We start from the raw sequence: 57,671 nt of genomic DNA, 5'->3' as shown, positions 1-57,671 counted from the left end.
TCTGGAATAATCACTGATCTTCCTAAACAGAATATAAAAGATATTAATTTTGTCAGTACAGATGACACTACACTTCTCGACAATTTGGCAAAAACTGAAGATAATATTTATGAGAAAACCGTAAGTAATAAAGGCAGTGACTCTAATTCAGAGGATAAGGATTCTAAGAAGGCCGAAAAGAAGTCTGATAAGAAGTCTGACAAGAAGGCTAGTAAGAAAGCTGATTCTAAGAAATCCGCTAGTAGTGAATCTTTAGATAGCAAAATTAAAGCTGAAAAAGCAAGCGGAAGGCAGGTAGTTTCTGGAACTGTGAAGGTTTTGTCATACAACAAGGTTCTTGAATTGCAAAATATGCTAGATCCTAGTCAGGGATATTCAGATCCTAGTCCGGGATATTCAGATCCTAATCAAACTTTCATGATTCTTATTCTGGATAATAAAACCAGCGTTACTTTGCGTCAAATCGGAGATATGCGCAAGCCACCTTATCCTAGCGATGCGAGAATGTTGGCGTTTGACGATGGTAGTCAAGCTAAACAAATTATGGAGAAGTATGTGAATAAGAAAGTTTATGTGAGTTTTACGGTAGACGATGGATTCTTCCCTTCGGATGCTGGATTGCCTTTAGGTGAGCCTCATTTTCAAAATATTAAAGTTATTGAATAGTTATTGTTCAATTATAAATAGTTGAAATAGTTGCGATAAATAAAATAAATAAAATAAAGACCCCACATTTATTTGTGGGGTCTTTTGTTATTTTGCTTTCGTTTTATTCTGAAAAACTAGTAAAACATAATTAAAGTCAACAAATTCCAGAAAGTAAGTTTGCTAGAAATCTGTTTTTAGAAAGTAGATGCGTAAACTTCAGCAATAGCATCTTCGCTCATATGCATGTAGGAATTCTTCAAAAGTCGCTGCTGCTCTTTAACAACGCTTGCAGCCCAGCTTTGAATCATATCCTCGGTCATTCCATACTCGTGAAGCTTATGCTTAGGAAGAATCGTGTTAAGAACTTCGTCAAGCTTATTTAATACATCTGCTTTTTGGCATTCAAGAATATTTGCCATAAAGTCAAAAAGCTTAGAAAGTTCAGTGTTTTCTGCACTAGTGCTGCTTTCAGCATCGTGCTTAGCATAGTATCGCAAAACGCTTGTAAGAAGAGCTGCATTCGTTTCGCCGTGAGCCACGTGGAAAGTTCCACCAAGCGGATAAGCCATCGCGTGAACGCAACCGCAGCCAGCGTTACCAAACGCAATACCAGCGTAAAGACTTGCCGAAACCAAGTCGCTTACAACTTGGCTTTTTGCGCTGCTGCCTTCTTTAACAACTCGCATATAACTTTGCAAAATAAGCCCGCAAGCCTTGTAACTAAACATTTTTGTAAGCTCGGTTGCAATAGGAGAAAGTGCGGACTCAATCGAATGCGTAAGAGCGTCAATAGAGCTGGTTGCAAAAACGTAATCAGGCAGGCTCTTTAACAATTCTGGAATAAGAACAGCGTCCGTAGCATAGCAAGCATCGTTCGCCAAACCCTTCTTGGTATTGCGCTTAGTAAGCGAGAACACCGCAACGTTCGTAACTTCGGAGCCAGTGCCGCAAGTAGTTGGAACAAGAATAAGATCCGCGCCTTTTTGTGCAGGAATCTTGCCGTCAACCAAGTCTTCAAGCGGACTAGTTTGCTTCAACGCACAAACCTTCGAAATATCCAAAACAGTGCCGCCGCCAATGCCAATCACGCGCTTTGGAGTTGTGTGAATGTCACTAACGATTGCATCAACCATTGCGTCGCTCGGCTCACCCTTGCCGTATTTCTCTTGGAAAATCACGTCGCAATCAAGATTCAAATCGCCAAAATAAGGCTCCCAAATGTACTGGTTTGTAATAACCAAATCGCCCTTGCTGAGCTTGAATTCTTGCGCGAACTCGCGTGCGTTCTCGAACTTATGAATAGTTGGTTTAATAGAAAGCTGCTTCATCCTAGACTCCTTTGTTTTAATCTGCATGTCTTATGCTAATAGTGCGCGTTTTGTGCGCTCTTTTGTGCGCGGATGATTAAAAAACCAAGCAACTGCTCCATTATAGAACAGATTGCTTGGTTTAATAAATGCGATTTAAGCTAATCAGAAAAAGTGATTCAGCCTAAGCTAATCAGCAAAGTCTAATCATCCCTTCAACAAAGCCGTGTAAGCAGCCATCGTAATGTAGTTGTACGGCTGGTTGAAGTGAGGCATGAAGAAGATGTCGCACAAAGCAAGCTCTTTAATCGTGACTTTCTTTTGAATAGCCAGCGAGAACAGGTGAATTGCGGCAGACATATCGTAGTTAGAAGCCAACTGGCAGCCAACAATAACCTTCGTATCCTTCTTGTAAACGATGCGAATCTTCACCTTTGGATTCTCAACTTCCATAAACGCAGGCTTTTGAGTATCCTCAAAATCAACGTAATCAACGTCCATGCCCTCTTTTTGAGCGGCAGTCAAGCTCAAGCCGGTGCAAACAAGCTTGTAGTCGTAAATCATCATTGCGCTAGAGCCTTGCACGCCCTCGGTTTCTACAGGAGTTCCGCAAACGTTGTGACCTGCAATCAAGCCGCTTCGAACGGCGTTAGTGGCGAGCGCAATGTAGTTTACGCGGTCTCGAGCGTTGTCGTAGATTGTAGCGCAGTCGCCGATTGCGTACACGTCTGGGTCGGAAGTTTGCTGCTTCTTGTCAACAAGGAAAGCGCCGTTAGCATACTGCTTTAAATGATCCTTGCCAAGCGCAACGTTTGGGTGGAAGCCAATAGCGCAAATCACCATGTCTGCATCGTAAGTGCCTTTGCTTGTTTTAACAGCCTTAACTTCAGTGTCTCCAACAATCTCCTCAACAGCTTGACCAAGCTCAAACTTAATGCCCTTATCTTCCATAATTTTCTTCAAATTGTTAGAAAACTCTGGGTCAAAGTAGCCGTTAAGAATATGGTCTTCCATGTCAATAAGAGTTACGTTCTTGCCAAGACGCTCGAAGGCTTCAGCCAGTTCCACGCCAATGTAGCCTCCGCCAAGAACCACGACGTTACGGAAATCGCGCTCTTGAAGCTTAGCGATAACAGTTTGAGCGTTCTGGAAAAGCTTTACCATTTGCACGTTTTCCAAGTCAATGCCCTTAATGCGAGGCTTGTTTGGAAGGCTGCCGGTAGCAAGAACCAGCTTGTCGTAAGAATCGTGAATAACAGTGCCGTCTTTAAGTTCGACTGTTACTTCTTTCTTTGCGTAATCAATGTCTAAAACTTTACTTTCAAGATTTACCTTAGCGCCTTTTTTAACGAAATCTTCTGGCTTCTGGTAGAACAGTCCGTCGCTGCTTTGAATTTGCTTGCCAATCCACAAAGCCATGCCGCAACCAAGGAAGGAAATATTACTATTCTGATCGTAAATGGTAAGCTCGTTTCCTGGGTAGCTCAAAATGGTGTTAGCGCAGGCAGTGCCGGCGTGATTTGCGCCAATCTGAATGATCTTCGTCATCGGTAATCTCTTTTCGTCGTTGAATCTAGTTTTAATTTTGTTTATTTCTGTTGAATTCTGCTGAAATTAATTTAATTTAGTTTAATTTAATTCCGCTAAATTCTGTTGAAATTATTGTATGTGCTTCAACTGCTTTGTTTAATTCACGCTGCGGCGCGAATGCACATCCAATGCACAATACTATTACACGAATGCGAGTCTTACCAATTTTGATTTTGTGCGTGTTGTGGGGGGAGTGAGGTGGTTATTTCACAATCTGACTATCTTTTTGCGAACATGAATTACGTAGTAGAATCCTGAAGTTTGTATACTGTTTATATACAGTGACATTCACATATGTACAGTTTTTTGTGATGCGTTTTAATGTTTTAATAAAGTGATATTCGTGTGAAGGGGTATTGTGATGCGTATTTTGATTACTGGTTTTACGCCGTTTGATAATGAGTCTATAAATCCGTCGTGGGAGATTGCGCAATCAGTGCATGCGCCTGAGGGTGTGGAACTTGTTCGTTTGCAGATTCCTACGGAATTTAACAAGGGCGCGCAAAAAGTTATTGAGAAAATAGAGGAAGTTCAGCCGGATGCTGTGCTTTCGTTAGGGCAATTTGGTGGTTCTGCTTGTTTTAACGTTGAGTATGTTGGCATTAACTGTAGGACTGCGCGCATACCAGATAATAGTGGGTATAAGCCTTGGTATGAGCCTGTTGTGCAGGATGGTGATATGGCTTATAAAGCGACTTTGCCAGTTGTGAATATAGTTGAGGCTTTGAATAGGGCGAAATTGCCGGCGTCTGTGTCTTTTTCTGCTGGCGCGTACGTGTGTAATGACGTGCTTTACAGTGTTTGTCATTATTGCCAGACTAAAAAATTGCCGATTAAGAGTGGTTTTATTCACGTTCCATATTTGCCTGAGCAGATTCTTGATAAGCCTACTACGAGTTCTATGAGTTTAGTTGATATGCTTCGAGGTATTGAAGTTGCGCTGCAAGTAATTGCGGATGATTGCAAGTGATTGCAGATTAATCGCCAGCAAATCTTTAATTTGTAAGTAATTGCTAATAATTAGTATGCAGTATTTATTCTCTACGCTCGCTCAAGCACGCGTTCAATAGCGTTATTTTGCGAAAGAAGATACACGCAATACTGGTTCATGCTTATGCCTTCTGCTTGAGATTGCTCAGCCAATTGCCTGTGTAATTCTTTAGGGAGACGCAGTTTGAATTGACCAGAATAGTCATTTAGCTCATGGTAAGACGGCTCTTTTATGTTGATTTTGCTTTCAAGAGCTGCTTCAATCCAAGCGTGCTTAGCGTCCTGTGCATTTGCTGCTGCTTCCTGTTCGGAGTCTCCCGAACTTATGCATCCTGGCAAATCAGGGTAGTAAGACACGAATCCGCCTTCATCCGGATCTTTCACAATTTCCAGCTTATACGGTAGTGACATGTAGTAGCTGAGTGTTTTATTTGTTTTAGTCATATTTGATTTCATATTTTGCTGATTTTTCAAAAGTTTTATAAGAGTATAAGTGGTGTTACATGTGGTCTCAATGGTTGAGTTATTTTTGCTATACTTTAATTCTCTATACTCTAATTTTAATTAGTGGAATCTTAGTTTATAAGTCAAAGAGTCTATATATCTGAATTTAAGTGGAAGTCAATTGGTGAATTATATCAATGATTTACAGATATTTATGCTTCAGAGCTTTAGAAGAATTAAAAAATCAATTAACAAAAGTGTAGAAGATTATCATCTTATGCTAGATGAGCTTACAGAGAATAAACTATTTAAACAAAATATGAGCAAATGAACAGGTGAAGCAACTAAGACATTTAATTGGGAAGTTTATAAGTTTATTCATCTAAATGCAGTAGTGACTTTTAAAGTATTTGGAACTAAAATTGTGCAACGGAAGAAATTAGTTTTATAAATTTAATTTGTTTATCAACCTATAGAAGAATCTTTTTATTTGGTAATACAAACACAGCCAAAATATAAAATCATAGATTATTTATAGTACTATAAAGGTAAAAGAAAAATATCGTTGATATAAGAACAGTGTATTGAGTAATAGTGCAAAAATAAATTAAAATGAGATAGTTTAATTCTAAAAGTGTAAGATATGAATTAGATATGCTTGGCAAGATGAATAAACAAATGAATTTTATTAGAGGCTAGTATATATGATAGGTTACTATTATTGTTCTTTAAGCACATTTTTGAATATTATAAAGAATAAATCTATTTATCTTTCAGATCCACTAAAAATGAATGATAATTTAGAAATAAAATGGTATATTGATAAACTAAATGATGAAAGAATCAATTTAAATGACGGATTTAATGCATTAGAATCACTTTTCCATCTGATGATAAATCGTTCGTGCCTAGATTTTACATCTGAAGAATTAATGCAAATACTAGAATCTAAAGGACAGAACAGCGTATATATTTGCTGTTTTTCTGAAGAATCAGATATGCTAAGTCAGTGGAGAGGATATGCCGATGATGGAAAAGGAGTTTCAATAGGATTTAATTTAGAAAAATTGACAAAATTCGATAATTTATTGTTTAAAAAAGTAATTTATACGAATAGTGTGGTTCACGACGGTATAGAAAGTGATGTTGAATGTGTAGCAGACACAATAAATACGGTGATTAGTGAGCAAAATATTACAAAGAGAGAAGAAAAAATAGAGGTGTTTTTACATGAATTAATTCCTGAACTTGTGAAATATAAAAATCCTGCTTTTGCTGAAGAAAAAGAAATACGCCTTATTTATTGTGACGATTTGAAATTTGAAAAGATAGTTAACAATCATGATGCTTTTACTGAAAGATTGTCTTTAAAATCATTAGAACATGATTTTAGAATTATTGGGAATGATAACATTACTGAGTTTGTTAAACTAAACTTTACTCCAGATATTATAGAAAAAATATGTATTGGTCCAAAATGTTTATTGAATAAGAGTGATGTTAGAAATATTACTAAGAAGTTATTGGGAATAGAAATTAGCGCTATAGAATCAAAATGTAGTTACAGATAACAAAATGGGAGGATTTAGTTTGTAGAGCCTGCGTATACGTTGAACTGCATCTCTGAATTTGAACTAAAAGTACCAATTTGGGAGGTGTAGTTTCATTATGATTAAATACAACAAGGAGACTCAGCAAAAGTAGCAGAACTAGTTGAAAAGGGGTAGGATAATCGGTCGATAATGTTGAAACTTGCCAAACCACCACTTATGTTGAAGGTGTGGTATAAAAGTCTTATGTTTTCTAAACGCGCTATTACCATTTTTGCGGCTGCTGTCGTAACTGCTTTAACGTTGGGTACGTTGAGTGCTTGTGAGCCGCAGGGTAAAGCCGTTGGTAGCACTGGCCGCGCTGGAGACATAATTCACGACGGCATAGATATTAATGACATCCATTTGCTGGTCATTGGTTCAAAATTAGCTGCGCTTGATGACGAAGTTATGAAACATTGTAAAACGTCAAAATTGAGTGCTTCTTATGTGCCGCTATCAAATGTTGTTAATCCTAACGAAGCTGCTCAGCAAGCTATTCGCGCTGCAAGCGAGCAACCTGTTTCATTAATACTTATAGACGCGCTCGACGTAACAGGCGTTGACGACCTGCATAATGATAATAATCAACCTAATATAAAAGAGAATAACAAGCTTAATAACAGCACTCGCAATAAACAAAACGAAAGCAAAGCATGGATTTCTGCGCTGCAATACGTGCGTTACGCTGGAGTGCCAGTTGCGTTAATAAATCCTGTAAAAGCACCAAAAGACGCAACTTTATACGCAGCTACTTTGTATTTTGATAGCGATGGAAGTGGAATTGGAAAAAATATTCATGAATCTTATTTATCAAAAAATAGCGAATCTTTAAACAATAAAAGCAATAAATCAAAATTTGAGCGTTCGTCTTTGCTAAGCATCGTTCGAGCAATAATCGACAATACACCGCATAGTAGGGAAGTGATTATAAATGACAAATAACGAACAAAACGCAATGGCATCTACAGAAATTAGCAAAAATAACGCTATTGCGGTGCTTCCTAAAGTAGAAGTTTCTGGTTTGAGCACAGAAGAAGTTGCAGAGGCAGTCTCTCGCGGAGATGTGAATATTACTTCTAAGCAGACTTCTCGCTCTTTAATGGATATTGTGCGCGCGAACGTGTTTACATTGTTTAACGCGATTATTTTCACAGCAATGGTTGTTGTGCTTGCCACTGGTTCGTGGAAGGATGCTGTTTTTGGTGTAGTAATTCTGGTAAACACTGGAATTGGCATTGTGACTGAGTTAAAAGCAAAGCGCACTTTGGATAGGCTTTCTATACTTGTGGCGTCTTACGCAATGGTGCGTAGAGGCGGAGAAAATATTGAGATTGCGCACAAAGATATTGTGCTTGGGGATGTTTTGTGGCTCAGAGCCGGCGAGCAGGTTCCAGCAGACGTAGAAGTGCTGGAATCGTGGGGTTTGGAAATGGACGAGTCCATGCTTACGGGCGAGTCTGCTACAGTTCGTAAAGCCAAAGGTGATAACGTTTATTCCGGATCTACTGCAGTTTCTGGAATGGCTTTAACGCGTGTTACTGCCGTAGGAGAGCACAGTTATGCAGCAAAATTGGCGGCGCAAGCGAAAGTTTATACCAAAACAATTTCCGACTTAAGCCGTGGAATTAACACGATTTTGAAGTATATGACGATGGTTGTGGTGCCTTTGTGCGTGCTGCTTGTGTGGTCGCAAATGCACAAGGTTGGCGGATTTGTTGAAGCTTGGCAGACTGGTGCTTGGAGAGGAGCTGTTGTTTCTGCTGTTGCAGGCGTTGTTGGCATGATTCCAGAAGGATTGGTTCTTCTTACTTCGCTCAATTTTGCGGTGGCTGCTATGCGGCTTGCTCGTAAGCAAACGTTAGTTCAGGAGCTGGAATCTGTAGAAACTTTAGCGCGCGTAGACTGCTTGAACCTGGACAAAACTGGCACTATAACCGACGGTGGTATTGCATTCGTTGGCGTGGAAAATCTAGATAATATTGGTGCCGAAATATTCTCGCAAACTAATTTGCAAACCAATCAAGCTTTATTTGATTTATCTAATGAAGAAAATCCTAACGCAACAGGTGTTGCGATTATGGAAGGACTTGGTGCTCAAGGAGTCGCAGCTAGCGCGCATGTATCTAACCGTCTTCCATTCTCTTCTGCTAGAAAGTGGAGTGCTGTGCAATATGTACAAAGCAGTGGAGAGCGTGCAACTTGGTATATGGGTGCTCCAGAAGTATTGCTAAGCGCGATTAATTATGCAAATTCTAATGAACTTTTAGCGAAAGTTAATTCTTATGCGGAGCTTGGTGAGCGCGTGCTGCTTCTTGCAAAAGTAAGTAGCGTTGAAAGTAACGAAGTAAGTAGCGTCGCAGAATCAGATAAAACTTTTGGCGATTCTCCCACTATTTGTGCAAATGCTCAGCCTGTTGCTTTAGTTCGATGCTCTGAGCGTATTCGTGAAGACGCTCGTAAAACTCTTTCGTGGTTCCGCGAGCAGGGTGTGCGTTGCCGCGTAATTTCAGGAGATAATCCTACAACTGTTGCGGCTGTTGCTGCAAAAGTTGGCTTAACAGGAGATCGCAATCCTGTTGCAATGGACGCTAGAAAATTGCCGGAAAATATTAACGAATTGGCTAAAGTGCTTGAAAATGTGGATGTGCTTGGGCGCGTGCTTCCTCATCAAAAGAAGGCGATTGTTCAGGCACTTCACACTCAAGGTCATGTTGTTGCTATGACTGGTGACGGTGTGAACGATACTTTGGCTCTTAAAGAAGCTGATTTGGGCGTTGCTATGGGCAATGCCGCTCCTGCTGCAAAAGCTGTAGCCCAAGTGGTTCTTGTTGATTCACGATTCTCGCATTTGCCGGATGTTGTGGCTCGCGGTAGGCAAGTGATGGCAAATATGGAACGTGTGGCTGGCTTGTTCCTTGTAAAAACCGTTTATTCTGCGCTTATTTCTGCAGGAGTTGTGCTTCTAGCGTTGCACTTCCCGTATTTGCCTCGTCACATTACTTATATTGGTTCTTTAACTATTGGTATTCCAGCATTTTTGCTCGCTTTAGCACCTAATACTCGTAGATACATTCCAGGTTTCTTGAAGCGAGTTGTTCGTTTTGCTGTTCCTAGCGGATTTGCTATAGCTGCTTCTGTGCTCGCTACTGCTGTTATAGCTCCGCGAGTTTTGGGATTAAATCTTGACGATGTTGTTGCAAATAATTTGATAGCATCTCGTTTTATTGTCTCAAACGTGCAAGCTTTGGCAACTACTCGCAGTATTTGTTCCGTAATCGTATTTGTTCTCGGCATACTCGTGCTTGCAAGCGTTGCCAAGCCGTTGCGCTCGTGGAGAGGAATTATGGTTGCGCTATTTGCTGCAGCTGGAGTTGCTGGAGCTTTTATACCGTTTACTGCAAAATTCTTCGAAATTCACGTGCCGACTGCAGGAAGCGCGTTTACTGTAATGCTTATAGCTGTTGTTTTAGCTGTAATCTTATGGTTTGTGTGCGTGAGTTTAGCAAACTTGTTATCTAAACAAAGTAAGAAGTGAACAATCTAACATATTTCTCATGTAATTAGTGTGTCGACGTGAGCTTAATGATGCTTACAATAGATACGTGTTTAGTATTTTAGAGATGTTTTCAGTAGGCGTTGGTCCTAGTTCATCACATACAGTAGGTCCTATGCGAGCTGCGTGTTCGTTTGTTTCATCGCTTAAAAAAAGTGGTAGTCTTGCAAACGTTGCGCACGTAAGTGTGACTCTTTACGGATCACTGTCTTTAACAGGTCTTGGTCATGGCACTGATCGCGCTTGCGTTGCAGGTCTTGAAGGAAATCTTCCAGATAATGTAGACACTGATCATATGCTTACTATTCGTCAGGAATGCAAAAAAACTGGCACTTTAACGCTCGCAGGTGAACATACTATTGCTTTTGATTACGATAAGGACGTAATTTTTGAAAAATGGATGCGAATGGTTGTTCATCCTAATGGAATGCGTTTTGTTGCAACTGATTCTGACGGAAATAAAATCGATGAGCAAGTTTGGTATTCAATTGGCGGCGGATTTATTCGTCAAGGGTGTGCAGATGATGCAATGGTTGGCTTGCATGAGCGTGTTACTGAGCAAGATGAAAATAATGCCAATAAGAATGGTGTAAGCGAGAATAATAGCGAAAGTAATAGCGAAAGTAATAACGGAAATAGTAGTGATAATGCTGCAAGCTCCTCAAATCAAACAAAAGATTCCACTGTACCTTATCCTTTTACTTCATGCGACGAGCTTATAAATATTTGCCGAGAAAAGTATATGTCAATAAGCGATGTTGTGTGGCAAAACGAGCTTGCATTGCATGAAGGTGATGCTGACTACGTGCGCAACTATTTGCTGCATGTTTGGAAAGTTATGAGTAAATGTGTAGAAAACGGATGCAACTCAAAGCAACCGATTTTGCCAGGAGGTCTTGATGTGCCTCGCAGAGCTCCTCACATGTATGAGCGTTTAGCTGCAAATTCAGACATGCTTCGTAACAATCGTCGTCGTTCGGATGCTGCTTTAGAAAGTTCAGACTCTGCGTGGGTTAATCTTTTTGCGCTCGCTGTTAGTGAAGAGAATGCTGGTGGTGGGCGTATTGTTACTGCTCCAACGAATGGTTCTGCAGGAATTATTCCTGCAGTATTGCAGTATTATTGGCGATTTGTTGATTCTGCTAATGAAGATGGAGTTGTGCGATTCTTGCTTGCTGCAGGTGCTGTTGGTTACTTATTTAAACGAAATGCTTCAATTTCTGGAGCTGAAGTTGGTTGTCAAGGAGAGGTTGGTTCTGCTTGTTCGATGGCTGCTGCAGGATTGTGCGAAGTGTTGGGAGGGACCCCGGAACAGGTTGAAAATGCTGCAGAAATCGGTATAGAACACCATTTGGGATTAACTTGCGATCCTGTAGGCGGTTTGGTACAAATTCCTTGTATTGAGCGCAATGCTATGGCTGCAAATACAGCAATTAATGCTGTTCGAATGGCAATGCTTGGAGATGGCTCGCACATGGTAAGCCTTGACAAAGCGATTAAGACTATGAAAGAAACTGGTCATGACATGATGTCTAAATATCGCGAAACCTCAAAAGGTGGGCTAGCTGTAAACGTTGTTGAGTGCTAATTTGCTAATATTTTTGCATTAATTCGTTGATGTTTTGAGATTAATTTTTGCTAAGTTATACACAATGCGTATATTTCATGTACATACGTAACGTTTCAGTGCTAATCTAGGACAGGTTAATCTAGGAAGTGTTAGTCTAAACTGCATTTATTCGAATGTGCATTTACTTAAATGTACTATTTAAAATGCGCTGCTTTAGTAATGCAGGATGGTTAAAAGCTGTCTGTGTAGATGTTATACTGTTCAGATTATACTGTTTGGAGTTTGTAAAGGAGGAAATATGGCACAAGATATGCCAGAAGTGATTGCAGAATTTGGCACTACGCCAACGGTGACGTTCCCTGAATCTGAACCGCCAGCAGGCCTTAAAGTTGTTGAATTAGTTGAAGGTAATGGTCCTGTAGTTCGTGCAGGTGACACTGTAACTGTGAATTATCATGGTGTGGTTTGGGGTAGCGACAAGCCATTTGATTCAAGCTTTGCTCGTCATACTCCAGCTAGTTTTGGTATTGGTGTCGGTCAAGTGATTCAGGGCTGGGATCGTACTGTTCCAGGTCATAATGTTGGATCTCGTTTGTTGATTTCTATTCCTCCAGAGTATGGTTATGGCTCTCGTGGCATACCGCAAGCCGGTATTGGCGGCGGAGACACGTTGGTATTTGTTGTTGATATTATTTCAACTCGTTGATAGAAGAGCGTGAATTTTATTTACGAACGCATAGTTTTTATTTTTAGAGATTGTTGTATAAGGAGGTAGCAATGGCTGAAGAAAAAACTATTTTACTTACGCAGGAAGCGTATGACAAACTAAAAGAAGAGTTAGCACATCGTGAAGGTGAGTATCGAGAAGAAATCACTGAGCGTATTGCTGCAGCTCGTGCTGAAGGTGATTTGTCTGAAAATGGTGGTTATCAGGCTGCTCGTGAAGAGCAAGGAAAGAATGAAGGTCGCATTAATGAGCTTATTGTAAAGCTTCGTAATGCGAAGATTCTTGAAGCACCGAAGGATGGCACTGTTGGCAATGGTTCTTTGGTTACTCTTGAGCTTGCAGGTCGAGAAATGACTTATGTTCTTGGTTCTCGCGATATTGCTGTAGCTACGGATTATGACGTTATTAGCCCGGAATCTCCAATTGGGGCAGCTATTATGGGTGCTCATGCTGGTGATACTGTTAGCTATGCAGCTCCAAATGGACGTGAAATTTCAGTGACAATTAAGGATTCGCATCCACTTGCGTAAGTTGCGTAAGTTACATGATTTTCATAATCTGCATAAGTTGATTTTATAAATATTATTCTCCCCACTTAGTCCATATTTTGAAATAAGTGGGGAGAATATTTTTTGAGGGGTTGGTGGGTAAGTTCTATTATATTTTTCGCAAAACTGTAACAACTTTTCCCATAATAGTTGCGTGTGATCCGTCAATAGGAGAGTAAGCCGGATTATGTGGAATAAGCCATACGTGACCGTGGTCATTTCTGAAAGTTTTAACAGTTGCTTCGTTATCTAACAGTGCTGCAACAATGTCTCCATTTACAGCCTCATGCTGCTCTCTAACTACTACATAATCGCCATCGCAAATAGCGGCGTCAATCATCGAATCGCCGTGTACTTCAAGCATAAAAAGATTTCCTGTACCTGTAAGACGTTCTGGCAATCGCATTACATCTTCAATATGCTGTTCTGCTGTTATTGGAGCTCCTGCTGCGATTCTTCCCACTAGAGGAACATCTCTAGAATTTATAACAGAATCAGATTCGTATGCGCTAATATTGGCAACTCTTGAAGAATTTTTATTAATTTTGTTATTTGAATTCTTTTCAACAATTGAATTATCAAGAATTTCAATAGCGCGACCTTTATTTGCATTAATTCGCAAAATCCCTTTATCTTCAAGTGTTCGCAATTGATGTTTCACAGAAGATGGGCTTCTAAGTCCAACTGCTTCTCCGATTTCGCGGAAAGAAGGAGGGAATCCATGAATTTTTATATTGTTTTGGATGGCATTGATAATATTGCGTTGGCGGTCAGTAAGTGACATTGCGCTAATATCGCTAGCATTAATGCCATTGTTATCGTTATTTGTGCCATCGTTATTCATGGTGCTCCTTTCGCTTTTACTATTTTAACGCACTTTCTTAAAAAAATCAAACATCTGTTCGACACGCCGTTGCAACTATCGAACAAATGTGTCATTATTAATACATCTGTTCGATAGAACAAATGTTCAGTCGATTAAGGAAGGAGAAAGGATAATTATGAGTACGTCATTAATTAGAAGTGGCAGGGAAGTTAGAGTAGGTATGCAAGAAAATACTTATTTGATTCGTAAACGCTGCGTTTCTAATAAGCATGCGCGCAAAACTAGAGTTTTTCGTGTAACTGTACTTTTGATGACAGCAATAACATTCTGTACATTGTTTATGCCAAAGACTGCTGTTTCTGCAATACCTGAAAGAGTTGTTACATATACAGTTCGTCCTGGAGATACGTTATGGAATTATGCTGCTACTATTACTCCTAAAAACGGTGATATATCAGATAATGTAGAGCGTTTAATGGCTTTAAATCATCTTTCTTCTGAAGATTTGGTTATCGGACAGTCTATTAATGTTCCATTAAATGATGCTCAATAGTTGATTGAGTGCAAATAGTATGAAAATGGGGGAAATATGAGAAGGGAAAATATTACTATATTTGAAATTGAAACTGATGAGCTAAGTTTTACTGAAAATGATGATGTAATATTCAGTGTGTTTTATGGAGTATTTCGGATTATGGACAATAAAATCGTATAATATTCGGAAATATTTGAATAAAGTGAATAATATTATGTAGTTTTTCGCTATTTTTTAGTATGCTGAATATATGCATTGTCCTTTTTGTAAGAATTCTGATACGAAAGTTATAGATACTCGTATCAGTGAAGATGGTTACTCTATTCGCCGTAGACGTGAATGCCAAGTTTGTGGTAATCGATTTACTACGGTGGAAACAACTCAGTTGCTTGTAATGAAGCGTTCAGGCTCTATTGAACCTTTTGATCGGGCAAAAGTTGTTGCCGGTGTTAGCAAAGCATGTCAAGGACGTCCCATTAATGCTGAAGCGTTAAAGACAATTGGTATGCGAGTAGAAGCTGATTTGCGAGCACGAGGTTTAGCGCAAGTTACATCTGAAGAAGTTGGCAAAGCTATTCTTAAGCCATTGCGTGAATTAGATGAAGTTGCATATCTTCGTTTTGCAAGTGTGTACCAAAACTTCGCAGGTCTTGAAGATTTTGAACATGCCATTGAAGATTTAAAGCGCAGTAAAACAGAAAAATAATAATTTTATCGATTATTGTTACAGAATATCTATTCCCTGCGCTTTTGCATTATTTTGAGTTCTATTTCTCAAAATTTGCGTCATCTGCAGTGCGTATTATATGCAATTTTTGAGTTGGTCTAGTCATTGCAACATATAGATTGGCTGCAGCAGTTAGTCTAGATGCTGCTTCCTGCTCAATCTGAGAAGGTTGCAACACTATGACAGCGTCATATTCAAGACCTTTTACTTCCTCAGCTGTGCAAACGCTGCATTGGCAATCATCGGCATTTTGTTTGTTTAACTGATTCCATAATTTTTCAGGTAATGCATGTTCTAATGCTTGATTTACAACCTTTTTAGCATGGCTAACCATACTGTTAGGAGTAATGATTGCAATACGACCACTACCATCATCAGAGACAAATTTTTCGAATAGTTTTGTACAAGATTCTGCAAGTGCAGTATCGAGTTCATCTTGTGATTCAACCGTTTGTGATACGAGTGAATCAGGTACTGAGCGAACTGCATGAACAGTAGAAATGTATAATCCTGAATCTGTTGCAACTTTGCTTGCTGCTTCAGAAACTTCACTAGGATTTCGATAATTAATTGTTAACTCGTAAAGATCCCAATTTGGTTCTCCAAATAGAGAATTCATATTCTTCTGCCATCTGTGAGTTCCTCCGAGCGCAGAAGTTTGTGCAACATCGCCAACAATAGTAAAGGAGCGTGAAGGACAACGACGAATAAGCATTCTCCAATCCATTGCTGTAAGCTCTTGAGCTTCATCGACAACTACGTGACCATATGTCCACTCGCGGTCAGAAGCTGCTTTACGGGCAAGCATTCCTGCATCGTCGCCTTGCAGATTATCAAGAAGCATATCGGCAGTTACTATGCCATTTCCAATACCAGCTTGTGCTAAAGTGTCAGCTGCAAATTGTTGTTCTTCAAGTTTTTTTGCTTGTGCTGCAGATCTTTGAGCGTCAAGTTTTGGATCAGGACCGAGCAATTCCATAGCTTCATCAAGTAATGGAATATCAGAACGAGTAAGCGGGCTGCCCTTTGGTCTAGTAAGTGAGTTAATGTCTTCGTCGCTTAACCAAGGTGCGTATGTGCGTAATTTGTCAGGTTTAGCAAAAAGTTGGTCAATGAGCCATTCTCCAGTCATAGGTAACCATGCAAGATTTAAAGTAATGCGCAGTTTATCGTCAAGACGAAGTTGAGAAGTTATATCGTTTAATTCAGCTTGATCTGGAACATAATCAAGTTTTTCCAAATAACGATTTTTCAATATGCTGAGCACGGTTTTTATAAAAGTATTTCGTGCCTGGTTATGCGGCTGGTGAGTCCGTTGAGCATCTGATTGAGCTATCTCAATATCTTCTTTTAGAAGAGGAATACTAAATCCTCCAACATGAATTGTTGGAAGATTTTTAGGAACGCGAATACGAGCGGCAATTGCATTCGCAATAACTGTTCGCATACGATACATTCCTTTTAATTTTGCTGCGTATGGAGAATCTTCATCTGTAGCACAAATTCCAGGAATTAAGTCGGAAATAGTTCTACTTACTACACCTGTTTCACCAAGAGAAGGGAGTACTTGATCAATATAACGCAAGAATGCCGAACTTGGACCAACAATAAGAACTCCTGAACGCTCAAGTTTGCGCCTGTGAGTGTATAATAAATAGGCTGCTCTGTGCAAAGCAACAGCTGTTTTTCCTGTGCCAGGACCTCCCTGTACAACAATAGTGTGATCAAGAGGAGCGCGAATAATTCGATCTTGTTCTGCTTGAATAGTGGCAACAATATCAGTCATTTTGCCGGTTCTGCGAGAACCTAAAGATGCGAGCAGTGCTCCTTCACCAGTAAGAGTACCTTGTTGTGAAGCTTTTCCTATTTCATCAGAATGTATGTCAAGTACTTCATCTTCAACACCAATAACGTCTCTGAAACGGAGTGTAATATGACGACGCATAACAATATCGCCATGATGCGAAGGGGTTGCCTCATAAAAAGGTCGTGCAGCTTCAGCGCGCCAATCTGTAAGAATAGGATCATGGTTTTCGCTAAGCAAACCAATGCGACCAATGTATCGCCTAATGCCTTCTGTGTTATCAAGTCTTCCAAAAACAAGACGATCTTCAACAGCTCGTAATTGTGTAAGACGATCTTCGTACATGGTTGCGAATGAGTCGCGCTCTGTGCGCTGTGTTGGTGAACCGTGCGAACCTGACGCGCGCACAGCGTCTAAGCGCGCGCGAATAGTATTACGCAAATCATCTAGACGGCTATAAGCTCGGTCAACAGCTTGTTGTTCTTCGCTAAGTTGTGAGGAATAGGTAGACATACGCTTCCATTCTTCGTAAAATCTGCAGCCAAATCAAAGCCAATTTTTAGGCATTTAAGTGTATCTCGAGGCATAAACCACTGATTTATTTCGTGTTGTAATCTAAATTAAAACAAGCTAAAAGCTTAGCGAATAATTGCGTTTTATTTTGCCGCAAAAATATAATCTAAACATATGTTTATAAGGGTTGATTTTGAATTATAGAGAGATAGAATTCTTGAGTTGTGAAGCATAAAACGATGAGGTTGACGCCTACTAGTTTGTTGCAACTTAGAAATAAACAGAATGGCTTACTGCATCACTGTTGATGTAGCGAGTTTGTAATCAGAAAGGTAGTTCACATGAAGAAGCTTATTCTTGATTTGGATACTGGTGTTGATGATACCTTAGCAATTTCTTATGCTCTTGGTAGCCCTGAGGTTGAGCTGATCGGTATTACTGGTACGTATGGCAACGTTTTAATGGAACAGGGCGTTCGTAATGCTCTTGCTATAACAGATTTATTTGGACATCCAGAAGTTAAAGTGTATCGTGGTTTGCCGCATGCGAGCAAGAAAGATTCGTTTGAAGTTCTGTCTATTTCTGCATTCATTCACGGTGACAATGGTATTGGCGATGTTGTTATTCCAGATTCAAAGCGTGAAGCTGAGTCTGAGCCAGCTGTTGATTTCATAATTGATTCAGTTAAGACTTATGGCAAGGATCTTATTTATGTTCCAACTGGTCCTATGACAAATATTGCTGCTGCATTGCATAAGGCTCCAGAAATCAAAGATGAAATTGGTAAGATTGTTCTTATGGGCGGTGCTCTTACAATTCATGGAAATGTAACTCCTTGGATGGAAGCAAATATTTCCCAAGATCCAGATGCAGCAGACGTCCTATTCCGTTCTGGCGCCCCTGTAACAATGGTCGGTTTGGATGTGACTTTGCAAACCTTGCTTACCTATAAGGAAACGCAACAGTGGCGTGACCTTGGTACAAAGGCTGGCAAGTTCCTTGCAGATATGACCGATTTTTACATTAAGGCATATGAAACAACGGCTCCACACCTTGGTGGCTGCGGTTTGCACGATCCGTTGGCTGTTGCAGTTGCTGTTGACCCAACGCTTGTTACAACTCTACCAATCAACATGCAGGTAGATGTTGAAGGCCCAACTCGTGGACGCACAATTGGTGATGTTACGCGCTTGAATGACCCTGTTAAAACAATGCAAGTTGCTGTTGGTGTTGATGTTCCACGATTCTTGAACGAGTTTATGACGCGCATTTCTGGCTTGGCAAAAATCGCTGGATGAGTGTGGATTTTACGAGTTTTAGCTCCGCTTTTTGTTGTTCGACACGCCGTAAATCGCAACATTTTCCGCAATATACGACGTGCCTTATTTACCAATGTAGAAACTAAAAATATTAATTGATTGGATTATTATGACTGAGATTGCAAAATTTAGCGCGGTAGACCCATACGAGGATCCAAAAACCCGCGACAAAGTGGCGATTTACTCGCTAATTTTACTTCTTATAACCTTTATTCTTGGAACATTGTGTTTGCAAGGATTTAATCTGGTATTCGATCAGATTGGTAAAGCTGTTGGTGCTCCTAATCAAGCTTCTCTTATTACGAGTTTGCCAATTATTGTTTTAGGCATTGTGTGCTTTATTTACGGTTCTTTGGGTGACTTTGTGTCGCTTCGTAGACTCATAACAATCGGACTTGTAACACTGTTTGTTGGATCCTTGTTCGGTTTTATTGCAAACTTCTTCTTCACTCCAAACTTGTGGACTGTTATTATTGCGCGTATTTTACAAACCGCTGGCGAGCAGGTAGCAGGTTCTTCCTTCCTTGTTATTGCAACTAAGTATTTGCGCAACGATCTTAAGGTAATTTTCTTTGGACTCTTTACTGCAGCTTATCAGCTTTCTGCTTCTATTGGCGTTTTTGCTGCTGGTGCTCTTAGCTCTATTGCTTGGCAGTATTTGTTCTTGATTCCTGCAATTACTATTCTGTTCTTGCCAGTTCTTGTTAAGTGCTTGCCTACAAAGAACGGTATTGGTGGGAAGATAGATAAGCTTGGCTTTACAGTGTTTGGTATTGCTGTTGCATTGCTGACTTTGTTCTTCTCGTACAAGGCATGGGGATTGTTGCTTGGATCCATCGTGCTGTTTGTTGTGTTTGCTGGATACATTATGAAGGCAAAGAACCCGTTTGTAACTCCTGCATTCTTTAAGAATAAGCGTTGGCTTTCGGGCATTGTCTTAATATTCATCTTCTACTTTACTAACTATTGCATGCCTCCAATTTACAATGTGATTGGTGGAGCTTTGTATCATATGAGCACTGAGGCAGTTTCTTCCTACCTTGTATGGGCATTCGTTGTAGCAGCAGTGTTTGGAACATGCTCTGGAACGATTATCGGTTTTATTGGACGTAAAGCTGGCATTATTATAGCTGCTGTTCTTATGATTCTTGGATGGGTTGGAGCTGCTGTATTCATCAATTGCGGATTCCTTGTTCTAACTTTGTGCGCATGCGTCTACTACGCTGGTTGCGGACTTATGTATTCGCCAATCGTTTCAACGGTTCTTAGCGCATTGCCTGTTGAAGAATCGGGTCGTGGATGCGGTATGAATGATTTAGTTATGAATGTTACAGCATCAATCGGTATTTCCATTTTCAGCGGTTTCTTTGGCGGAAACTTGCTAAAAGGATTCTCTTTTGCTGGAATCCAAGGCTTAGGTGCAGGTTATTCTAACTTGCTTATGATGGGCGCTATTGTAGCCTTTATTGGCTTAGTAGTTTACATTGCTCGTAGTCTTATGGTTAAAGAGTAATTATTATTTACTCAATATGTTAGTGGCCACTAGCTTGCAGTCGTGTTGGGCTGATTGGTTAGTGGCCATTTTTGTATTACTTTGCTTGCACGCTATCAAATCTTTTTCATACGCTGAATACTAATCTTTTGATATTGTATTGGTGAAGCTTATTTCTAATGATTATTTAAATTAATTACCGTTATAGCCAAAATCCTCACTTTTTAATACTTCTTTCCACCATGATTCTCTGCCTAAAACAAAATCATCATCAACTTTCGCATTAAAAATTAAATCTGTAATAAGTGAGTCTTTGTTGTTTTTGTTAAATATAGAAGCAGTTAATTTGTAATCTTTAACCAATTGTGCCAAAAATTAGGCATTTAAGTATACCTCGAAGCTTATACACCGAGATTGTATTCCTATATTGATCTAACGAATATTATTTGCGAGGATCTCCGAACCATGCAGAATAAATCAATGAAAAATTGCGATTTCCATATGCTGAGCACGAATTTCCTTCGCCGTATCCAGCTTTTAACGATTCTATATTTGGCTGATAAGGAGTATAGATATAAAGTAATGCAGTAGCCTTATTTTCGATATAAACATTGCTAGATCCGCATGATTTATTTGGCGAATATTGAATTGTGTTAATCGTGTTAGGGTGGTAGTTATATTGATCGTTATGAAGAAGATAATATCTATATCTTCTTGCGGAACCAATTACTTGTTTAAAGAATCCTGCAAAACGTGGGTTGCAATGAGAATCATCTGGACAATCTAATCCCATAGCTGATTTGTATTGGAAATCGCTAGGATCAGTGTCTGTTACAAGATGTTGTTCTTTTTGCAGCATGGTAAGTAATACTCGTTGACTGATATGACATGCTTTTGCTGATTTGTATATTATGTCTGCAGAAGATTCTTTGCTTACACTTTGATACTTTGAGCATAGTGAATCGGCAGGAATAGTGTGAGTATTAAAGTACGCATTTTTTAAGCAATTTTTACCAGTGCATTTTGCTCCTTTTTTGCGTATAAAATTGCGTACTTCGTCTTTACTCATTGCGTTATCGTCAAAAAATTGAGAATCAGAAATAATATTGCCTGGATTAAAATCGAAGCGTGACACAAGTTGTTCTTGTTTGTTGCGAAGATTAGAAACAGTCTGTTCCCAACGTATCCACTGAACAACAGGAATGATAATAGCAATGCCTATGACAGCAATAATAATGTTTCGTAAAATTTTATTGGAGTAAAACTTATGCTTTAATGAACTGTTGTTTTTATTGTGATGAGCACCACTATTATGTCCACTATTTAGGTTGACATGAATAGAATCATGTTTCTTTCTTCTCTGCACCATGTTTCCTCCTACTTAGCTTGTTACATTATAAGTGATATGCGAATCATTTTATTATTGTGATTATTTTTTAAAATTGTTCCTAACTTTTATTGTTGATTGTAACTATCAAACTGTAGAATTATCCGATTGAGTAGCTACGCGCGAAGAATTTGTTGCGATTAACTTTAGATTGTTAGAGCAGATTGATTTATTTGCAGTAGTTTTCTGCATAAATATTTGGAATTATTAGGCTGTTGTAGGGGAGTAAGACGGTGATGATTGGGACTAAACGATTTGATTGTTCTTCTGTGGATCCTTATGATGACCCAGAAAAGCGCGATAAGGTTGCTGTTCGTGCGTTAATACTACTGCTTATTACATTTGTTATTAGCACCTTGTGCTTGCAAGGTTTCAATCTTGTTTATAAACAAGTTGGTATAGATGTGAAAGCTGTTGATCAAGCGCCTCTTATAACTGGTTTACCTGGCATTATTTTAGGAATTGTATGCTTTATTTACGGTTCTTTAGGCGACTTTGTGTCATTAAAAAAGCTAGTAACTATTGGATTAACATCTTTGTTTATAGGCTCAGTTTTTGGATTTGTAGCTAATTCTTGTTTTGAGCCAAATTTGTGGACAGTTATTGCTGCTCGTATTATGCAAACAACTGGTGAACAAGTAGCAGGTTCATCATTCTTAGTAATTGCAACAAAATATTTGCGAAATGATTTGAAAGTTATCTTCTTCGGATTATTTACAGCATCGTACCAGCTTTCTGCATGTATTGGAGTGTTTTCAGCGGGATTGTTAAGCTCTATTGCTTGGCAATATTTATTCTTAATTCCAGCATTAACTATTCTAATATTGCCGGCATTATTGCATTATTTACCAACAAAAAACGGCAATGGTAAAAAAATTGATGTTGTTGGTTTTACAGTCTTTGGATTTGCTGTTGCATCTCTTACATTGTTCATTTCATACAGAAACTTGTTGATGCTTATTTCAGCAATTATATTGTTTATAATTTTTGGTATTTACATTAGTAAAGCTAAAGAGCCGTTTGTTACACCAGCTTTCTTTAAAAATATTCGTTGGCTTTCTGGCATAATTTTGATGGGCATAATATACTTCACAAATTATTGCATAAGCCCACTGTTCAATAGAGTTGGAAAAACTTTGTATAACATGACTACTTCACAAGTAGCTTCTTATTTAGTTTGGGCTTTTATTGTTGCTGCAATATTCGGTTCATGCTCAGGCTTAATAATTAGTCGTATAGGAAGAAAAACAGGTTTATTATTAGCAATATTGTTTATACTTTGCGGATGGATTGGTATTGCAGTATTAATAAATTCTGGATTCTTAGCCATAGCTTTATGTGCATGCGTTTATTATGCAGGTTGTGGAATGGTGTATTCTCCACTGGCCTCAACAATTCTTTCGTCTCTTCCAGTTGAAGAATCTGGAAGAGGGTGCGGAATGAATGATTTAGCTATTAGTGTTTCTGCGTCTGTTGGTGTAGTAATTTTTGACGGAATATTAGATAAAAACATGCTGAGTGGAAATTCTATAACGGGTGCTTCTGGTATTTCGTCTGGATTTGCAAACATATCTCTTATGTGTGCTGCTGTTGCATTATTAGGAATTATCGTATTTACATTCAGAAACTTTATTACTAAAGAAAGCAATGCAATTGAAGTAAACGAAGATCAAGAATAAGACCAAAATAATAGTAAAAGCAAAAGCAATAAGAGACGATTTAGCAATAGCTTAGCAACTGTGCAAATAAAGTTTGTTTGCAACGTTATGAGCAATATTGTTTACAACATTGCAAGCGCTAAGAAAAAATATATGCATATATGCGAAACAGCTTTCACCTTCCGCCAATCATCTTTCGCATGCGTTGTATGCTAATCGGATATGCAGTTCCCAATTCTTGCGCCCAAAGAGATACATAGAATTCTTCGCACATCCAACGTAATTTCTCAGCGATTATTTGTGACTCGTCATGTGCTGGTCCTGATGGGATTTTCTGAGCGTCTTCTTGAGCTTTTACTACAAGCTTATGTGCTTCATCTGCCTGCCAAGCCCAACGTACGTCACGGTTTTTGTCTGCCTTAGCTTTAGTAAGACGAATCACGTCTGCATGCAAGTAGCGTTCAATACGAGGCAGAGAATCAGATGGAGTTTTGGCAATAAACCCTCCGTATACAAGACTTGCAGTGTGTTCGCGGATTGATTGCAACACTGAAAGCAACGGCAAATCAGCCTTGCCAGAAACAGCTTTACTAACTTCCGCATCACGCTTTAATATAGCAATCACATCGTGAGCTACATCGTATACCGTATCCTCGTATATTTCGGAAATGTTGGCAACAGTTTCGCGTAATAAATTGTCGTCAGTAATATTATCTGTGTTCGCAATTAGTCGTTTTACTGCAGCCATTTGCAAGTCTTCTGCTAAAGCGTTAGAAGTTGAATAAGGTGCAGCTGCGAGCATTAAAGATTCAGCGCCAAGCCAGCGAGAAGTAATACGCTTATTGTCTAAATGCAGCATATTCAATGCACTTTGCCAAACCATTTGTGCGCGCGAAAGATTTGTAGCACCAGATTTGTGTAATAAATCTGCTCGTTCAATTACATTTCCAGCTTGTGCAGCTTTATTTGCTTTGAAATTTACAACTTCTCGTGCAGATTCTTGTGCTTCTTTTGCAAAACGCTGTTGCAATGCAATTAATGATTTGTCGGTTCCAAGAATAGTAGGTTTTACGCGATTAGAGTACTTGTTACGACCTGCAGGTTTATTGCGATTTTCGTTAGCTTTTCTCTCTTCAACACTAAACGTCATGCGCAAGTATGGTGAGAGTTTGCTTATTTGCTCGTCGTCGAAAACTTCAGGATGTATTTGCGCTCCAACTACACAAATTGCAGCTTTAGTGAAAACTTCTCTAAAATCTTGCCATTCGCTTTTTATATTGCTTTCTGTTTCTCCAGTCCCAGGAAGCTCGTCGTAATGTTCGTCAATCCAAGAGCGAATTTTTTGAGCAGTATCAGGAGCTGGAACAAACTGTACTCGTAGAGCTTTAGGCAAAGATTTAATCATGCCAATAATAAGCTCATCTAATAAACCTGGAACATTCCAAGTAAATTCTTCAGGAGTTAAGCGCGAAAGTACGTAAAGCGGCACATGCACAGTTACGCCGTCCAAAGGATTAGCCGGATCATACACATAACTTAAACGCAACCTTATAATCTGACCATCTGTACCAACTGTATCCCAATGGTCAGGATAGTCAGCTAAATCAGTACTTTGCGTAGTTTGTAAACGTTCAACTTCATCGGGATTAAAGTCTAACTTGTGTGGATTTTCTTCGCGGTTATCTTTCCACCATTTTGCAAGAGCTGCAATAGTAGTTGCTTCTTGAGGAATGCGAGTGTCGTAAAAAGTAAATAAATCTTCGTCGTTTACAGTTTCGCTTATTTGACGAGTGCGATTTGCTTGATTATCTGCATCTTCAAGCACATTGTGATTATTTACAATAAACTCATCGTGTGCAAAACGCTGTTGCACATCTGCTTCAACTAAGCCTTGACGAATCATAATCATACGAGCTTCGTAAGGATTAACTCTAGTCCATTGAACTGTACGATCTTGAACAATAGGCAATCCGTATAGTAATACTTTAGATTTTGCTACAGCAGCACCTTTAGAAGCACTCCAATGAGCGTCAGAATACGTGATTCTAGTAAGATTTTTAGCAAGAGGCTCGGCCCAAGCAGGATCGACTTGTGCGCAATATCTTGCCCAAAGTCTAGATGTTTCAACTAATTGCGTACACATAACCCATGAAGGAGTTGTTTTCGAAACAGATGAAGCTGGGAATATTGCGAATCTTCCTCCGCGTGCGCCTTGATAGTCGTTTTTAGCCATTTTTTGAGCGCGTTTCATAGCTCGAATTTTTGCTGATCCATGCAAATTAGCAAAATCTGAAGCTTTTGGTTCACGCACTACTTGCATTCCCAACATAGAAAGCAATCCTGCAAGCATCGACGAGTGTATTCCTTGCGAATCCCAAGAGCAGCACAAGCTGTGAGCAGCCTGTTGATTATTAGGAAGCTGACGAATTTCCAAAGATACTCTTTTAGATGGAATAGGCTCGCCAACTTTATAATGCAACTCTTTACACAAGTCTTGAAGTTGATTAACTAAATCTTTCCACTGTTTTAAACGCAAAAAGTGGAAGAATTCCGCTTTACAAAGTTTGCGAAGAGCATTATTGCTCATATTTCCGTCTGCTTGGAAAATATAATCCCAAATATTTAAAGCAGTTAAGAAATCGCTTGTTTCATCCGCATAACGATTATGAAGTCTATCCGCTTCTTCACGCTGTTCTTCGGGGCGCTCGCGAGGATCTTGCAAACTCAAAAACGCAACAATTACCAGCACAGCTGCAAGAGTATTCGGAGTTGTTTTACGCGCCGCTTCAATAATCATGCGTCCTAAACGAATGTCAATCGGCAATTTAGAAAGCTCGCGGCCAATATGAGTTAAAGTGATGAAACCTGATTTTCTATTTATTGCGCCAAGCTCGTTAAGCTCATTAAAGCCGTCGCTTACTGCTTTCATATCAGGAGGGTCAATAAAACCGAAATTTGTAATATCTTCGCCAGTTTTAGCAACTCCTACTGAAAGCATGTGCAATACTACTGCTCCAAGCGAAGTGCGCAGAATCTCAGGATCGGTAAAACGAGGGCGAGTTTCGTAATCTTCGCGCGAGTAAAGTCTAATAGCAATTCCGTCCGCGATTCGTCCGCATCGCCCAGAACGCTGATCTGCGCTCGCTTGAGAAATTGGCTCTATAGGAAGTCTTTGCACTTTTGCAGACTTAGAATATCTGCTAATTCTCGCAAAACCAGGATCGACAACGTATCGAATCCCAGGAACAGTAAGCGAAGTTTCAGCAACGTTCGTAGCAATAACAATGCGTTGATGAGAGTGATGTTCAAATACTCGATGCTGATCTTTTGCAGAAAGACGCGCAAAAAGCGGCACTATTTCAATAGCATCAGCTCGCTTCATATCACTTGCTCGAGTGCCAAAATATGAGCGTAATCCTGCTTCAAACTCTCGAATATCGCGCTCGCCAGAAGCGAAAACCATAATGTCGCGCGCGCCTTGCTCGTGGATTGAATGAATCACTAATTGAGCACATGCGCGAGTTACTGCAGATGTCATATCTTCATCTGTAATATCGTCTCGATTGCTTTCGTTAGATTGGCTTTCTGCAGCAGTTTCCTCATCCATTGTTATGTCTGCAAAGCCGGGGACGTGTTGCATAAGTGAAGGAGCGGATCCAAGTGGTTCATAAAGAACTCGCACAGGGTAAGTGCGTCCAGAAACTTCAATAACAGGAACTTTTATGTGTAAAGCTTGCTCAAAATGTTCACGGAATTTTGCAGAATCTATTGTTGCTGAAGTAATAATCAGCTTCAAATCGCGTCTTTGCGGAAGTAAAGTCGTTAAATATCCTAGCAAAAAGTCAATGTTAAGACTGCGTTCGTGAGCTTCGTCAATAATAATCGTGTCGTATTTAGTAAGAAGAGGATCTCGCTGAATTTGCGCAAGTAAAATACCGTCAGTAACAATTCGGAGCTTTGTTTTAGGTGAACTTTCGTCGGTAAATCGCACTTGATAGCCGATTTCTTCGCCTAGTTTTACTTCCATTTCGTTTGCGATTCGCTCAGCAACAGTGCGTGCAGCTAAACGGCGAGGCTGAGTGTGCACGATTTGCTTACCTCTTCCGCCTCTTCCAAGCTCAAGCACCATTTTTGGGATTTGCGTAGTTTTACCGGAGCCAGTCTGTCCGGAAACAATCACGACTTGTGAAGACTTAATTGCTTCTATTATTTCGTCGTGTGCTGCGCAAATAGGAAGCTCAGCAGGGTAGTCGAATTTCATAGTGTATATTTCTTTTCGTAGATTTTTGCTTTTTAGTACTTCTTTAGTATTAGTACGTTTTATTATTTCGTTTTTATTACTTCTATAATTCGGTATCCTTTAGAACTTGCATATTTTTCAACTATGTAGTTTTCGCCAAGATTTTCAGCAAGCCAAGGAATAAGTGAGTCTGAGCCAAGATTTTTTTGCACAACTAAGTAAGCTGCTCCTCCTACTTTTAAACGCGGAATCCAAGTCATCAAAATGTCGTGCAGCATTTCTTTTCCAACGCGAATTGGGGGATTGGACCATATGAGATCAAAATTATTAAATTCCAAAGTATTATTTTCTTTTAAAGCGTCATCTACTAAAGAAGTGCGAATATGCTTTAAGCCAGCGTTTTTTGCGTTTAGCTCAGTAAGCTCTAGCGCGCGCTCATTTACATCTACAGCTACAATCTCAGCTTCTGGAGATTCTAAGCCCATTGCAATGCTGATAGGCCCCCATCCGCATCCAATATCAAGGAATTTGCCATTTTCCGGTGGTTTTGGAGCATGTTTTAGTAGCACAGACGTGCCTAAATCAAGCTTAGAAGCACTAAATACTCCGTTTGAAACTTGTACAACAGTTTCATGATTTCTCAAAGTTACATGTAACGTTCTTCGCTCATCGCAAGATGATGGTGTTGCAGAAAAGTATTGTTCGCCACTGATTTTTTGCGTTTTTTCTGATTTTGGTGATTTGGTTTTATCGTATTGTTTAAATTGTTGATGACTGTCCATGATCTCGCTCAAAAATACCGTATTTCGCCTATAAATTTAAATTTATTAATATACTTTTTTCTATTGTATCTTTATTTACATATCATACATATATGTTGTGTTCATATATTGTCGTCTCAAGTTACCATAATAAGACAAACGTTGTAAAACGCTATTTACAATGAAATAGAGGAGGGACAGTTGGTGGATAGTAATGTGGCATCCGGGCGAGATGATGTGCTTAATTCAAACGATTTTTCCTCCCTCGAAAATGATTCTAATAATATGAATGAGCATAATCTCACCAATAATGCAGTGCTTTATGCTCATTCGGATGTGCTTCTAGACACTACTTCTGACAGTGAAAAGCATGATGAAGTTTGGCAGGAGCGTGAATCTCGTAATGCTTTAAAGCGAGTAGCTGGCCTTGGCGAATTACAAGATGTTACCGAAGTTGAGTATAGAAAGCTTCGTCTTGAGCGCGTTGTGCTAGTAGGAGTGTGGTCTAGCGCAAAAGGAACTCTTGCTCAAGCTGAAGAATCGTTGCGTGAGCTTGCAGCGTTGGCACAGACTGCTGGTGCTGTTGTTTGCGATGGCATGTTGCAACAAAGATATAGGCCGGATGCTGCAACTTATGTTGGTTCAGGTAAAGCGCGTGAGCTTGCAGCAGTAGTTGCTCAGCATGATGCGGATACGATTATTGTTGACGATGATTTACCTCCTAGCCAGCGTAGAGCTTTAGAAGATGCGACTAAAGTTAAGGTTGTCGATCGCACTGCTGTTATTTTGGATATTTTTGCTCAGCACGCTACAAGCCGTGAAGGTAAAGCTCAAGTTGAGCTTGCTCAATTGCAATATATGCTACCTAGGTTAAGAGGCTGGGGTGCTGCTCTTTCTAGGCAGGCTGGTGGTAGAGCTGCAGGAGATGCTGGTATTGGTTCTAGAGGTCCTGGCGAAACTAAAATCGAAATGGATCGTCGAGCTATTCGCAATCGTATTTCTAAACTTCGTCACGATATTGCGAATATGGCACCTGCGCGCGATGTAAAACGTGGTTCTCGTAGACGACAAGATATTCCAACTGTAGCTGTTGTTGGATATACGAATGCTGGCAAGTCGTCTATTATAAATCGCCTTACTGGATCACAAGAATTAGTAGAAAATGCACTGTTTGCAACTCTTGATACTGCAGTACGTCGTTCTCAAACTCAAGATGGTAGAAGCTATACTTTGGTAGATACTGTTGGTTTTGTTCGCAGACTTCCAACTCAACTAGTTGAAGCATTTAAATCCACTTTGGAAGAAGTTGGACAAGCAGATGTTATTTTGCATGTAGTTGACGGTTCGCATCCAGATCCTATTTCGCAAATTAATGCAGTAAACGAAGTTCTCGCCAATATTTCTGGTGTAGGAGATATACCTCAAATTATGGCATTAAATAAATCAGACATGATGAGTGATGCTGCGCGAGAACGTTTTTCTTCTCTTTATCCTGATGCCGTTATTGTTTCTGCATTTAGTGGCGAAAATTTGCAAATATTGCGCAATCGTTTAGAAGAATTGTTACCGTCTCCTCGTGTTCGTGTAGATGTAACTTTGCCGTACGAGTTTGGTGGATTATTATCAAAAGTTCGTGAAAATGGTGTAGTTGAAAAAGCAGAATATGTAGATTCGGGGGTTGAACTTATTGCTTGGGTTGGACCATCGTTAGCTGCAAAACTTATGAAAGTAGCGTTGTAATAATAAATTCCGGTGGTGCGATTAGAGTAAAGGTGTTCATACCAAAAGCTCTTAATGTGAGAGCAGCCCTTAGTAATGCATAAATCGTGGTATTTTGTGTGCTTATAAGGGTGTGATAGGTTGTTGAAAAGAGGTTTTTGCTCATGGTGAGTTCGCAGGTTAAGCCAACTAAGCTTGCAATTATTGGTGCCGGCGCGGTCGGATCTACTCTCGCTTTCGCTGCTGCTCAGCGTGGTGTTGCGCGTGAGATTGTGCTTGAAGATATTGCTAAGGAACGTGTTGAAGCTGAAGTTTTGGATATGCAGCATGGTTCTAGCTTCTATCCTGCAGTTTCTATTGCCGGTTCTGACGATGTGGAAATTTGCCGTGATGCTGACATGGTTGTGATTACTGCTGGCGCTCGCCAGAAGCCAGGTCAGACTCGTTTGGAGCTTGCAGGTGCCACTATCAACATCATGAAGTCAATCATTCCGAACGTTGTGAAGGTTGCTCCTAACGCAATTTACATGTTGATTACTAATCCTGTTGATGTTGTTACGCACGTTTCTATGAAGCTTTCTGGTCTTCCAGCAAATCAAATGTTTGGTTCTGGTACCAACCTTGATTCCGCTCGTCTTCGTTTCTTGATTGCTCAGCACACTGGCGTTAATGTTAAGAACGTTCACGCATACATTGCTGGCGAACACGGTGACTCTGAAGTTCCACTGTGGGCTTCTGCAACCATTGGTGGTGTTCCAATGTGCGATTGGAACGCTCTTCCAGGTCATGAGCCACTTGATGCTGCTAAGCGTGAAGAAATCCATCAGGAAGTTGTTAACGCTGCTTACAAGATTATCAACGGTAAGGGTGCAACAAACTATGCTATTGCTATGTCTGGTGTAGATATTGTTGAGGCTGTTCTTCGCGATACTAACCGCATTCTTCCAGTGTCTTCTTTGCTCGATGACTTCCACGGCATTTCTGATGTGTGCATGTCTGTGCCAACATTGCTTAATCGCAATGGTGTAAACTCTCGTCTAAACACTCCAGTTTCTGATCGTGAGTTGGCTGCTTTGAAGCGTTCTGCTGAAACTTTGCGCGAAACTGCTGCTAAGTTTGGTTTCTAGTTTTAAAGAGTAATTTATAAATTATTAAACCGCTTCTTCTTTTAATTGAGGAGGAGCGGCTTTTCTTATTTAAAACAACAACATACCTCACAGAATTTTCTGTGAGTTCGATATATTATTACATTATGGCTGATTTTTCTAACATTCTTGCTACTCGTCCTGATTTTAATGACAGTGATCGTGAGTGGCTTCACCATTTGGTGGTCGATTGGCAGGTTATTGCAGATTTGAGTTTCGCAGATTTGCTGCTGATTATTCAAAATGGTGACGGTGATTATGTTGTTGCTGAACAATGTCGTCCTTCAACAGCTATTACTTTGCGTACTGATGATTTGTTAGGTAAAAAATTAGATGATTCTTTAGTACCTGAGCTTAATGAGGCGATGAAATCTGAGACAAGTTTCCACTCTTCGACCTTACGTTCTATTGGTAGAGCTACTGTATGCTACGTTTATGCTCCAGTTCGTCATAGGGGTAAAACTCTCGGATTGGTTATGCGCGAAACTAATTTGGCAACGCGTGAATCTAATGGTCGTTATGAAACTGAAAGTATTAATGCTGGTAAGACTTTATTTGACATGATTCCTCGTGAACAATTCCCATATCGTGAATCTGTATTAAATCAACGACATAATGCTCGAGTATCCGATGGTTTTATTGTGCTAGAAGACGATGGAATAGTTCGTTATGCTTCCCCTAATGCCATTAGTTGTTTCCGCAGACTTGGCGGATTAAACACTATGCAAGGTGAATATTTAAGCGAATTTGGCACTAGGTTGTTGCATACGAACGATAATGTTCCCGAAAGTTTACCTCTTGTATTAACTGGAAAAGCTGATGTAGATTGTGAACTTGAAGCGAACCATTCTATAGTTTCCATGCGCTCCTTGCCTCTGTGGGGTCCAAATAATCGTGTTGGAGCTGTAGTGTTATGCCGTGATGTTACTGAAGTTTTGCGGCGCGAACAAGAATTGCGTACTAAAAATGCCACTATTTCTGAAATACATCATCGCGTAAAAAACAATTTACAGGCTGTTTCTGCTCTTTTGCGTTTGCAAGCTCGTAAGACAAAATCTATTGAAGTTAGAAAAGAACTTGAGGAAGCTCAACGTCGTGTGCAAACTATAGCACTAGTTCATGAAGGCTTGAGCCAAACTGCTGACGAAATTGTTGATTTTGACAAAGTTATTTCGAGTTTGTTGAAGATGTCAATTGAGTTGGCGTCTCAGAATCAAAATATTGATATTGATTTTGTTGGAAAATTTGGCAGATTAGCAGCTCAGGATGCTACACCATTATCTCTTGTTTTAACTGAGCTAGTGACGAATGCAGTTGAACATGGTTTTGAAGGTCGTGAAAAAGGTCATATTCGTATTGCAGTTGGTAGGGGCGGAGACAATCTTAATATTGTCGTTGAAGATGATGGAGATGGTATAGATAGTGAGTCTTCTCATGGAATGGCTAAACCATCTGGCTCTGGCCTTGGAACGCAGATTATAAACACATTTGTCACTAACGATTTTGGTGGTACAGTTCGTTGGTCTCCTCGAAGAGAGGGCGGAACTAGGGTAGTGTTAGACATTAAATTGCGCGTATCTGGTATTGAGTAGCTTTAGTAAAAATTGTTTTCCAACGTGCATTAAATGTTATACATTTAGTGTAAAAAGTACAGGAACAATTAAAATTGCTAATAAAGATGCAAAATACCTTGAAAAAACTTTCTTTTCATGATTTCCTTACATTCAGGGGAACTTCTAAAGCTCACCGTTGTAGGTAAGAAATGAGGATAATAATTCATGAGCAACTCGTTTGATTGGCGCACAACAGCAGCATGTAGTGACAAAGATCCTGAACTGTTCTTTCCTCTTGGAAGTGCTGGTACAGCAGTTCAACAGCTTGAAGAAGCAAAAGCAGTATGTCGCTCATGTGATGTTGCAACAGAGTGTTTAAAATGCGCATTAGAAACTAACCAAGATTACGGTGTGTGGGGAGGATTAAGCGAGGATGAGCGTAGAACTCTAAAGCGTCGAGCAATGCGCGCACGTAAAAATCAAGATGCGTCACTATAGATAATTTTATTCTAGGTGCACTATTTGAGTTAAACTTGCTGATCCTGGAGTGATTAAAACACATCGTCCTGGAAGTTGATAGTCTTCAATATCAAAACTTTTAGATAAAGCAGAAGGTATTCCAAGCATTGTATCTGTGCCCACATCTCCTGTTGGAAATATTATCCTCACTGGTGCTTGCTCAGGTAAACGTAAGTAGCGAGAAGTGCTAGTGCTCATAATAACTGGGCATTGTTTACTATTTAATCTTTTTTGAAAAGCAATAGCAGTTTGTCTCGTATTTAGCGGATCAAGCAATTCATCTGCATCGTCAATAATGATTGGCGTATTTTCGTTGTAAATGTTATTAATGTTTTGTTCATATAGTGATTTTCCTGAATATATTGGCAGGTTTAAAGTTTTAGAAATTATTTTTAATATTGTTGTTTTGCCTTGTTTCCTACTACCAATAACAGCTATATTACCAAGGTGAATTGGTAATAGAGCAGGATATAAGTGTATGGTATCGTCTTGTAACCCAATAATAATATGCTTCGTATAAAATTCTTGAGTACGTAAACTTTGAGATATTTTTTGCTCCGAATTTTTGTATTTGTAATTATTTGAATACTCTGCAAGTTGTTTTGCTGAAAGAATCGACGGCAATGGTTTGCTAAATAATTCTGGAGAATGATCATGATGGCAGAATCTACCAGCTAACTGTATTGCTCGTACTAAATGTGCGGGATTGCTGCTTTGAGCACATCGCAAAGCTTCTACTCCTTCTCCAATATTGTAATATGCGGCTCCTGGCGTATTTGGGCTTATTCTAGCTGCATGCGCTGTTCCTAATAATTCTTGCGATTGCATTCCGTCTCTAACTCTCAAGCAAATATTAATAGAAATATTAGCTTTCATATCTGCGCTTACTTGTGCGAGTGGATTTTGAGTTCCAGCAATAATATGCATTCCCAAAGATCTGCCTACTGATGCAATTCGTATAAGACGAGGCATGTAGTCGGGAAGTTGATCTTTTAGAGCATGAAATTCGTCAATAACAATAAGCAATGAAGGTTCAGCTGGGGTTACTTGTGCAATATTATTACATCCATGATGAGCTACTAGTCTTTCTCGTCTATTTAGTTCTAGTTCGAGACCTTTTAGAGCGCGTATTGCGTGTTTAAGATTTAAATCTCCCACATTTCCCATAGCATGTGGGAGTTTAGATAGTATGTCAAAAGTTGCTCCTCCTTTAAAATCCATAAAAACAAACCGTAGCTGCTGCGGACCGTATTGAAAAGCCAAAGCTAAACACCAAGTCGTAAGAAGTACTGATTTACCAGAACCAGTTGTTCCAGCAACTAAAGCATGTGGCCCATTGTTAATTAAATCTAAATAGCAGTAGCCATTATTACTTATTCCAAGTGGAGCTATAAGGTGTTTAGTTTTTGAATTAGGCAAGTAGTTATAAATATTTGTATTTAGATTTTCCTTCATACTATTGGATTTGTTTTTTATGTCGTATGTTCCTGCATTTTTTAACCATGTTTGCAATACTTCTTTCCAGTGATGTTGCGTATTAGAAATTGCATTTCTTCTCATAAGTAATGTTTCTAAACTTACTGGTGTAATAGTATCTGGCAAACTTTCTACAGTTTGTTGATTATAAGTTACGTTATTTGACGATTGCGTAGTGTTTAATAATTGAATTTGCTGATTTTGTTGAACATTTTGAACAGAATTTTTCTCAGATATGTATTGAAAAATTTGTGGAATAAGACTTGCTATGTACATCATAATGCTTGGAATAATCATGGTTAGCATCATCCAATTATCTTGCATCCATGCCATTATAGCCAATGCTACGTGAGCGAATATGGGAACTATACTCGCTGTCATCTGTACATGCATAAGTACTTTAGTTGTAGACATTCCTGTATTAGATTTGTTGCCCATAAATGTATGAGACAATATTTTTGATTTTTGTGCAATACTTATGCAAGATTGTGGTTAAAAGATACGAGTTTAGTGCTTTCTAAGTTGTGGTATCTAATTGAAGTGTTGTTTACACAACAATACTTCGAAATTATTGTTGCTCTGCAAGAGTTCCAACTGATCCAGGTTTATGAGTTCCTGATGCAAGTTGGTTGAATAAATCTAAGTTTTTAGCATCATCGAGAAGCACAGATGAACCAACTCCTGGAACTTGATAGTCAGGATTCGTCCAATATACTGTTCCAGATATGCCTGACGGTCCAGTTGCTTCTTTGAATGCTTGAGCCATTTCCCATAATGTTCCTGGATTGGTTTTCTCATCAAAAATAACTGAAGCAAGTCCCGTTTCAGCAAGCTTTTTTACTTTTCCAAAATTCAATAAGGTATTGTGATCTAAAGCTTTTTTCATAATAGCTGCAATAACCATTCGTTGGCGTGCAGCTCGTCCAAAATCAGATTCTGGATCTGCGTATCGCATTCGCGAAAATGCTAACGCTGTATTCCCATCAACGTGATGGCATCCAGAAGTCCAATTTAACCCGCTAAACTTATCGCTTACTGTACGGTTGTAGCATAAATCAATGCCATCTATAGCGTTAACAACATTAGTAAGACCGCCAAAACGTATTTCTGCAACATGGTCAATGCGATGACCTGTAATTTTTTCTATTGCTGCTGTTAATGCTTTATTCCCAGCTGCTTGCGCAACGCTATTAATTTTTACTTGTTCGCCATTTAAAGAAACAAGAGAATCTCGAGGAATAGAAATTAGAGAGCTGTGACCATTGCTCGGCTTTGTCAATACAAGAATAGTATCTGTTCTAAATCCTGTTATCTCTTTAGCTTCTTCGCCTTCTCGTTGATCAGAGCCAAGAATAAGCCATGCTTTGCCTTGAGTGCTAGGAGTACTAGTAAGCCAAGTAGTGCGGTTAATTCTTGAGTCAACCCAGTTCCATGAATATACCCCAAAACCAGTTACACCTATTGCCAGAACAACAAAAAATGCAATAAATGCATGTAAAATTCTGTGCGGTTTGTGCGGTAGTATTTTTGCTGTACTTCCAACTGCTTTATTTATAGTTGTTGGAATACGCATTTGTGAAATAGAACTTGTGCGCGGTGCTGGTCTTGGTTGCAATTGCGATGTGTAAGAAACAGGTCTAGAAGAACATTGTTCTGGACTTTTTAAGATTCTTGTTCTTTGAGTTGTAGGCGCAAAAGAAGGCGCTTGTGATGGAAGCGCATTAGACTCTATTTTGCCTCTTTTTACGCGTTTTGGAGTGAAACTAGGAGGCACGTTTGAGTTAGATGAATCGTTATTATGAGAAGGAGTGAAGATAGGTGGGTTTATATTATCTTCAGAAGGGTCCTCATACAATCTCGAATTCATTCATCCTCCAAAATAAGCATGTATCTTCAATGACTATGAATACATAATATATAAATTTTATGTTCGTACATTATATATTCATAGATTACATCTTGCTTAAGTGTTTATTTTTTTCTAGGCACAGCGCAAAGTACATTGTTTGCATACTTGTCTGCAAAGCCAACGTATTGTCCTGTTTGTGGATTGTGAATAGTTCCATTTTCAGGATTTACAATTCCTCCAGTATTTGGATCAATAAGTTGTCCTTGAGAATTTTTTATTAATCCTGTTTTTGGATCAACACGTCCCATCTTCTTTGGATCTGTAGTTTTATTAAGCTTGTCGTTTTCGTTTATATTGCTATCGTCATCCGTATCTTCATTGTCTTGATTATTCGTATTCTTAGACGAATTATTGGCATTCTTTTTGTTAGTGCCGTTAGTTTTATGATTTAGCGATAGCGGTTTATTTTCACGCATCAAATCCCAAATATTGTTTGCTTCATCAGACCACACAACACGATTTGGATCATAAGGATCTGGAATAACAGGAGTAGTACGAGCATAAATATGTGAAGAATCTAATTTACGCATGCTTAATGCCAAACCGACCAAAGTGGTAGGATTTGCCAAGCCTTCACTTATATTCAATGCTCCCAACGATGCTTTTGCAAGCTGGTAAAGCTCACTTGTCTGAGTAAATAAGTTTTTAGACAGTGCTTGATGTAAAAGCTGTTTAATCAAGTATTGCTGTCTTGTTGTTCGCATTATGTCAGAGCCATCGCTTGCTGTATCGTGACGCATTCTAGCGTATTGAGTAGCAAGTCGACCATTAAGATGCTGCATTCCTTGTTTGAAATTCACGCCCGTATAGGCATCGCGAGTTGCTGTTGGGATGCACACAGATACTCCACCAACTGCATCAATCATATTGCTTAATCCACTGAAATCAGCGACTATAAAATGATGAATATTTAAACCAGTAAGTGAATTAACAGCTTTTAACGAGCATGATGCTGCTGAAGCTAAATCTCCACCTTGCGCATATCCTAAGGCGAAAATTGAATTAAACATCACATGTTTTCTTGCAGGAATATGTCCTTTTGTAGTGTCGCATGCTGGTGCGTTTACCATAGAATCTCGTGGAATAGAAACGATATTCATGTATGATCTATCTGCGCTAATTTGAACTACCATAGTAGTATCTGACTGATGATCACCAGTTTCGCCGTCATGGGTAAAGCTCTGATTATTCCCATCTCGAGAATCTTGACCTAAAACAAGAAAAGTTACTGGTTTGCCTGCGTTAATATCAAGTGTTTGATTAGCTTCTGGATCTTTAGATATAACGTTTATGACTCTGTTACTTACAGCAGAAGAAAAATCTAACCACACTGCAGCTATGATTGTTGAAAAGAATGTAAGTACTGAAATAACAAACATGCACAGTATCTTGCGCGTGCGGTTAATCATTCTATAACCAAGACTATGATGAGGAGTTGAGTTCCAATCTTCGCCTGGTTGGTACCGCATGCCTTCAGGATACCGTGAAGTTGTCATCGTACCTTCTTTCTCAATAATGAGTAACCTTTTAGGTTGTGGCAATATCATTTCTTTTGTCATCAAATAAATCAATATTCAATGGACACATATAGCGTGTAATTATAGCATGCTGCAGTGAGATTTATGACATCTGGTTGTGTTGAATATTATTTGATATTTTAAAGAAAATTTTAATAAGTTTACGCAAATATTCTAATTAAATTTATATGAAGCATACTGGTTAATATGAGCAAAAATAATTAATAAAATATGTATAAATTTATTTAGAATTACGACTTGTGTTTTGGCGGATACATACCCCCTGCGTAAACTGGTAAGTATGGATTCGATAACCGCTCATAATCTTACATTTGAAGACGAAGTTTTACAGGTGCTGTCATCTGCGAAAGATGCGCATCCTCATGATGTGGATTCGTCCATTATGGCAATGATGTGTGTGGAGCGAGATACTCGTTTTTATGCTGATACGTTACATGCAGTACTAAGTCAATCAATTCTTCCTGGAACTTTAGTAATAGTCGATTGTGCTAGTCGAGTAAAGCAGACTATGCAAACGAATTTACAAATAAAAATTAATTCATCTAAGCTTGCGGGAGCAATTAATACTAGGAAATCATTATTGCAGAATGCTAATAATATCGATTCCAATAATGCAATTGATAGCGATTCAAAATATAGACCAAATACTAATCGCGTAAATAATACTCGCGTAAACAATAGTGAAAATAAATCTGTACACATAATTATTATTCCCATTTCTTATGCTCATTCTTTTGGAGATGCAATAGAAAAATCTTTGCGCAAGATTTTGCCTTGTGCAGGAGTTTCTGCATTATGGCTTTTGCATGATGATTCTCGTCCTGCAGACTTCCATTGCTTAGAATATTTGCGTGAAACTTGGCGCAATACTCCGACTGCATCAGTATTGGGAGCTAAACAAGTTGATTGGCAAGGAAATATCTTGCACAACGTTGGAATGTATGCTTGGCGTCACGGTGTTCATACTCTTACTGTTGACGGCGAGCCAGATCAAGAACAGTATGATGGGCGTGGAGATGTGTATGCAGTATCGCTAGCAGGTGCTTTAGTCACATTAACTGCATGGCAGACTTTACGCGGTACGCAACAATGGATGACAACTTTTGGCGAATCAAGAGATTTTTGTCGTAGAGTATGTCTATCTGGAGGTCGTGTTGTTGTAGTTCCTTCAGCTCGTATCGCACACAGGCGTGCAAGGTTAGAAGGTATCCGTACTCGTAACGGTGATGCTAGAAATCATAATAATTCAGGATCTAAGTATGGTGTAGCAGCTTCTCTCGTAGCTAAGCAGCGTTACAAATACACTGATATTAGTATTTTTTTGTGGCCTCTTATATGGATTCTTAGTTTGCCTGCTTGTTTCGTTGGCGCTTTGCATTCGCTGTTTGCTAAACATCCTTATATAGCGTGGATTCGTCTGCTTTTGCCATGGCTTGCTATTATGCAATTACCTAGAGCAGTTTTTGCTCGCAGAAGGGTTGCAAGGAATACTCGTGTTCCATTAAAACGACTTGTTCCTCTTATCGCAGATCGTCATCAAGTTGCACGTTGGCGTGATCGTAGTTCTGCTTTCCAAGCTCAACAGCATTTCGTGCTGTTGAGTCCTCTAGCGAAGCGGCATTTGCATATTCGAGTGTTGCGTAGGTGGAGTGCTGTTATTCTTGCGTCTCTTCTTCTTTTTGCAGTCATATTGAATTTATATGGCTCTCCATGGCGTGAAATTTTAAGTGGCGCTTCTTGGAATGCACAGCAATGGTTACCAACGGGTGCAGATTTCAATCAACTATGGAATTCTGCTATTGGTGCATGGGTTCCTGATGATGGTTTTGGACCTGCAATTCCTCCAGCACCATGGCTAAGTATTTGGGCAATCGCATCAATTGTGGTTGGTGCTAACCCGTTATTGGCTGTCACATTAATGTTCTTCTTAGCTGCTCCAGCTATGTGTTTAAGTTTTTGGGCTCTTGCTGGCGTATTTACGCGCTCGGATACTGTGCGTGTATGCGCTGGTATTTGCTGGACTATGATTGCTATTGCTTTTGGTTTGTTTGCACGCGGTGATTTGCCAATGTTAATGACTATGGCATTTTTGCCTGCAGCATTTGCTTTTGCGTTCCATGCTGTTGGAATGTACGTAACAGAAGATCCTGTGCGTCCTGTTAAATCCACTCAATGTGCAGCATGCGCAGCATTATGCTTTATGGTTCCAGTAGCTGCAGAACCGCAGCTTGTTTTGCCTCTTATTGTTATTTTTATTGCGTCGTTTATTATGGTGCGCTCTCATCGTATTATGTTCGCGCTTATGCCTATACCATCGATAATTGTTTTGCTTCCTACAATAGGAAGTGCTATTAGATATGGCGAATCTGGAATGTGGCGTCAATTGTTCTCTAGTATGGCTTTGCCATTGAGAAGTGTGCAAGGTGCTCCACGCGTAAGCGATTACGCTGATGTTTTGTTGCACGCTTTTAATATGGCTTCTCCTAATGTTGAAATTAATATGCCATTGATGAGCTTAAGAACAATAATAATGGTAATTTTTGCAATTCTAGCTGTTGTTATGGCTGTTACGTCATTAACTTTGCCTTTTGCTTTGCGAGTTTCTCGAATGATGTGGGTTGTGATTATTTCCGGAATGCTGTTATCTCTTATTGCCGCTCGTGTTGTAGTTGCATCCGATATTTCAGGACCTGTTGCTGCAAGCGTTTTGCCTGGAGTCGCATTATCTACTGTCGGCATTTTATCTTGTATGTGCATGGTTGCCGGTCAAGCTGTTCGACGCTTTGAGCCACTACGTACTTCGAAGGAATCTGAGTCTCAAATTTTTGATAACTATAAAACTCGTGCAAGTAGACGTGCTGCAATGCGTCGTTCTGCGGCACAATTGTTGCAGCGCATAATTCGCATAGCACGCGCTGTTCTTGCAAGTAGCATGTTGACTATGGCGGTTCTTTTGGGTCTTTTTGCTGTATTGAGCGGACCTGCTACATCTATTTGCGCAAATAACAATGAGCTCCCTATGGTTGTTTCTGATTATTTGCGAAAAGACGATACTCGGCGAATACTTGCTTTAAGAGCTCAAAGTAGCCATGATTTGTCAATCTCTATTATGCGAACATCTAAGGGAGATGCAATAGACGAATCTCCAGCACTTCGTGTTAGACAAGTAATGTTTGGTGATTCATCAAGCAATAAAGCAATATATCGTGCCTCAGCACAATTGTTATCTCATGCAGATAATGGCGCAATTTCAACGTTAAAGCAACTTGGAATTGGCGGTATTTATATTGTTAATAGTTCAGAAAATAAGCAGGTTTCCCATAAAACTTCTATGTCAATACAACAATTGTTACATCCTTCTGTGCAAACAGTGAGTAATGTTAACAAAGAAGCTACTGAACAATTAATTGCACACGTTAACGCTTCTGACGGTACACAATTGGTTGTTTCATCACCGCAAGGAACTTATTGCAGATTTGATGGTGTGCCTGATTCTAAGTCGTTGTCTTCTACATCTCCGTATTATCGATCTAGGCCTCTTGCGTGGAGAGTTCCTTGGATTATTGTTTCTTCTATGGTATTACTGCTGTACTGTATTGTTGCCGTGCCTCGATTTGGCAGACATGCAATGATAGAACGTTCAGATGACAGGCATGAGGAGGAATTAGATGAACTGGCATAAAAATCCTCATGAGGGCTCTAAGCATGGTGAAGTAAATGCGGATGTAGATATTAATCGCAAGAACAAAATAGTCAGTATTGTCTCACTTGCTATTTTTAGTGCAATAATACTTATTGCTTCTGCATGTGTTGTTGCATTATGCTTACCAATGTCTCACTTTGTAGACAATCCTAATACTCCATCTAGTGGCGTTATAAGTAGTGTTGGTTCTACTCGTTTGCAAACTATTTGTCCTATTCGATTGTCTCTTCCAGATTTGACTCAATATGGTGATAGCGAATATAACGAATCAGAAGGCGATTTACAATCTTCTGCTCGTTATGGTGCTTTTGGAGATGTGTATAGTTCTAGCTTGCGTAACATACGAGATAACAATGATCAATCTATTACGTTGAATTCAAAATCAACTGATGATGATACGTCAGCTTTTATTGCTAACAATAATGTAAATCATGACGCTCAAGTTCTAGAAGGACATTTGTCACGAGTTGGATCTGGCACTGGAATATCTGCTTCCATGGTTTCATGGGCTACTAAAGGTGACGTAAAAGGTTTATCTGCAACTACCTGTTCAATGCCGTCTATGAAACAGACATTCCTAGTTCCAGAATCTGCTGATGGAATTTCTATTCGTTTAGAAGCGTTTAATGCTGCTTCAAAATCCACTGTTGTTCGTGTTAGAGCTTGGTCTGCTGAGCATGGCAGCAATCAGTTAAATCTTTCTACAGGAAGTGCTTCTACTGTTCCTGCTCGTTCTCATGCATATTTTGATCTTGCTGCTGCCTCTCCTAAGACTTCTGGATTATACGTGCAAGTTGAAAGCGAGCAGACACCTATAGCATCATTTGTAAAAGTCGTTCATATGAGTGGCTTATCTGTAAAAGGTGTAGATATTGTTCATGAATTAAGCACTCAATCTAATACAAATATTCTTTCAGGTATTAGTGAAGGCGATCAATCTAAGTTATATGTATGGCCAAATAAAGATGGTAATGTAACGCTTTCATGGATGAATGATACAGGTTCTAAAGAAGTAAAGAATTTGACGTTAAAAGCACACCATTTGCAAGTTGTCGATCTTGGAAAAGTTCCGGAGCATGCTAATGCTTTGAGCGTAAGTGGAGATGTTCCTACTCAAGTAATGATGTCCATTACTAAAGATGGCAAAGATAATCAATCAGATGTAGCTTTTATTACACCATCTAACGTACAAGGTAGTGGCGCAATTGTATCGCCTGTTTCTGCTAATGAAACAGCTCTATACCTTTCTTCTTCAAGTGATAAAGATACTGCTGTGCGTTTGCAAGGATTTGATTTAAATGGTGTATTAGCTGCTACAAAAAACGTAACGATTCCTGCGAATGCATCTTTAAGAATTCCTGTTTCAGAAATTTCGCACGATGCAGTTATGTTTATTGCGAAATCGCATAGCAAAGTTGCTTTGTCTGCCCGTATTCATAAAGATGAAATCGATAAGGCTGGTATAGCAGGTATTTCTTGGCTTTCTGCGCAATCTTTGGAACCGCAAGAAATGAAGGTATACGTTAAAACTGACAATCATATTGTGCAATAATACGAATAAAAATATTGCTATAAGCGACTATAAATTAATTAAAATACTTAATAATTTTAATTAATTTAAAAATTGTTTACAAACCCCAATCTGGATCAATTTCTTCTGGTCTGCGACCGTATAGTTCTGCTAAGCATTGCACAAGCTCATCTCTGATAGCATATTGAAGTTCACTTCTGCTGCTTACATGAGTGCATAGCGGAAGCCTATACAATACAATTCTAGATTGCATACCACGGCTAGCTGGAAAAGCTTGCGAAAGTATTCTGCGGTTTTGCTCCCATAACAGTGGTTGCGAAGGCGGCACATCTTCTACCGCGAATTGAACGTCTTTAGTTAATGCTTGCCAAACACTGTTAAGGCGTCTAATTTGAGCTGCTACCATGGCATCAAACATTCCGCTAGCAGTTCTATATTGTGGAAGTCGAGTACCAAATATTGGTGCCCTAAGACCTCTACCATGCCTATTTCTATAGTGACGTTCTTCCCAAATTAGACCTGTCATGCTTCCACTTTACGAGAAGGCTAGGGCAATAATATGTAAATAATTAATATGCGGTGTGTGAAATACGCTCACACTATAGAATACTGTATATATGGTTTTAAAAGTCAGGAGGATTTGTAATGCTCAAACCAATAGTGCATGATTGGAATGAGTTTAATCTTGACTTGAGCATTGCTAAATCGTCTCTTATTGCTTTTGATTTAGATAACACACTGGCATGTTCTAAAAAACCTATGCTTAAATCGATGGCTGAATCATTAAGTAAGCTGATTGATATAATTCCTGTTGCTGTAATAACAGGTGGCTGCTTAGAGTTAGTTAAGAAGCAAATTTTAAATATGCTAACTATTGGCACTAATCTTAAAAATATTCACATAATGCCCACTAATGGAACTAGTTATTATCGTGTGAATAATGACATGTCATTGCAATCTGTTTATGAACATACTATCGATTTTAAGCAAGCGCAATGCGTTATTGATGCAATACACAAGTGTGCAAAAAATATAGGCGTTTGGAAAGAACCCGGCGATCCAATGCTGTGGGGAGAACAGATAGAGAACCGCGGTAGTCAAATTACTTTTTCGGCACTAGGACAACTAGCTCCTATTGAATATAAAAAAACTTGGGATCCTAGCGGTTGTTTGAAAGCTCAACTTGCACAAAGCATTTCTCAAGCTTTACCTAATTTTGCTGTACGCGCTGGAGGAGATACTAGCATCGATATATACAGGCGCGGTGACGATAAAGCTCAAGCTTTGCGAATGCTGTCTCAATATTGTGATGTTAATATTGAAAAAATTACTTTTATTGGCGATCGTATGTATCCTGGAGGAAACGATTATCCTACTGCCTTTACAGGAGCTTTAATTATTAAAGTAAGTAATCCTTCGGATACTTTAGAGCTTTGTAATAAGGTACTTAATATTTTAGAAATATAGAATTTTATTAATTTTTCATTTTAAGATACCTTTTATCCACAATAACATTTTTTATTTGCATAGCCAATAAGCTATCGCATATGCTGTCATTATGGTTGGGAGACGCAAGGTTATAAACCACCAAAACAAAAAGAAGTATAGAAGCGTGACATCTCATGGGGGATTAGCATGTCACGCATCTGTACCTTGTGGTGTATGTGAAAACAAGGATGTTGATTTTATAAATTGGCGTTTTGCTAGTTGGAAGAATGTAGCGATTGCTTTATTTAATTTATTTTTGCCTCGCGCATGTGCAGGCTGTGATACTCCAGATTATATATTGTGTGAAAACTGCAAGAAAGCGTTGCAATGCTGGAAACGTGCACCATTTGCCAGAACAGTATGTGGATATCGCTACGCGTGTGGTTCGTATTCTACGGTTGTTCGCCGCTCAATATTATTGTGGAAGGATCATTTCGATATTGCATGTGACAAAATATTTGGTGAACTTATTGGCGATTTAGTAGTAGAAGTTATATCTAAATTTTTGCGCTCGCATTCTTGTTATATAAGTGAAAAACCTATATTTGTTATACCAGTCCCGTCGTCTAAGCATTCATCAAGGCATCGTGGACGTAAGCATATGTTGCCTGTTGCAAATTGTGTTGCTAAACGATTGTGTAATAGTGGCATTAGAGCATACGTTTTAGATATTGTAAGTATGGATGCTAGAATTACTGCGAAATCAGTGCAAACTTCCGGTTTTCGCGGAAGGTCTAACAGAATTTCTAAGGCGTTTAGCATCGATTTTAAAGAATTGAGAAAGCAAAAGTTTGAAAATCAACGCGAGTACAAAGCTATTGTATTGGATGATATTGTAACTACTGGCTCAACTATGAATAGCTGCGTTTCAACTTTACAGAATAGTGGAATTACTGTTTTAGCATGCTTTTCTTTAGCATGTGTATGCAATAAGGATAATCGTACAGCAAATTACAAATGTTAGTTTGCTATTGTATTGCTATAGTTTAGCGGAAGCGCAATTTCAAAGTTCGGACCGCGTTTATCGTCTACTACTTTTACAGTTCCATGGTGCAATTGTGCAGCCCAACGAGCAATTGATAATCCTAATCCTGTTCCTCCTGATTCTGTGCCAATTCGCTGATTTCCTTTAACAAATCTTCTGAAAATATCGGCGCGATCTTCTTGAGGAATTTGTTCTCCGAAATTCACAACATTGCATATTACAGAGTTTTGGCTGTGATTAATATGAGCACTTATAAGAACACGAGTTCCATCGTCTGAATGTTTTAGAGCGTTAGAAATAATATTAGTAAAAAGTTGCGAAAGGCGAGCTTGATCTCCTGTTAATTCAATCTCATCATTAATTTGAACTTCAATATTATGATTATGACCTGAATCAGCTATTTCTAGTGGTTCGATAATTTCGTCAATAAAGTCTGTGAAATTAAATGAAGTTATATTAAGGCTTTCCGCGCCTGCTTCAACTCTAGATAAATCAAGAAGGAAAGTAATAAGATCAGCAAGTCTATGAGTTTGGTTTAATATAGCTTCCATATTAGATGGAGTAGGATCAACAACTCCGTCTGCAAGATTTTCAAGCATCGCTTGTAAAGCAGAAACAGGAGTGCGCAGTTCGTGACTTACGTTTGCTATAAGCTCTCTACGCATTTGATCTGCATGTTCAAGTTCTTCTGCCATTTCATTAAATGCAAGAGTTAATTTACCTACTTCGTCACGACGATTTTCTACAGCAACTCGCACAGAATAGTCGCCGTCAGCCATAGCTTCTGCAGCATTTTTCATTTGACGAAGTGGTGCTGTAAGTCCTCTAGAAAAAATGTATGTAATTCCCAGAGCAACAATAAGTGTTAATGGCATTGCAATCCAGCCATTTAGACCAGTTTTAAGTAAAAACCATGCCATTACGAAAGCAATTGCTGTTGCAAAAACAATAATTGCCGAAAGTTCAATTTTTAGAGATGAAAAAAATCCGACAGGTCGATTTGGATAATTATGCTTTACAGAAGAATTCGTAAATCGCATTTTTGACTTATTTTTAAGTTGAGCATTTGAGTTTTTATTTAATAAATTACGTTGTTTAGTATTTTTATATTGCTCAGAATTAGCATTATCTATTTTATTTTCTAATACCATTTACGAATTTTCCGAAGCTAAAGTGTTGTAATTATTTACTATTTATGAAAGTAATAATTATTTACTATTTATGAAAGTAATAATTATTTATGAAACTTGTGATTGCAGAACTTTGTCGTAATCACTAATAGGTGGCTCGAATGCGTATCCTATTCCGTGTACAGTACGAATCCATTCCGATCCAATTTTATGTCTCAAAGACTTAATGTGTGAATCTACTGTGCGAGTTCCAGAAGCATCCGGCCAATCCCACACCTCTTCAAGTAACTTTTCACGCTTAAATACAGTATGAGGATGACGAGCTAGAGTAGCGAGCAAGTCAAACTCAGTTGGTGTAAAATGTACCTCTTTGTCGTTTAAAGTTACAAGTCTTTGACGAGGTCTAATAATAAGTGACCCAAAATTAATTGTGCGTTCATGTTCCATTGTCTTTGCTATTTGCGATGCGCGTTCTACGCGTCTCAGCAATGCTGCGCAACGAGCAATTAACTCACGTGGCGAAAATGGTTTAGTCATGTAATCATCTGCGCCTGCGCTTAAGCCAACAATTTTATCGGCTTCTGCGTCGCGTGCTGTTAACATGAGGATAGGAACAGGCATTTTGGAGATAATTCGTCGAGTTGCTTCAATCCCATCCATAATAGGAAGCATAATATCCATAATTATGAGATCAGGTTTTAGTTGTTCGGCAGCTCTAACAGCAGACGCTCCATCTGTAGCGACTCTTGCTCTCCAGCCTTGTGCAGTAATGCGTTGTGCAATTGCTGTAGCAAGATCTGGCTCATCCTCAACAACGAGAATTGTACGAGCATTTACGCTAGCTGATGGAGCGTTTAGCATATTTTAAAAAGACCTTTCAGTGTTGTACTGGCTTCAAGAATACCGCACCTAACGCTGGAACAGTGATTCTTGCAGAGTATGGTCGAGAATGATACTCTGCAGCAGTAGCAGTGAATGTGCCGTTGTGAATATTAGATCCGCAATACTTTGCATCATCAGTTGTGAGTATCTCTTCCCACTGTCCGTCTTTTGGTAACGCAACCTGATAGTCTTGCCAAGCTTGACCTGAGAAGTTTACTACTACAACGATTTCTTCTCCGTCGTCGCCAATACGCATGTAGCTTAAAGTATTGTGATCGGAATCGTCGCTTGTAAGCCACTGGAAACCATCAGGAGTAAAGTCTTGACTCCAGAATGCACGAGAGCTCTTATATAGAGTATTCAAATCTGCAACAAGCTTTTGCACACCTTGATGGAACGGCCATTGCAGCTCATTCCAGTTAAGCGAAGTATTGAAGTTCCATTCGCTGGACTGTCCAATTTCTCCACCCATGAACAGAAGGTTCTTGCCTGGATGAGACCACTGGTATGCAAGCAATGCTCGCAATCCTGCGAACTGTTGCCATTCGTCTCCTGGCATCTTTCCAAGTAACGAACCCTTACCGTACACAACTTCATCGTGGCTTAATGGCAACACATAATGCTCAGAGTATGCATAAACCATTGAGAATGTAATTTCGTTATGATGCCAACGACGATTAATTGGTTCCTCTTTAAGATATTGCAAAGTGTCGTGCATCCAGCCCATATTCCACTTCAAGCCGAATCCTAAGCCGCCCATATCGGTTGGTGCAGTTACGCCTTGATAAGCAGTGGATTCCTCAGCAATCATCATGATGCCAGGATTATTCTTGTATGCAGTTGCGTTTGCTTCCTTAATGAAGTCAATTGCTTCAAGATTTTCGCGTCCGCCGTAGATGTTTGGTCTCCACTGTCCTGCTTCACGGCTGTAATCCAAGTAAAGCATTGAGGATACTGCATCAACGCGCAACGCGTCAACATGGTATTCATCAAGCCAGAAGCAAGCATTAGCAACCAAGAAGTTACGAACTTCATGACGACCAAAGTTGAAGATGTAAGTACCCCAATCAGGATGCTCACCTCGCATAGGATCAGGATCCTCATATAATGCTGTGCCATCAAAACGACCGAGTGCAAAGTCATCCTTAGGGAAGTGAGCTGGAACCCAATCCATAATGACGCCAATGCCTGCTTTGTGGAGTTTATCTACCAAGTACTTAAAGTCATCAGGGGAGCCAAGGCGAGAATCTACTGCATAATAACCCGTTACTTGATATCCCCAAGATCCAGAGAATGGATATTGTGTCAACGGCATAAACTCGACGTGAGTAAAGCCTTCTCTTTGCACATAATCAACTAAATGATCAGCAAGTTCGCGATAATTACCCAAATCGCGATTCCAGCTGTTAGCTTGTACTTCGTAAATGCTTATTGGACCATTGTGAGCATCTGTTTTTGCGCGCTCATCCATCCAATCAGTATCGTGCCACTTAAACTCAGAATCAACAACAACAGATCCTGTGTTTGGTGGAACTTCATGAGAGCGCTCCATTGGATCGGCTTTCATAATCCAATTGCCAGATTGTGTAAGAATTTCGTACTTATATACTTCTCCTGCTGTAACTCCTGGAATAAAAAGTTCCCAAATGCCAGAAGAGCCGAGTGAACGCATAGCGTGGCGACGACCATTCCAGTAATTAAAGTTACCAACTACGCGTACTGCACGAGCATTTGGTGCCCACACTGAGAAAGCAGTACCAGTAACTTTCTTTACCATCTTTCCAGTTTCAGGAGATATAAGTCCCCATGAATCTGTTATCGTTTTGACGTGTGCGCCTAATGCTTCCCAAAGACGCTCATGACGACCTTCTCCAAATAAGTACATGTCAAGTTCGCCAACTTGAGGCAAATAACGGTAAGGATCATCATCTGTGGACTCAGAACCGTCTATTTCCACAGTGTAAACGCGATAACTAGGAACAGACCAAGACTTTGTTTTTGTATGCTTTACTGCAGGAATAACAGCTGTAAAGATGCCGTTATATTCGTGTTTAGCTTCGTATTCACCGTTCTTAGTAAGAATAACAACTTTCTTTGCCATAGGGCGCAATACGCGGACGGTTACAGTGTCGGCACCTTTGCCAGTTCCAAGGTGACCTCCAAGAACCTCATGTGGATTGTAATATTCTGCATTGCTCACCGCAGCTAATACGTCCTGTCGGACTGGAACTGCGACTGCATCTTCATTGATGTTAGTAACTGTACTCATGCTGACTATCATACATGCTTTATTGCTGTAAGTCGCGTGTGTTTCGCGCTATTGTGAAAAAAATATGAAAATTTTTTCAAGTCGTGACCTTATGGGAAACTGTTATGAGTTTTTCTGTGCATACGGAGGGTTCTGTGGAATATCAAGTCGGCGATATGGTCGTCTATCCTCGTCATGGTGCGGCTCGTGTTGAAGAAATTAGTGAGCGCACCGTAAAAGGTGTAACTCGTCAATATTTACGATTGGTAGTGTTATCATCTGATGGTTTAGAAATTAACGTACCTGTCGATAATGTTAAAAAAGTTGGCGTGCGAGACATTGTTGGAGCGCAAGAAGTTGCAAAAGTTTTTGAGATTTTGCGTACTCCAATAGTTGAAAAAGAGATGAATTGGTCTAGACGCTACAAGCTTAATGTAGAGAAGATTGCTACTGGCGATGTTAACAATATTGCTGAAGTAGTTCGTGATTTATCTCAGCGAGATGTTGATGAACATGGTTTATCTGCAGGAGAAAAGCGAATGCTTGCTCGCGCTCGCAGTATTTTAATTTCCGAAATTGCTTTGTCTGAAAAGATTGATGAGATTGAGGCGGAGCGACTTTTAGATGTGAATCTTGGATACAAGGAGCCTCAAGAAGGCGATGAAAATCACCATACTGTAGCTCCAGAAGAGCCTGCATCGCGAACTTTAGCACTGTTAGAAGAGCGTAGCAAGAAATCTAAGAAAAAATGATTTGCGATATGCAAAATAAATAAATATTAATTGTTCATATTATTTTAAGCCCTTCTAAATGTCGGTATATCGGCGAGTTAGAAGGGCTTTTGCTTATATATTTGCTTACGTATTTATTGTATGTTTTGCTTTTGTTCTTGCTTAAAACAGATAATAAAAAATCCTTGCATTTGTAAAATGCAAGGATTTTTATGTTTATAGATTCACCTAAATTTACTTACCTGGATCTTGCTGACCTTGGTTAGAATTTTTAGGATTAGTATTCTTTGCTACATGTGGCTTCTCAGTGATTGGCTTTTTTTGAGACTCTTTATCATCAATGTCTTTACGCATATCTTTTGTCGCTTTTACAGCATTATGTAGGTCGTCACAAATCTTCATAATCCATTTATCAAGCTGATCTGCGTATTTTGGCATAAGTTCGCTTACTCGTACTGTAGACGTGTAGCTGCGTCCTGCGATTCCGCTTAGCAAGTTCAGAACATCGTTTCCTTGCTGGCTATCGCTAATCAACACATCAATTTTGCGACCTTCAATAAGCTTCTGAAACTCCTCAACGCTTGAATGTTCTGGTTCATTATTGTTATTTACTGCATCAACATATTCTTTAGGTGAGCTATCTTTCAAATTGGCATCAGACATTAGCCAGAAAAGAATAGGAGATGTAGAAGCATACTTTGCGTTACCATTTTCTTTAGAGAAATCACTTAAGTAGGTGGTTAATTTCTTTTCCTTTTCCTGCCATTGTGCTAGTCGCTTAGAAAAAGCTTGCTTTTTTGATGGCAAAACTTTGGAGAAGGTGTCAGCCATGGCAGATGCCATAGCATTCCTAGCATCGTGAGAAAACCAAAGATATGGATTGTCTCCGTTAAGTGCTCCTACAGTACCTGCTGCACTAAGCACTTCAGCTTTAGCTGGGTGTACTTTGTTTGCCCAATCATCGTAGCCTGCACCATTTGTAACTAATACTTGTGCATTCTGCATATTTTTTAAATCTTTTGAGCTAGGTTTAAACGACGATATGTCTGTATCTGAGCCAGTCATAACTGATTCAACTTTGACGTCAGAGCCACCGATCTCTTGAGCTAAGCTACCCCAGGTGTCAACAGTGGATACAACAGAAATATTTGTTGCAGCTTTTGGTTTTTCTTTTGGTTTTTCCTCAGTTTTTCCACAAGCTGCAAATCCAAGTATTACTGCAGAAGCAATAAGGCATGTTATGGCAGTTTTTCCAAACTTCTTTACTGCACAAAGAACGGTACGCATCACTGTGACTCCTCCCGTGATAATGGTGCGTCGGCGCACGTAAAATTGTTAGTCGACCCATATCTTCTATACTTCACGATAGCCTATCCTTACGAATTGTGCGAGTTGGGAGGAATTTTTTATGACTATTGTGCTAGATGGTAAGGCTTTAGCTAGTAAAATTAAAAAAGATTTGGCAGCGCGCGTTGCTATTTTACATAAAAAAGGCATTAATCCAGGTTTGGGTACGTTGCTTGTAGGTAGTGATCCTGGTTCGTTGAAATATGTTGCTGGTAAGCATCGTGATTGCGAAGAAGTGGGGATTAATTCTATTCGTTGCGATCTGCCAGAAGATGCTAGTGAAGATGAGATTCTTGCTGCTTTACAGAAATTAAATAATGACCCTCTTTGTACTGGATTTATTGTGCAACTGCCATTGCCAAAAGGTATTGATGCTCAAAAAGTTATTTCTTCTATTGATCCTGCAAAAGATTGTGATGGAATGCATCCATATAATTTGGGTGAACTTGTTACGCATATTTCCGGTAATATTACAACACCTTTGCCGTGCACGCCGCGTGGAATTTTAGCTTTGCTTGATGAGTACGGTATTGAACTTTCTGGTAAGGAAGTTTGTGTGCTTGGTCGTGGCATTACGGTTGGGCGTACTATTGGTCTTCTGTTAACACGCAGGGGAGTAGATGCAACTGTTACGTTGTGCCATACTCATACTCGGAATGTTCAGGAGATTATGCGCCGTTCTGATGTAATAATTGCAGCAATGGGTTGTGCTGGTTTTGTTAAGCCTGAAGATATTAAACCTGGCGTTGTTCTTGTTGATGTTGGTGTATCTCGTGTTTTTGATGAAGAGGCTGGCAGATACCGTGTAAAAGGTGATGTTGATTCAGCTTGTCGAGAAATTGCTGGAGCGTATTCTCCGAATCCTGGTGGAGTAGGTCCGATGACTCGAGCTATGTTGCTGGCGAATGTTGTAGATATGGCTGAGCGAGCAGCTAATTGCAAATAAAATGCGACACGCCCGAAGTAAAACGTAAATTTTGGCTATACCTGTATATAAAATCGACAAAGCGTGTGCATAGTATGCACACGTAACGTAAATACATAATTAAATATCGAGTAATATCCACCCCAAGAAGAAACCACTAATAACTAATGGCAGAGAATAATAACGAAGTCGCCAAGGTTGCGATTAATGATATTGGCACCGAAGAAGACTTCATCAAGGCAGTCGATTCAACCATCAAGAATTTTGATGATGGTGATTTAGTTGAAGGTACAGTCGTAAAGATTGATCACGACGAAGTATTGCTGGACATCGGCTACAAAACTGAAGGTGTAATTCCTTCCCGTGAACTTTCCATCAAAAAAGACGTTGATCCAGATGATGTTGTCGAGGTTGGCGACACCATTGAAGCCCTTGTTGTAACTAAGGAAGACAAGGAAGGACGTCTTATTCTCTCCAAGAAGCGTGCACAGTATGAGCGTGCTTGGGGTGACATCGAGAAGATTAAGGATGCAGACGGCATCGTTGAAGGTACCGTTATTGAAGCTGTTAAGGGCGGCTTGATTGTTGATATCGGTCTTCGCGGCTTCTTGCCAGCTTCCTTGGTTGAGATGCGTCGCGTGCGCGATCTTTCTCCATACATTGGCCAGAAGATTAAGGCTAAGATTCTCGAGCTCGATAAGAACCGCAACAATGTTGTGCTTTCTCGTCGCCAGTTCCTTGAGGAAACCCAGTCCGAAGTTCGCGAGACCTTCCTCTCTCAGCTTAAGAAGGGTCAGATTCGCGAAGGCGTTGTGTCTTCTATCGTAAACTTCGGCGCATTTGTTGATCTCGGCGGAGTTGACGGTCTCATTCACGTTTCTGAGCTTTCCTGGAAGCATATCGATCACCCATCTGAGGTTGTTAAGGTTGGCGATAAGGTTACCGTTGAAGTTCTCGACGTTGATCTCGATCGCGAACGTATTTCCCTTTCCCTTAAGGCAACTCAGGAAGATCCATGGCAGCGCTTCGCTCGCACTCATGTTCCTGGACAGGTCGTTAAGGGCAAGGTCACAAAGATTGTTCAGTTCGGTGTGTTCATCTCCGTTGAAGATGGCATTGAGGGCTTGGTTCACATTTCTGAGCTTGCAAACCGTCACGTAGAGAACCCAGAAACTGTTGTTAAGGGTGGCGAAGAAGTATTCGTGAAGGTTATCGACGTTGATCTCGATCGTCGTCGCATCTCCCTCTCCTTGAAGCAAGCTACTGAAGCTGTAGATCCAAATTCTGAAGATTTTGATCCAGCTCTCTACGGTATGCCAGCTGAATATGATGCTGAAGGCAACTACAAGTACCCAGAAGGCTTCGATCCAAACACTAACGAATGGATGGTCGGTTACGAGCAGCAGCGCGAAGAGTGGGAAGCTCAGTATGCTGCAGCACACCAGCTTTGGGAAGAGCACAAGGCATTCGCTGCTAAGGAACTTGCGGCTGCAGCTGAATCTGCTGCTGCTGACGGTCAGAGCGAAGAAGCTGAAAAGAAGCCAGCTAAGGAAGAAAAGAAGGAAGAAGTTGCTTCCAACTATTCTTCTGAAGCAACTAGTGAAGGTGCTTTAGCTGATTCCGATCAGCTCGCAGCTTTGCGTGAACAGCTTTTGAACGAAAAGAAGTAGTTTCTACTTTCTACTAGAAGCTTGTAAATAAAACAGTAAGATGCCCTCGGTGACTAATCATCGGGGGCATCTTGCGTATTGTTGTTCATAATGTTTTACGAGTATCTTGAGTATATTTGACAAGTATTTTATAACTCAAGTTTTGTAATTAAATATAGGTACAATCAATTTTCTTTTAATAATCGTGATTATATGATGTAAAACGTCATTCGTATTTACTAATCGTATTTACTAAAAGGATGGTTAAAATATGAACACTTTGGAAAACAACCAGCAAAATGCTCAGTTCCCTTCGTACGATGGAAATAGTGAGGAGAACACTAAAGCAACTTTAGTAAGCTCGCGCAATAAAATTGTTGCAGGTTTGCTAGCGATTTTCTTAGGCACATTAGGTATTCACAATTTTTATCTTGGTTTTAAAGGAAAAGCGATTGCACAGCTGCTTATTTCTGTTCTTTCCTTTGGGTTCCTGTTGATTATTACGGGAATATGGGCATTGGTTGAGGGTATTTTGATTCTTTGCTCAAAGCCTGGAACTAAGTGGCATCAAGATGCTGATGGTGCCGAGTTAAAGGATTAGTGTTTTATAATTATTGTTAATAAACAATGCCCTAGTAATTATTTGCCGGGGCATTATTTATAATTTATATATGACAATGATGCGGATTGCGGTAAAGTGCGGAATTGCAGCTGGAAAATCTACAGTAGTAAATCATTTGCGTTCGCTTGGCGCGTTTGCTATAGATTACGATGTTTTAGCGCGTGAATGAGACTTCTACCTAAGGTGCTTTAGCTGATTCCGATTAGCTCGCAGCTTTGTGTGAACAGCTTTTGAGCGAAAAGAAGTAGTTTTCTACTAAAAGCTTATAAATAAGATGCCCTCGGTGAGTAATCATCGGGGCATCTTTTAATATCTTTAGTAATAACGCTTTGATTTATTAATTTTTTATTATACAGTTTTTAAGAAAATAAATTTCTTACGAGAGAAAGTGTGATTATTGTGAGTGATTTAGATAATCAAACTGGAGATTACTCCGGCTCTGACGGACAGACTCAGTACGGACAGCCACAGTACAATGATCAGTCCCAGCAGTATAACCAGGCTCAGCCACAATATAACAACCAATCTCAGTACGGTGCTCAGCCTCAGTACAATGCTCAGCCACAGTATGGTCAGCCACAGTATGGTCAGCCACAGTATGGTCAGACTCAGTATGATCAGAATCCATATGCTCAGCCGCAATATGGTCAGTACTCTCAGTCTACTCCTCAGTACAATCAAGCATCTTCATACTCTAACTATGGGTCTAATTATTCATCAAACACATACAGAAGCTCTCATAACAAGATTGCTGCAGGCCTGTTAGCCATTTTCTTGGGTGCTTTGGGTGTGCACAATTTCTATCTTGGTTTTAAAGGCAGGGCTGTTGCTCAGCTGCTTATTTCTATTCTTTCTTTCGGCTTGCTGGCTTTTGTTTCTGGAATTTGGGCATTTATTGAAGGAATTTGCATTCTTTGCTCTCAGCCTGGTTCTAAGTGGCATAAGGATGCCGATGGAGCTGAACTTCAAGACTAATTTTACAATTATTATTTAGCGTATAATGCCCTGGTAATTATTTGCCGGGGCATTACTTATAATTTATATATGACAATAATGCGTATTGCGGTAACGGGCGGAATTGCAGCTGGAAAATCTACTGTAGTAAACCATTTGCGTTCGCTTGGCGCTTTTGTTATAGATTACGATGTTTTATCGCGCGAGGTTGTGAAGCCAGGAGGTTACGTATTTCAGCAAATCGTAAGCATTTTTGGGGAGAATGTCGTTCTGAATGATGGCTCTTTAAATCGCGAGTTTATTGCAAAGCATGTTTTTGGGTACTCCGATGAGAGTTGTGCAAATCGTAAGAAGCTTGAGTCGCTTATTCATCCTGCTATTTATGATTGCGCAAAGCTCTTAGAAAGCAAGTATGAAAGCGAGTATATTAGTAAAATTTCTAAGGAAAATCGCAACGTGTTGGACAGTATAAATTCAGTTATTGTGCACGATATTCCGCTCCTTGCGCAAGTAATCGACAGCATTCCATTTAGTTTTGACCATATTATTACTGTTGAAGCGCCTCAAGAAATTCGCGTTAAACGAATGATAAGCGAGCGAAATATGACTGAGGATCAGGCTTTGGCGCGCATAAATAGTCAGCTTCCTAGTAAAATGCGAAAAAATATCGCAGATTTTGTAGTTGATTCCACTAAACCAATGGAATCGATGCTTAACAGTGTTGACAATACGCTAAAATCATGGTTGTGTGACGCAAACAATAAAAGCGCTGAAATGACGAAACTGGGGAAGTAAAAAACTGGGGAAGTAAATACATGTCGAATAAAATTCAGCGCACAAACAAGCCTTTTGTAGTAAAAGCGCCATACAAGCCTTCGGGCGACCAGCCGCAAGCAATCGAAGAGTTAGCAAATCGCATTGAAAACGGCGAAAACGACGTTGTTTTAATGGGCGCAACTGGCACCGGTAAAACTGCTACAACCGCTTGGCTGATTGAGCGTTTGCAGCGGCCTACACTTATTATTGAGCCGAATAAAACTTTGGCAGCTCAGCTTTGCGCGGAGTTTCGCGAGCTTATGCCAGATAATGCTGTGAGCTATTTTGTGTCTTACTACGACTACTATCAGCCAGAAGCGTACATTCCGCAAACAGACACGTATATTGAAAAAGACTCGAATATTAACGACGATGTTGAGCGTCTTCGTCACGCTGCTACAGCGAATTTGCTTACGCGCAGGGATTGCGTTGTTGTAGCTACTGTTTCGTGCATTTATGGACTCGGTACCCCAGAGGAGTATGCCGAGCGAATGCTTATGCTGAGTGTTGGGGAGCAGCTTGAGCGAGACGATTTATTACGTCAATTTGTTAGCATGCAATACAAGCGCA

45 protein-coding genes and 1 pseudogene (2 of these 46 only partly in view) are annotated in these 57,671 nt (G+C 39.7%); 29 read left to right on the top strand and 17 right to left on the bottom strand.

All coding sequences use genetic code 11. The features are described 5' to 3' along the window. Positions 1-666, top strand: partial view of a hypothetical protein gene (locus tag P0108_RS06280; RefSeq protein ID WP_033888676.1) — the 3' portion only. It extends 555 nt beyond the left edge of the window; 666 of the gene's 1,221 nt are visible here — the last part of the coding sequence; the start codon falls outside the window, past its left edge; the stop codon is at positions 664-666. A gap of 176 nt (positions 667-842) precedes the next feature. Here P0108_RS06280 and P0108_RS06275 read toward each other — a convergent pair whose 3' ends face one another. Together P0108_RS06275 and nox are read right to left on the bottom strand one after the other, a co-directional pair. After that, on the bottom strand, positions 843-1,976 hold the full coding sequence (locus tag P0108_RS06275; protein ID WP_076002765.1) for a 4-hydroxybutyrate dehydrogenase: 1,134 nt from the start codon (positions 1,974-1,976) through the stop codon (positions 843-845). Between the two features lie 186 nt (positions 1,977-2,162). Continuing rightward, entirely contained in the window at positions 2,163-3,503 is a 1,341-nt protein-coding gene (nox, locus tag P0108_RS06270) for a H2O-forming NADH oxidase (protein ID WP_174182738.1), read from the bottom strand. Between the two features lie 403 nt (positions 3,504-3,906). Here nox and P0108_RS06265 point away from each other — a divergent pair, with 403 nt between their 5' ends. Continuing rightward, positions 3,907-4,515, top strand: a complete 609-nt coding sequence (locus P0108_RS06265) for a pyroglutamyl-peptidase I (RefSeq protein ID WP_473730871.1) — start codon at positions 3,907-3,909, stop codon at positions 4,513-4,515. Between the two features lie 71 nt (positions 4,516-4,586). Here P0108_RS06265 and P0108_RS06260 read toward each other — a convergent pair whose 3' ends face one another. Further along, the gene (locus P0108_RS06260; protein WP_410311160.1) at positions 4,587-4,991 is read right to left on the bottom strand and encodes a toxin-antitoxin system HicB family antitoxin; all 405 of its coding nucleotides are present in this window, start codon (positions 4,989-4,991) and stop codon (positions 4,587-4,589) included. Between the two features lie 692 nt (positions 4,992-5,683). On the opposite strand from P0108_RS06260, the gene P0108_RS06255 reads away from it, so the two are divergent. The 6 genes from P0108_RS06255 to P0108_RS06230 all read left to right on the top strand — a co-directional run bounded on the left by P0108_RS06255 (position 5,684) and on the right by P0108_RS06230 (position 12,951). Next, entirely contained in the window at positions 5,684-6,550 is an 867-nt protein-coding gene (locus P0108_RS06255; protein ID WP_422118907.1) for a DUF2971 domain-containing protein, read from the top strand. A gap of 225 nt (positions 6,551-6,775) precedes the next feature. Continuing rightward, positions 6,776-7,513: a hypothetical protein gene (locus P0108_RS06250; protein ID WP_004110825.1), complete on the top strand. Its 738-nt coding sequence runs from the start codon at positions 6,776-6,778 to the stop codon at positions 7,511-7,513. Continuing rightward, positions 7,503-10,106 (top strand): HAD-IC family P-type ATPase, encoded by a 2,604-nt coding sequence (locus P0108_RS06245; RefSeq protein WP_174182739.1) that lies wholly within the window; start codon positions 7,503-7,505, stop codon positions 10,104-10,106. The genes P0108_RS06250 and P0108_RS06245 overlap by 11 nt, the downstream gene beginning before the upstream one ends. Before the next feature lie 85 nt (positions 10,107-10,191). After that, on the top strand, positions 10,192-11,712 hold the full coding sequence (locus P0108_RS06240) for an L-serine ammonia-lyase (RefSeq protein ID WP_041160567.1): 1,521 nt from the start codon (positions 10,192-10,194) through the stop codon (positions 11,710-11,712). Positions 11,713-11,992: 280 nt separating this feature from the next. Then, a complete protein-coding gene (locus P0108_RS06235; protein ID WP_004107148.1) occupies positions 11,993-12,400 on the top strand; it encodes an FKBP-type peptidyl-prolyl cis-trans isomerase in 408 nt (135 codons plus the stop codon). A 71-nt stretch (positions 12,401-12,471) separates the two neighbouring features. Continuing rightward, positions 12,472-12,951 (top strand): GreA/GreB family elongation factor, encoded by a 480-nt coding sequence (locus tag P0108_RS06230; RefSeq protein ID WP_004110818.1) that lies wholly within the window; start codon positions 12,472-12,474, stop codon positions 12,949-12,951. A 127-nt stretch (positions 12,952-13,078) separates the two neighbouring features. Here the strand turns inward: P0108_RS06230 and lexA are convergent, their stop codons facing one another. Continuing rightward, complete coding sequence (lexA, locus tag P0108_RS06225; RefSeq protein WP_102155756.1) at positions 13,079-13,753, bottom strand: transcriptional repressor LexA; 675 nt, start codon at positions 13,751-13,753, stop codon at positions 13,079-13,081. 217 nt (positions 13,754-13,970) lie between these two features. Here lexA and P0108_RS06220 point away from each other — a divergent pair, with 217 nt between their 5' ends. Further along, positions 13,971-14,348 carry a LysM peptidoglycan-binding domain-containing protein gene (locus tag P0108_RS06220; protein ID WP_012914030.1) on the top strand — a complete coding sequence of 126 codons (378 nt, stop codon included), beginning with the start codon at positions 13,971-13,973 and terminating at the stop codon, positions 14,346-14,348. A 232-nt stretch (positions 14,349-14,580) separates the two neighbouring features. Further along, the gene (nrdR, locus tag P0108_RS06215; RefSeq protein WP_012914031.1) at positions 14,581-15,036 is read left to right on the top strand and encodes a transcriptional regulator NrdR; all 456 of its coding nucleotides are present in this window, start codon (positions 14,581-14,583) and stop codon (positions 15,034-15,036) included. Positions 15,037-15,097: 61 nt separating this feature from the next. Here nrdR and P0108_RS06210 read toward each other — a convergent pair whose 3' ends face one another. Further along, complete coding sequence (locus tag P0108_RS06210; RefSeq protein ID WP_076002773.1) at positions 15,098-17,374, bottom strand: HelD family protein; 2,277 nt, start codon at positions 17,372-17,374, stop codon at positions 15,098-15,100. 341 nt (positions 17,375-17,715) lie between these two features. On the opposite strand from P0108_RS06210, the gene P0108_RS06205 reads away from it, so the two are divergent. Beyond that, positions 17,716-18,672: a nucleoside hydrolase gene (locus P0108_RS06205; RefSeq protein ID WP_012914033.1), complete on the top strand. Its 957-nt coding sequence runs from the start codon at positions 17,716-17,718 to the stop codon at positions 18,670-18,672. 130 nt (positions 18,673-18,802) lie between these two features. After that, positions 18,803-20,206: an MFS transporter gene (locus P0108_RS06200; RefSeq protein ID WP_012914034.1), complete on the top strand. Its 1,404-nt coding sequence runs from the start codon at positions 18,803-18,805 to the stop codon at positions 20,204-20,206. Between the two features lie 171 nt (positions 20,207-20,377). Here P0108_RS06200 and P0108_RS06195 read toward each other — a convergent pair whose 3' ends face one another. Both P0108_RS06195 and P0108_RS06190 read right to left on the bottom strand, forming a co-directional pair. Beyond that, positions 20,378-20,557, bottom strand: coding sequence for a GIY-YIG nuclease family protein (locus tag P0108_RS06195; protein WP_041160484.1), 180 nt, complete (start codon positions 20,555-20,557; stop codon positions 20,378-20,380). 70 nt (positions 20,558-20,627) lie between these two features. Further along, positions 20,628-21,554, bottom strand: a complete 927-nt coding sequence (locus tag P0108_RS06190) for a hypothetical protein (protein ID WP_012914035.1) — start codon at positions 21,552-21,554, stop codon at positions 20,628-20,630. A 254-nt stretch (positions 21,555-21,808) separates the two neighbouring features. On the opposite strand from P0108_RS06190, the gene P0108_RS06185 reads away from it, so the two are divergent. Then, complete coding sequence (locus P0108_RS06185; RefSeq protein WP_174182805.1) at positions 21,809-23,251, top strand: MFS transporter; 1,443 nt, start codon at positions 21,809-21,811, stop codon at positions 23,249-23,251. Positions 23,252-23,405: 154 nt separating this feature from the next. Here the strand turns inward: P0108_RS06185 and hrpA are convergent, their stop codons facing one another. After that, positions 23,406-27,491: an ATP-dependent RNA helicase HrpA gene (hrpA, locus tag P0108_RS06180; RefSeq protein ID WP_102155269.1), complete on the bottom strand. Its 4,086-nt coding sequence runs from the start codon at positions 27,489-27,491 to the stop codon at positions 23,406-23,408. 62 nt (positions 27,492-27,553) lie between these two features. Further along, positions 27,554-28,252: a class I SAM-dependent methyltransferase gene (locus P0108_RS06175; protein WP_004110795.1), complete on the bottom strand. Its 699-nt coding sequence runs from the start codon at positions 28,250-28,252 to the stop codon at positions 27,554-27,556. Between the two features lie 264 nt (positions 28,253-28,516). Between P0108_RS06175 and hflX the strand changes: the two genes are divergently transcribed. The 4 genes from hflX to P0108_RS06155 all read left to right on the top strand — a co-directional run bounded on the left by hflX (position 28,517) and on the right by P0108_RS06155 (position 33,146). Further along, positions 28,517-29,971 carry a GTPase HflX gene (gene hflX / locus P0108_RS06170; RefSeq protein ID WP_119522939.1) on the top strand — a complete coding sequence of 485 codons (1,455 nt, stop codon included), beginning with the start codon at positions 28,517-28,519 and terminating at the stop codon, positions 29,969-29,971. Between the two features lie 143 nt (positions 29,972-30,114). Next, positions 30,115-31,077, top strand: coding sequence for an L-lactate dehydrogenase (locus P0108_RS06165; protein WP_004107125.1), 963 nt, complete (start codon positions 30,115-30,117; stop codon positions 31,075-31,077). Between the two features lie 125 nt (positions 31,078-31,202). Next, entirely contained in the window at positions 31,203-32,687 is a 1,485-nt protein-coding gene (locus tag P0108_RS06160) for a sensor histidine kinase (RefSeq protein ID WP_004110792.1), read from the top strand. A gap of 186 nt (positions 32,688-32,873) precedes the next feature. Then, complete coding sequence (locus P0108_RS06155) at positions 32,874-33,146, top strand: WhiB family transcriptional regulator (protein ID WP_004110789.1); 273 nt, start codon at positions 32,874-32,876, stop codon at positions 33,144-33,146. Between the two features lie 6 nt (positions 33,147-33,152). Here the strand turns inward: P0108_RS06155 and P0108_RS06150 are convergent, their stop codons facing one another. The 3 genes from P0108_RS06150 to P0108_RS06140 all read right to left on the bottom strand — a co-directional run bounded on the left by P0108_RS06150 (position 33,153) and on the right by P0108_RS06140 (position 38,048). Beyond that, complete coding sequence (locus P0108_RS06150) at positions 33,153-34,976, bottom strand: FtsK/SpoIIIE domain-containing protein (RefSeq protein ID WP_285089391.1); 1,824 nt, start codon at positions 34,974-34,976, stop codon at positions 33,153-33,155. Between the two features lie 235 nt (positions 34,977-35,211). Beyond that, complete coding sequence (locus P0108_RS06145) at positions 35,212-36,510, bottom strand: LCP family protein (RefSeq protein WP_012914040.1); 1,299 nt, start codon at positions 36,508-36,510, stop codon at positions 35,212-35,214. A gap of 104 nt (positions 36,511-36,614) precedes the next feature. Next, the gene (locus tag P0108_RS06140) at positions 36,615-38,048 is read right to left on the bottom strand and encodes an LCP family protein (RefSeq protein ID WP_033888681.1); all 1,434 of its coding nucleotides are present in this window, start codon (positions 38,046-38,048) and stop codon (positions 36,615-36,617) included. A 322-nt stretch (positions 38,049-38,370) separates the two neighbouring features. Here P0108_RS06140 and P0108_RS06135 point away from each other — a divergent pair, with 322 nt between their 5' ends. Continuing rightward, positions 38,371-41,772, top strand: coding sequence for a glycosyltransferase family 2 protein (locus P0108_RS06135; protein WP_076002781.1), 3,402 nt, complete (start codon positions 38,371-38,373; stop codon positions 41,770-41,772). Continuing rightward, positions 41,759-43,345: a DUF5719 family protein gene (locus tag P0108_RS06130; protein ID WP_012914043.1), complete on the top strand. Its 1,587-nt coding sequence runs from the start codon at positions 41,759-41,761 to the stop codon at positions 43,343-43,345. The genes P0108_RS06135 and P0108_RS06130 overlap by 14 nt, the downstream gene beginning before the upstream one ends. A gap of 76 nt (positions 43,346-43,421) precedes the next feature. On the opposite strand, the gene P0108_RS06125 is transcribed toward P0108_RS06130, so the two are convergent. Continuing rightward, a complete protein-coding gene (locus tag P0108_RS06125; protein WP_473730868.1) occupies positions 43,422-43,850 on the bottom strand; it encodes a metallopeptidase family protein in 429 nt (142 codons plus the stop codon). A gap of 119 nt (positions 43,851-43,969) precedes the next feature. Here P0108_RS06125 and P0108_RS06120 point away from each other — a divergent pair, with 119 nt between their 5' ends. Further along, positions 43,970-44,791 (top strand): HAD-IIB family hydrolase, encoded by an 822-nt coding sequence (locus tag P0108_RS06120; protein ID WP_012914045.1) that lies wholly within the window; start codon positions 43,970-43,972, stop codon positions 44,789-44,791. 91 nt (positions 44,792-44,882) lie between these two features. Then, positions 44,883-45,776: a ComF family protein gene (locus P0108_RS06115; protein ID WP_102155267.1), complete on the top strand. Its 894-nt coding sequence runs from the start codon at positions 44,883-44,885 to the stop codon at positions 45,774-45,776. Here P0108_RS06115 and P0108_RS06110 read toward each other — a convergent pair. The 3 genes from P0108_RS06110 to glgB form a co-directional block, all read right to left on the bottom strand. Then, entirely contained in the window at positions 45,773-46,948 is a 1,176-nt protein-coding gene (locus P0108_RS06110; RefSeq protein WP_004110763.1) for a sensor histidine kinase, read from the bottom strand. The two genes, P0108_RS06115 and P0108_RS06110, sit on opposite strands and share 4 nt — an antisense overlap. Before the next feature lie 87 nt (positions 46,949-47,035). Further along, the gene (locus P0108_RS06105) at positions 47,036-47,788 is read right to left on the bottom strand and encodes a response regulator transcription factor (protein WP_004110759.1); all 753 of its coding nucleotides are present in this window, start codon (positions 47,786-47,788) and stop codon (positions 47,036-47,038) included. Between the two features lie 16 nt (positions 47,789-47,804). Continuing rightward, complete coding sequence (gene glgB / locus P0108_RS06100) at positions 47,805-50,078, bottom strand: 1,4-alpha-glucan branching protein GlgB (RefSeq protein ID WP_041160487.1); 2,274 nt, start codon at positions 50,076-50,078, stop codon at positions 47,805-47,807. 134 nt (positions 50,079-50,212) lie between these two features. Here glgB and P0108_RS06095 point away from each other — a divergent pair, with 134 nt between their 5' ends. Next, positions 50,213-50,809, top strand: a complete 597-nt coding sequence (locus P0108_RS06095; protein ID WP_012914048.1) for a CarD family transcriptional regulator — start codon at positions 50,213-50,215, stop codon at positions 50,807-50,809. Positions 50,810-51,022: 213 nt separating this feature from the next. Here P0108_RS06095 and P0108_RS06090 read toward each other — a convergent pair whose 3' ends face one another. Further along, positions 51,023-52,075: a metal ABC transporter solute-binding protein, Zn/Mn family gene (locus P0108_RS06090; RefSeq protein ID WP_410309492.1), complete on the bottom strand. Its 1,053-nt coding sequence runs from the start codon at positions 52,073-52,075 to the stop codon at positions 51,023-51,025. Between the two features lie 121 nt (positions 52,076-52,196). Between P0108_RS06090 and P0108_RS06085 the strand changes: the two genes are divergently transcribed. The 7 genes and pseudogenes from P0108_RS06085 to uvrB all read left to right on the top strand — a co-directional run. Next, entirely contained in the window at positions 52,197-53,081 is an 885-nt protein-coding gene (locus tag P0108_RS06085) for a bifunctional methylenetetrahydrofolate dehydrogenase/methenyltetrahydrofolate cyclohydrolase (protein WP_410309457.1), read from the top strand. Positions 53,082-53,227: 146 nt separating this feature from the next. Continuing rightward, positions 53,228-54,730: a 30S ribosomal protein S1 gene (rpsA, locus tag P0108_RS06080; protein WP_012914051.1), complete on the top strand. Its 1,503-nt coding sequence runs from the start codon at positions 53,228-53,230 to the stop codon at positions 54,728-54,730. A gap of 250 nt (positions 54,731-54,980) precedes the next feature. Then, the gene (locus P0108_RS06075) at positions 54,981-55,310 is read left to right on the top strand and encodes a TM2 domain-containing protein (protein ID WP_473730867.1); all 330 of its coding nucleotides are present in this window, start codon (positions 54,981-54,983) and stop codon (positions 55,308-55,310) included. A gap of 70 nt (positions 55,311-55,380) precedes the next feature. After that, a pseudogene (locus P0108_RS06070) lies at positions 55,381-55,497 on the top strand (dephospho-CoA kinase); the annotation flags it as partial. A 224-nt stretch (positions 55,498-55,721) separates the two neighbouring features. Beyond that, positions 55,722-56,306 (top strand): TM2 domain-containing protein, encoded by a 585-nt coding sequence (locus tag P0108_RS06065; protein WP_473730866.1) that lies wholly within the window; start codon positions 55,722-55,724, stop codon positions 56,304-56,306. Positions 56,307-56,375: 69 nt separating this feature from the next. After that, positions 56,376-57,080, top strand: coding sequence for a dephospho-CoA kinase (gene coaE, locus P0108_RS06060; RefSeq protein ID WP_103013973.1), 705 nt, complete (start codon positions 56,376-56,378; stop codon positions 57,078-57,080). A gap of 20 nt (positions 57,081-57,100) precedes the next feature. Continuing rightward, positions 57,101-57,671, top strand: partial view of an excinuclease ABC subunit UvrB gene (gene uvrB / locus P0108_RS06055; RefSeq protein ID WP_116431778.1) — the start only. 1,544 nt of this gene lie beyond the right edge of the window; the window shows 571 of its 2,115 coding nt (coding positions 1-571); its start codon is at positions 57,101-57,103; the stop codon falls past the right edge of the window.

This window comes from Gardnerella sp. c10Ua_244, assembly GCF_055818055.1.
This window is presented reverse-complemented; position numbering and strand designations above follow the sequence as displayed.

Coding starts and splice junctions, on each gene's coding strand:
- P0108_RS06275 (WP_076002765.1), bottom strand. CDS start 1,976: ATGAAGCAGCTTTCTATTAAACCAACTATTCATAAGTTCGAGAACGCA.
- nox (WP_174182738.1), bottom strand. CDS start 3,503: ATGACGAAGATCATTCAGATTGGCGCAAATCACGCCGGCACTGCCTGC.
- P0108_RS06265 (WP_473730871.1), top strand. CDS start 3,907: ATGCGTATTTTGATTACTGGTTTTACGCCGTTTGATAATGAGTCTATA.
- P0108_RS06260 (WP_410311160.1), bottom strand. CDS start 4,991: ATGAAATCAAATATGACTAAAACAAATAAAACACTCAGCTACTACATG.
- P0108_RS06255 (WP_422118907.1), top strand. CDS start 5,684: ATGATAGGTTACTATTATTGTTCTTTAAGCACATTTTTGAATATTATA.
- P0108_RS06250 (WP_004110825.1), top strand. CDS start 6,776: ATGTTTTCTAAACGCGCTATTACCATTTTTGCGGCTGCTGTCGTAACT.
- P0108_RS06245 (WP_174182739.1), top strand. CDS start 7,503: ATGACAAATAACGAACAAAACGCAATGGCATCTACAGAAATTAGCAAA.
- P0108_RS06240 (WP_041160567.1), top strand. CDS start 10,192: ATGTTTTCAGTAGGCGTTGGTCCTAGTTCATCACATACAGTAGGTCCT.
- P0108_RS06235 (WP_004107148.1), top strand. CDS start 11,993: ATGGCACAAGATATGCCAGAAGTGATTGCAGAATTTGGCACTACGCCA.
- P0108_RS06230 (WP_004110818.1), top strand. CDS start 12,472: ATGGCTGAAGAAAAAACTATTTTACTTACGCAGGAAGCGTATGACAAA.
- lexA (WP_102155756.1), bottom strand. CDS start 13,753: ATGTCACTTACTGACCGCCAACGCAATATTATCAATGCCATCCAAAAC.
- P0108_RS06220 (WP_012914030.1), top strand. CDS start 13,971: ATGAGTACGTCATTAATTAGAAGTGGCAGGGAAGTTAGAGTAGGTATG.
- nrdR (WP_012914031.1), top strand. CDS start 14,581: ATGCATTGTCCTTTTTGTAAGAATTCTGATACGAAAGTTATAGATACT.
- P0108_RS06210 (WP_076002773.1), bottom strand. CDS start 17,374: ATGTCTACCTATTCCTCACAACTTAGCGAAGAACAACAAGCTGTTGAC.
- P0108_RS06205 (WP_012914033.1), top strand. CDS start 17,716: ATGAAGAAGCTTATTCTTGATTTGGATACTGGTGTTGATGATACCTTA.
- P0108_RS06200 (WP_012914034.1), top strand. CDS start 18,803: ATGACTGAGATTGCAAAATTTAGCGCGGTAGACCCATACGAGGATCCA.
- P0108_RS06190 (WP_012914035.1), bottom strand. CDS start 21,554: ATGGTGCAGAGAAGAAAGAAACATGATTCTATTCATGTCAACCTAAAT.
- P0108_RS06185 (WP_174182805.1), top strand. CDS start 21,809: ATGATTGGGACTAAACGATTTGATTGTTCTTCTGTGGATCCTTATGAT.
- hrpA (WP_102155269.1), bottom strand. CDS start 27,491: ATGAAATTCGACTACCCTGCTGAGCTTCCTATTTGCGCAGCACACGAC.
- P0108_RS06175 (WP_004110795.1), bottom strand. CDS start 28,252: ATGGACAGTCATCAACAATTTAAACAATACGATAAAACCAAATCACCA.
- hflX (WP_119522939.1), top strand. CDS start 28,517: ATGAATGAGCATAATCTCACCAATAATGCAGTGCTTTATGCTCATTCG.
- P0108_RS06165 (WP_004107125.1), top strand. CDS start 30,115: ATGGTGAGTTCGCAGGTTAAGCCAACTAAGCTTGCAATTATTGGTGCC.
- P0108_RS06160 (WP_004110792.1), top strand. CDS start 31,203: ATGGCTGATTTTTCTAACATTCTTGCTACTCGTCCTGATTTTAATGAC.
- P0108_RS06155 (WP_004110789.1), top strand. CDS start 32,874: ATGAGCAACTCGTTTGATTGGCGCACAACAGCAGCATGTAGTGACAAA.
- P0108_RS06150 (WP_285089391.1), bottom strand. CDS start 34,976: ATGGCATGGATGCAAGATAATTGGATGATGCTAACCATGATTATTCCA.
- P0108_RS06145 (WP_012914040.1), bottom strand. CDS start 36,510: ATGAATTCGAGATTGTATGAGGACCCTTCTGAAGATAATATAAACCCA.
- P0108_RS06140 (WP_033888681.1), bottom strand. CDS start 38,048: ATGACAACTTCACGGTATCCTGAAGGCATGCGGTACCAACCAGGCGAA.
- P0108_RS06135 (WP_076002781.1), top strand. CDS start 38,371: ATGGATTCGATAACCGCTCATAATCTTACATTTGAAGACGAAGTTTTA.
- P0108_RS06130 (WP_012914043.1), top strand. CDS start 41,759: ATGAACTGGCATAAAAATCCTCATGAGGGCTCTAAGCATGGTGAAGTA.
- P0108_RS06125 (WP_473730868.1), bottom strand. CDS start 43,850: ATGACAGGTCTAATTTGGGAAGAACGTCACTATAGAAATAGGCATGGT.
- P0108_RS06120 (WP_012914045.1), top strand. CDS start 43,970: ATGCTCAAACCAATAGTGCATGATTGGAATGAGTTTAATCTTGACTTG.
- P0108_RS06115 (WP_102155267.1), top strand. CDS start 44,883: ATGGTTGGGAGACGCAAGGTTATAAACCACCAAAACAAAAAGAAGTAT.
- P0108_RS06110 (WP_004110763.1), bottom strand. CDS start 46,948: ATGGTATTAGAAAATAAAATAGATAATGCTAATTCTGAGCAATATAAA.
- P0108_RS06105 (WP_004110759.1), bottom strand. CDS start 47,788: ATGCTAAACGCTCCATCAGCTAGCGTAAATGCTCGTACAATTCTCGTT.
- glgB (WP_041160487.1), bottom strand. CDS start 50,078: ATGAGTACAGTTACTAACATCAATGAAGATGCAGTCGCAGTTCCAGTC.
- P0108_RS06090 (WP_410309492.1), bottom strand. CDS start 52,075: ATGCGTACCGTTCTTTGTGCAGTAAAGAAGTTTGGAAAAACTGCCATA.
- P0108_RS06085 (WP_410309457.1), top strand. CDS start 52,197: ATGACTATTGTGCTAGATGGTAAGGCTTTAGCTAGTAAAATTAAAAAA.
- rpsA (WP_012914051.1), top strand. CDS start 53,228: ATGGCAGAGAATAATAACGAAGTCGCCAAGGTTGCGATTAATGATATT.
- P0108_RS06075 (WP_473730867.1), top strand. CDS start 54,981: ATGAACACTTTGGAAAACAACCAGCAAAATGCTCAGTTCCCTTCGTAC.
- coaE (WP_103013973.1), top strand. CDS start 56,376: ATGACAATAATGCGTATTGCGGTAACGGGCGGAATTGCAGCTGGAAAA.